This is a genomic window from Micromonospora okii, from assembly GCF_020884795.1.
Lineage (GTDB): Bacteria > Actinomycetota > Actinomycetes > Mycobacteriales > Micromonosporaceae > Micromonospora > Micromonospora okii.
In genome coordinates, this window is the sequence record NZ_BBZF01000015.1 from 57,439 (window position 1) to 114,819 (window position 57,381).

50 protein-coding genes (2 of these 50 cut by a window edge) are annotated in these 57,381 nt (G+C 73.6%); 22 read left to right on the forward strand and 28 right to left on the reverse strand.

Translation table 11 applies throughout. The features are described from left to right. Positions 1-303, reverse strand: partial view of an ABC transporter substrate-binding protein gene (locus LPU43_RS09780; RefSeq protein WP_229399951.1) — the 5' end (the start) only. The gene continues 978 nt to the left of window position 1, outside the view; 303 of the gene's 1,281 nt are visible here — the first part of the coding sequence; the start codon lies at positions 301-303; the stop codon falls past the left edge of the window. Positions 304-604: 301 nt separating this feature from the next. Between LPU43_RS09780 and LPU43_RS09785 the strand changes: the two genes are divergently transcribed. From LPU43_RS09785 to LPU43_RS09795, 3 genes are all read left to right on the forward strand, one after another. Next, the gene (locus LPU43_RS09785; RefSeq protein WP_229399952.1) at positions 605-1,183 is read left to right on the forward strand and encodes a mycothiol-dependent nitroreductase Rv2466c family protein; all 579 of its coding nucleotides are present in this window, start codon (positions 605-607) and stop codon (positions 1,181-1,183) included. 157 nt (positions 1,184-1,340) lie between these two features. Next, on the forward strand, positions 1,341-2,042 hold the full coding sequence (locus tag LPU43_RS09790) for a VOC family protein (protein ID WP_229399953.1): 702 nt from the start codon (positions 1,341-1,343) through the stop codon (positions 2,040-2,042). A 289-nt stretch (positions 2,043-2,331) separates the two neighbouring features. Beyond that, the gene (locus tag LPU43_RS09795; RefSeq protein WP_229399954.1) at positions 2,332-2,607 is read left to right on the forward strand and encodes a hypothetical protein; all 276 of its coding nucleotides are present in this window, start codon (positions 2,332-2,334) and stop codon (positions 2,605-2,607) included. A 414-nt stretch (positions 2,608-3,021) separates the two neighbouring features. Here the strand turns inward: LPU43_RS09795 and LPU43_RS09800 are convergent, their stop codons facing one another. Together LPU43_RS09800 and LPU43_RS09805 are read right to left on the reverse strand one after the other, a co-directional pair. Further along, a complete protein-coding gene (locus tag LPU43_RS09800; RefSeq protein ID WP_229399955.1) occupies positions 3,022-3,732 on the reverse strand; it encodes an HAD family hydrolase in 711 nt (236 codons plus the stop codon). Between the two features lie 191 nt (positions 3,733-3,923). After that, entirely contained in the window at positions 3,924-6,671 is a 2,748-nt protein-coding gene (locus tag LPU43_RS09805; protein ID WP_229399956.1) for an MGH1-like glycoside hydrolase domain-containing protein, read from the reverse strand. An 87-nt stretch (positions 6,672-6,758) separates the two neighbouring features. On the opposite strand from LPU43_RS09805, the gene LPU43_RS09810 reads away from it, so the two are divergent. The 3 genes from LPU43_RS09810 to LPU43_RS09820 all read left to right on the forward strand — a co-directional run bounded on the left by LPU43_RS09810 (position 6,759) and on the right by LPU43_RS09820 (position 11,115). Then, a complete protein-coding gene (locus LPU43_RS09810; protein ID WP_229399957.1) occupies positions 6,759-8,702 on the forward strand; it encodes an amylo-alpha-1,6-glucosidase in 1,944 nt (647 codons plus the stop codon). Between the two features lie 139 nt (positions 8,703-8,841). Further along, positions 8,842-10,161 (forward strand): glycosyltransferase family 4 protein, encoded by a 1,320-nt coding sequence (locus tag LPU43_RS09815; RefSeq protein ID WP_229399958.1) that lies wholly within the window; start codon positions 8,842-8,844, stop codon positions 10,159-10,161. 144 nt (positions 10,162-10,305) lie between these two features. Then, positions 10,306-11,115, forward strand: a complete 810-nt coding sequence (locus LPU43_RS09820) for a metal-dependent hydrolase (RefSeq protein ID WP_229399959.1) — start codon at positions 10,306-10,308, stop codon at positions 11,113-11,115. A gap of 62 nt (positions 11,116-11,177) precedes the next feature. Here the strand turns inward: LPU43_RS09820 and LPU43_RS09825 are convergent, their stop codons facing one another. Further along, entirely contained in the window at positions 11,178-12,467 is a 1,290-nt protein-coding gene (locus LPU43_RS09825) for a glycosyltransferase (protein ID WP_229399960.1), read from the reverse strand. 345 nt (positions 12,468-12,812) lie between these two features. On the opposite strand from LPU43_RS09825, the gene yicI reads away from it, so the two are divergent. From yicI to LPU43_RS09845, 4 genes are read left to right on the forward strand one after another with little or no spacing between them, the layout of a single operon-like run. Continuing rightward, a complete protein-coding gene (yicI, locus tag LPU43_RS09830; protein ID WP_229399961.1) occupies positions 12,813-15,050 on the forward strand; it encodes an alpha-xylosidase in 2,238 nt (745 codons plus the stop codon). After that, entirely contained in the window at positions 15,047-16,456 is a 1,410-nt protein-coding gene (locus LPU43_RS09835; protein WP_229399962.1) for a GH1 family beta-glucosidase, read from the forward strand. Before yicI ends, LPU43_RS09835 begins: the two co-directional genes overlap by 4 nt. A gap of 39 nt (positions 16,457-16,495) precedes the next feature. Continuing rightward, positions 16,496-16,888, forward strand: a complete 393-nt coding sequence (locus LPU43_RS09840; protein ID WP_229399963.1) for a hypothetical protein — start codon at positions 16,496-16,498, stop codon at positions 16,886-16,888. Then, the gene (locus LPU43_RS09845) at positions 16,885-17,412 is read left to right on the forward strand and encodes a DUF6036 family nucleotidyltransferase (RefSeq protein ID WP_229399964.1); all 528 of its coding nucleotides are present in this window, start codon (positions 16,885-16,887) and stop codon (positions 17,410-17,412) included. The genes LPU43_RS09840 and LPU43_RS09845 overlap by 4 nt, the downstream gene beginning before the upstream one ends. Before the next feature lie 91 nt (positions 17,413-17,503). On the opposite strand, the gene LPU43_RS09850 is transcribed toward LPU43_RS09845, so the two are convergent. The 7 genes from LPU43_RS09850 to LPU43_RS09880 all read right to left on the reverse strand — a co-directional run bounded on the left by LPU43_RS09850 (position 17,504) and on the right by LPU43_RS09880 (position 24,991). Next, positions 17,504-18,097, reverse strand: coding sequence for a nucleotidyltransferase family protein (locus LPU43_RS09850; RefSeq protein ID WP_229399965.1), 594 nt, complete (start codon positions 18,095-18,097; stop codon positions 17,504-17,506). Positions 18,098-18,202: 105 nt separating this feature from the next. Further along, the gene (locus LPU43_RS09855; protein ID WP_373321681.1) at positions 18,203-19,888 is read right to left on the reverse strand and encodes a bifunctional 3'-5' exonuclease/DNA polymerase; all 1,686 of its coding nucleotides are present in this window, start codon (positions 19,886-19,888) and stop codon (positions 18,203-18,205) included. A gap of 82 nt (positions 19,889-19,970) precedes the next feature. Continuing rightward, complete coding sequence (locus LPU43_RS09860; RefSeq protein WP_229399966.1) at positions 19,971-20,903, reverse strand: carbohydrate ABC transporter permease; 933 nt, start codon at positions 20,901-20,903, stop codon at positions 19,971-19,973. A gap of 1 nt (position 20,904) precedes the next feature. Beyond that, entirely contained in the window at positions 20,905-21,813 is a 909-nt protein-coding gene (locus LPU43_RS09865) for a carbohydrate ABC transporter permease (RefSeq protein WP_229399967.1), read from the reverse strand. A 13-nt stretch (positions 21,814-21,826) separates the two neighbouring features. Beyond that, positions 21,827-23,263, reverse strand: coding sequence for an N-acetylglucosamine/diacetylchitobiose ABC transporter substrate-binding protein (gene ngcE, locus LPU43_RS09870; protein WP_229399968.1), 1,437 nt, complete (start codon positions 23,261-23,263; stop codon positions 21,827-21,829). Positions 23,264-23,288: 25 nt separating this feature from the next. After that, positions 23,289-24,038 carry a sugar isomerase domain-containing protein gene (locus tag LPU43_RS09875; protein ID WP_229399969.1) on the reverse strand — a complete coding sequence of 250 codons (750 nt, stop codon included), beginning with the start codon at positions 24,036-24,038 and terminating at the stop codon, positions 23,289-23,291. Further along, a complete protein-coding gene (locus LPU43_RS09880; RefSeq protein WP_229399970.1) occupies positions 24,035-24,991 on the reverse strand; it encodes a MurR/RpiR family transcriptional regulator in 957 nt (318 codons plus the stop codon). The genes LPU43_RS09875 and LPU43_RS09880 overlap by 4 nt, the downstream gene beginning before the upstream one ends. A 195-nt stretch (positions 24,992-25,186) precedes the next feature. Between LPU43_RS09880 and LPU43_RS09885 the strand changes: the two genes are divergently transcribed. Next, the gene (locus LPU43_RS09885; RefSeq protein ID WP_229399971.1) at positions 25,187-26,176 is read left to right on the forward strand and encodes an N-acetylglucosamine kinase; all 990 of its coding nucleotides are present in this window, start codon (positions 25,187-25,189) and stop codon (positions 26,174-26,176) included. A gap of 72 nt (positions 26,177-26,248) precedes the next feature. Here the strand turns inward: LPU43_RS09885 and LPU43_RS09890 are convergent, their stop codons facing one another. The 3 genes from LPU43_RS09890 to LPU43_RS09900 form a co-directional block, all read right to left on the reverse strand. Continuing rightward, positions 26,249-26,605 (reverse strand): hypothetical protein, encoded by a 357-nt coding sequence (locus LPU43_RS09890; protein WP_229399972.1) that lies wholly within the window; start codon positions 26,603-26,605, stop codon positions 26,249-26,251. 122 nt (positions 26,606-26,727) lie between these two features. Then, positions 26,728-27,426 (reverse strand): hypothetical protein, encoded by a 699-nt coding sequence (locus tag LPU43_RS09895; protein ID WP_229399973.1) that lies wholly within the window; start codon positions 27,424-27,426, stop codon positions 26,728-26,730. A 10-nt stretch (positions 27,427-27,436) separates the two neighbouring features. After that, positions 27,437-28,075, reverse strand: coding sequence for a hypothetical protein (locus tag LPU43_RS09900; RefSeq protein ID WP_229399974.1), 639 nt, complete (start codon positions 28,073-28,075; stop codon positions 27,437-27,439). A gap of 141 nt (positions 28,076-28,216) precedes the next feature. Between LPU43_RS09900 and LPU43_RS09905 the strand changes: the two genes are divergently transcribed. Next, positions 28,217-30,667, forward strand: coding sequence for an ATP-binding protein (locus LPU43_RS09905; RefSeq protein WP_229399975.1), 2,451 nt, complete (start codon positions 28,217-28,219; stop codon positions 30,665-30,667). Here the strand turns inward: LPU43_RS09905 and LPU43_RS09910 are convergent. From LPU43_RS09910 to ngcE (LPU43_RS09920), 3 genes are read right to left on the reverse strand one after another with little or no spacing between them, the layout of a single operon-like run. Beyond that, complete coding sequence (locus LPU43_RS09910) at positions 30,660-31,517, reverse strand: carbohydrate ABC transporter permease (RefSeq protein WP_229399976.1); 858 nt, start codon at positions 31,515-31,517, stop codon at positions 30,660-30,662. The two genes, LPU43_RS09905 and LPU43_RS09910, sit on opposite strands and share 8 nt — an antisense overlap. Then, positions 31,514-32,422, reverse strand: a complete 909-nt coding sequence (locus tag LPU43_RS09915) for a carbohydrate ABC transporter permease (RefSeq protein WP_229399977.1) — start codon at positions 32,420-32,422, stop codon at positions 31,514-31,516. Before LPU43_RS09915 ends, LPU43_RS09910 begins: the two co-directional genes overlap by 4 nt. Continuing rightward, positions 32,419-33,834, reverse strand: a complete 1,416-nt coding sequence (gene ngcE / locus LPU43_RS09920; RefSeq protein WP_229399978.1) for an N-acetylglucosamine/diacetylchitobiose ABC transporter substrate-binding protein — start codon at positions 33,832-33,834, stop codon at positions 32,419-32,421. The genes LPU43_RS09915 and ngcE (LPU43_RS09920) overlap by 4 nt, the downstream gene beginning before the upstream one ends. Positions 33,835-34,023: 189 nt before the next feature. Here ngcE (LPU43_RS09920) and LPU43_RS09925 point away from each other — a divergent pair, with 189 nt between their 5' ends. Further along, complete coding sequence (locus LPU43_RS09925; protein ID WP_229399979.1) at positions 34,024-35,475, forward strand: acyltransferase family protein; 1,452 nt, start codon at positions 34,024-34,026, stop codon at positions 35,473-35,475. 78 nt (positions 35,476-35,553) lie between these two features. Further along, positions 35,554-36,540, forward strand: coding sequence for a hypothetical protein (locus LPU43_RS09930; protein WP_229399980.1), 987 nt, complete (start codon positions 35,554-35,556; stop codon positions 36,538-36,540). A gap of 76 nt (positions 36,541-36,616) precedes the next feature. Here the strand turns inward: LPU43_RS09930 and LPU43_RS09935 are convergent, their stop codons facing one another. Next, a complete protein-coding gene (locus LPU43_RS09935) occupies positions 36,617-37,294 on the reverse strand; it encodes a Tat pathway signal sequence domain protein (protein ID WP_229399981.1) in 678 nt (225 codons plus the stop codon). Between the two features lie 474 nt (positions 37,295-37,768). Between LPU43_RS09935 and LPU43_RS09940 the strand changes: the two genes are divergently transcribed. The 4 genes from LPU43_RS09940 (at position 37,769) to LPU43_RS09955 (ending at position 41,326) form a co-directional block, all read left to right on the forward strand. Beyond that, positions 37,769-38,548 carry a TetR/AcrR family transcriptional regulator gene (locus tag LPU43_RS09940; protein WP_229399982.1) on the forward strand — a complete coding sequence of 260 codons (780 nt, stop codon included), beginning with the start codon at positions 37,769-37,771 and terminating at the stop codon, positions 38,546-38,548. A 300-nt stretch (positions 38,549-38,848) separates the two neighbouring features. Further along, positions 38,849-39,478: a DUF6230 family protein gene (locus LPU43_RS09945; RefSeq protein ID WP_229399983.1), complete on the forward strand. Its 630-nt coding sequence runs from the start codon at positions 38,849-38,851 to the stop codon at positions 39,476-39,478. 1 nt (position 39,479) lies between these two features. Further along, positions 39,480-40,145 carry a DUF6114 domain-containing protein gene (locus tag LPU43_RS09950; RefSeq protein ID WP_229399984.1) on the forward strand — a complete coding sequence of 222 codons (666 nt, stop codon included), beginning with the start codon at positions 39,480-39,482 and terminating at the stop codon, positions 40,143-40,145. Between the two features lie 215 nt (positions 40,146-40,360). Next, on the forward strand, positions 40,361-41,326 hold the full coding sequence (locus tag LPU43_RS09955; RefSeq protein ID WP_229399985.1) for an NAD(+)/NADH kinase: 966 nt from the start codon (positions 40,361-40,363) through the stop codon (positions 41,324-41,326). Here the strand turns inward: LPU43_RS09955 and murD are convergent. Beyond that, entirely contained in the window at positions 41,323-42,672 is a 1,350-nt protein-coding gene (gene murD, locus LPU43_RS09960) for a UDP-N-acetylmuramoyl-L-alanine--D-glutamate ligase (RefSeq protein ID WP_229399986.1), read from the reverse strand. The genes LPU43_RS09955 and murD overlap by 4 nt on opposite strands. A gap of 88 nt (positions 42,673-42,760) precedes the next feature. Here murD and LPU43_RS09965 point away from each other — a divergent pair, with 88 nt between their 5' ends. Next, entirely contained in the window at positions 42,761-44,104 is a 1,344-nt protein-coding gene (locus LPU43_RS09965; protein WP_229399987.1) for a MurL-like N-terminal domain-containing, read from the forward strand. 122 nt (positions 44,105-44,226) lie between these two features. On the opposite strand, the gene LPU43_RS09970 is transcribed toward LPU43_RS09965, so the two are convergent. Further along, entirely contained in the window at positions 44,227-46,134 is a 1,908-nt protein-coding gene (locus LPU43_RS09970) for a PucR family transcriptional regulator (protein ID WP_444543569.1), read from the reverse strand. A gap of 117 nt (positions 46,135-46,251) precedes the next feature. Here LPU43_RS09970 and LPU43_RS09975 point away from each other — a divergent pair, with 117 nt between their 5' ends. Together LPU43_RS09975 and LPU43_RS09980 are read left to right on the forward strand one after the other, a co-directional pair. Continuing rightward, entirely contained in the window at positions 46,252-47,532 is a 1,281-nt protein-coding gene (locus tag LPU43_RS09975; RefSeq protein ID WP_229399989.1) for a serine hydrolase domain-containing protein, read from the forward strand. Between the two features lie 347 nt (positions 47,533-47,879). Beyond that, positions 47,880-48,272 (forward strand): hypothetical protein, encoded by a 393-nt coding sequence (locus tag LPU43_RS09980; RefSeq protein WP_229399990.1) that lies wholly within the window; start codon positions 47,880-47,882, stop codon positions 48,270-48,272. Between the two features lie 219 nt (positions 48,273-48,491). Here the strand turns inward: LPU43_RS09980 and LPU43_RS09985 are convergent, their stop codons facing one another. Then, positions 48,492-48,914, reverse strand: a complete 423-nt coding sequence (locus tag LPU43_RS09985) for a MarR family winged helix-turn-helix transcriptional regulator (RefSeq protein ID WP_229399991.1) — start codon at positions 48,912-48,914, stop codon at positions 48,492-48,494. An 87-nt stretch (positions 48,915-49,001) separates the two neighbouring features. On the opposite strand from LPU43_RS09985, the gene LPU43_RS09990 reads away from it, so the two are divergent. Continuing rightward, positions 49,002-50,000, forward strand: a complete 999-nt coding sequence (locus LPU43_RS09990) for a quinone oxidoreductase family protein (protein ID WP_229399992.1) — start codon at positions 49,002-49,004, stop codon at positions 49,998-50,000. Positions 50,001-50,100: 100 nt separating this feature from the next. On the opposite strand, the gene argG is transcribed toward LPU43_RS09990, so the two are convergent. From argG to LPU43_RS10025, 7 genes are all read right to left on the reverse strand, one after another. Then, positions 50,101-51,552, reverse strand: a complete 1,452-nt coding sequence (argG, locus tag LPU43_RS09995; RefSeq protein ID WP_229399993.1) for an argininosuccinate synthase — start codon at positions 51,550-51,552, stop codon at positions 50,101-50,103. A gap of 82 nt (positions 51,553-51,634) precedes the next feature. Then, positions 51,635-52,060: a nucleoside deaminase gene (locus LPU43_RS10000; protein WP_229399994.1), complete on the reverse strand. Its 426-nt coding sequence runs from the start codon at positions 52,058-52,060 to the stop codon at positions 51,635-51,637. 118 nt (positions 52,061-52,178) lie between these two features. Then, positions 52,179-53,009, reverse strand: a complete 831-nt coding sequence (locus tag LPU43_RS10005; RefSeq protein ID WP_229399995.1) for a TrmH family RNA methyltransferase — start codon at positions 53,007-53,009, stop codon at positions 52,179-52,181. 24 nt (positions 53,010-53,033) lie between these two features. Further along, positions 53,034-53,681, reverse strand: coding sequence for a response regulator (locus tag LPU43_RS10010; protein WP_229399996.1), 648 nt, complete (start codon positions 53,679-53,681; stop codon positions 53,034-53,036). A 55-nt stretch (positions 53,682-53,736) separates the two neighbouring features. Further along, positions 53,737-55,755: a sensor histidine kinase gene (locus LPU43_RS28665; RefSeq protein ID WP_305073857.1), complete on the reverse strand. Its 2,019-nt coding sequence runs from the start codon at positions 55,753-55,755 to the stop codon at positions 53,737-53,739. 50 nt (positions 55,756-55,805) lie between these two features. After that, positions 55,806-56,264: a hypothetical protein gene (locus LPU43_RS10020; RefSeq protein ID WP_229399997.1), complete on the reverse strand. Its 459-nt coding sequence runs from the start codon at positions 56,262-56,264 to the stop codon at positions 55,806-55,808. 213 nt (positions 56,265-56,477) lie between these two features. Then, on the reverse strand, positions 56,478-57,381 hold the end of the coding sequence (locus tag LPU43_RS10025) for a transglycosylase domain-containing protein (protein WP_229399998.1). The gene runs 1,301 nt beyond the window's last position; the window shows 904 of its 2,205 coding nt (coding positions 1,302-2,205); its start codon lies off the right edge, out of view; the stop codon is at positions 56,478-56,480.

Consider the following 57,381-nt stretch of genomic DNA (forward strand, 5'->3'; position numbering starts at 1 on the left):
GAGGCCGAGCACGTCCATCCCGGTGTCCTCGGCGGCGAGCCGGCGCACGAGCTGCACCCGCTGGTCGTCGGCCTGGCGCGGCAGCACCCGGTAGGCGATCTTGTAGCGCCCACCGGCCTCGGCGTTGCAGTCGTCGACGACCTTCTGCATGTTCTGCTCGGGCGGGTAGTACAGGTTGATGGTGGGCGTACCGCCGTCTCCGCCGGAGCCGCACGCGGCCAGCGGCGCGACCAGCGTGAGCGCGGCGGCGGTCGCCACCGCGCGGACGGCGGGTCGGCGCCGACGTCGAGCCGGGTCTGTCATCGTCCTCCCCCTCTCTTCGGCGAAGGCCGGGGAGATCGACCCGTGCCCCGGCGCACGGCGGAACGGCCGGATCCCGGGCGTTTCGTGCGGGGGACACTGCCCGACCCGCCGATCCGCGAAACCTGACGGCAACCGACCCCACACCGAGCCCCCGCAAGCCCCGGTTTTCGCGCGCACTCTCACCGAGAACGTGCCCGTCGCAGGCCGAATGGCCACGCTTTCCGTGAATGAGCCGAGCCGCCCCGGCGGGTGGGGAAGTGACCGTTCGGGGCGTTCGGGGCGGCGCGCGTACGCTCGGGCGATGGATGCCACCTTCTTCTTCGATCCGCTCTGCCCGTGGACCTGGCGCACGTCGCGCTGGCTGGTGGCCGTGGCCGACGCCCGGGGGCTCGCCGTCGAGTGGCGGTCGTTCAGCCTGGCCATCCTCAACGAGGGGAACGTGCCGCCCCAGTTCGCCGGGGCGATGGCCGCGTCCAACCGGGCGCTGCGGCTGGTGGAGGCGCTGCGCGCCGACGGCCGTGCCGAGGGCGCGGGCCGGTTCTACGCCGAGCTGGGCGCGCGCACCCACGACGCCGGCAACCCGCTGTCGGGCGAGCTGGTGGAGGCGGCCGTCGAGGCCGCCGGCCTCACCTCGGCCGCGCCGGCCCTCGACGACGAGCGCTGGGACGAGGCGGTACGCGAGTCGCACGCCCTGGCGTACGCGTCGGCCGGCCCGGACGTCGGCTCGCCGGTGCTGATGGTGCCCGGCGCGGAGCGCGGCATGCACGGCCCGATCCTGACCGAGGTGCCGGGCACCGACGACGCCCTGACCATCTGGGACTCGCTGCTGCCGCTGCTGCGGCTGCCGGCCTTCCACGAGATCAAGCGCGGGCGCCGCTGACGATCGGGCCATCCCGCGACGGCCCGGCGCGCCCACGGCCCGCGACGGTGCGGCGGCGACCACGGTGCCCGACCGCCGGGCGGCGACCACGGTGCCCGGCGGCACGTGCGCGGTGACGGGGCGGCGGAGCGGGCGGCCGGACCGGCATGATGGGCGGATGATCGCCCGGTTCAAGGACCTGTGCATGGACGCCTGTGACGTTCCCCGGCTCGCCGGCTTCTGGGCCGGCGTGCTCGGCGGCCGGGTCGTCGACGTCGGGGGCGGGGACGCCCGGGTGGATGTCAGTGGTCGCGCCGACGCCGAGTCGATCTGGGTCAACGGGGTGCCGGAACCGCGCACCGCCAAGACCCGGGTGCACCTGGACCTGCGGCTGGCCGAGGCGGAGCCGACGGCGCTGCTGGCGGCCGGTGCCCGGCTGATCCGGGAGCCGGACGTGGAGATCGACTGGTGGGTGCTGGCCGACCCGGAGGGCAACCAGTTCTGCGCCTTTCCCCCTCGGCCGGGGGCCGCGCCCGGCCCCTTCGAGCTGGTGGTGGACAGCGCCGACCCGGCCGCCCAGGCGACCTGGTGGGCGGGCGTGGTCGGCGGCCGGGTGGAGACGACCGAAGACGGCACGACGGTGCTCCTCGGCGCGGGGGGCTTCCCGTGGCGTCGCTGGGGCTTCGAGGCGGTGGCGGAGCGCAAGCGGGTCAAGAACCGGGTGCACTGGGACGTCGACCTGGCCGGCCCCGACGCCACCCGGTTGATCGTCGCCGGCGCGGCACTGCTGCGCGAGCCCGACGACGACATCTCCTGGTGGGTGCTGGCCGACCCGGAGGGCAACGAGTTCTGCGCCTTCGCGCCGCGTACCGCCGCCTGAGCCGCGCGTACCGCCGACTTGCGGTACGCCCTCCGGACGACCCCTGCCCGCCCGATCGGTGGGTTGTCGGGCGATTCCCCGCCGCCGCTCCCCCGGTTGGGCATGATCGTTGACGACGAGGAGGTGCCTTGCTCCTGGCGGCCTGCGCGGCGGCCCCGCAGACCGGCTGGACCCCGCTGGCCGGGCCGGTCGAGGTGGGCCTCGCCCTGCGCTGCCCGCCCGGCGTGCCGACCGGGGTTTGACCGACGCCCGCGGTGGGGTACCGCGGACGCCGACGAAGGGAGTGCCGATGTCGGAGCCACATGTCACGCTGAACCCGAGCGGGCTCGACCCCGTGCAGCAGAAGCTGCGGGGCCCGCTGGAGGACCAGTTGACCTCGGCCCTACAGGCGGCCACCGGGCGCGTCCGGGCCAGCTACGCGGGCGAGCCGGTCGAGCAGGTCTGCCAACGGTTGCTGGACGAGACGCGCTCCGGGTTGCACCCGGACATCGCCGCCGGCTTCCAGCCGGACATGGACGAGTTCTGCCGGGTGGCGGTGGCGATCGTCCGGGGCGAAGTCGACTGACCGCAGGACCCAGCGCCGGCCCGGGCGCGGGACGCGGACACCGGCCCGGGACGCGGACATGGGTCAGGACCGGGCCGCAACTTCCCGGCCCTGACCCGCCAGCCGTCCGGCGTGACGGCGGAGGTCCGTCGGGTCGAGCGCGTGGACGCGGCACGCCGCCCACGCCGGGCTCGACGCGACGAGCCGACCGCCCGCACTCAGCTCCACGGTGCTCCACCACCGGACTCCGGCGCGTTCCCGACCCACCCCGACGGGCCGCGAACGCCGGCCCAGGTTAGGCCCGTCGCCCAGGTGGAACAAGGCTCCCGGGTGAATCGTGGCGGTGATTGATGTCTACGCCGAGAAGCGGCATGTCGGTGTGACGCGGCCGGTTCCCCCGGCGCTGTTCCGGCCGGTCGGTCAGCGGGTGCCCGGTCAGAAGTGCCGGAGCAGGTCCGGGAAGGCGGCCAGCCGGAGCACCCCCGTGTCGGTCGGGTCGAGGTCGTCGTCCTCCAGCACCCAGGTGTTCTCGTTCGGAATGAACACCGCCGACATCCCGGCGGCCCGGGCCGGCAGGATGTCCGACTTCGGGGAGTTGCCGATCATCCACGCGGCTGCCGGGTCGAAGCGGTGCTCCCCGATCAGCCACCGATAGGTCTCCACGTTCTTCTCCCGCACGATGTGCGCCGCCTGGAAGTGGCGCAGCAGCCCGGACGCGTCGAGCTTGCGCTGCTGCTCGTCCCGGTCACCCTTGGTGAGCAGCAGCAGGCGGTGCCGCCCGGCCAGCGCGTCGAGCGTCTCGGCGACGCCGGGCATCAGCTCGACCCGGTGCTCCACCAGCGCCTCGGCCAGCCCCTCGATCTCCCGGCGCTCGGCGTCGGTGGTGGGCCGCTCGCGCAGCCGCTCCAGGCACTCGCCGAGGTTGCGCAGGAACGCCTTGCTGCCGTACCCGTGGACGATCGTGTTGGCCCGCTCGATGTCGTCGAGGATCGCCCTGATCTCCGCCCGGTCCAGGGTCGGGTGGTCCAGCCAGCCCAGGAAGTCGTCGATCACCCGCTCGAACAGGACGTTGTTCTCCCACAGCGTGTCGTCGGCGTCGAAGACGAGCACCTCCGCGTCCCGGCCCCGCCCCGTGGCGTCTCCCATCGACTCTCCCCTCCCCCTCGCGACCGGAAAACACCGTACTGCGCCCGGCGACGGGCACCGGCGACCGCCCGCTGCCCCGCCAGGATGAGTTGATCAAGGAGTTTGTGTCGGGAATCAGCCGAACCGCGACGCAAACTCCTTGATCACCGGGCGGGACGAGTGCGAACGCCCCGGGACAGCGGGACAGGGCGTCAGCGGCGCAGGGTGAGGATCAGGTCGGCGACCAGGGCCGTCCAGCCGGTCTGGTGCCAGGCGCCGAGCCCGGCGCCGTTGTCGCCGTGGAAGTACTCCGGGAAGCTGATCAGATCCCGCCAGTCCGGGTGGGTCTGGAAGAGCTGGGCGGCCCCGTAGATCGGCCGCCGGCCCCAGTCGTCGCGGGTGAACAGCGAGATCAGCCGGGCGGAGAGGTCGTCGGCGATCTCGTCGAGGGTGCGCTTCACGCCGGAGCGGGTCGGGTACTCCACCTGGAGGTCGTCGCCGAAGAACGCCGCGTAGTCCCGCAGCGCGCTGATCAGCAGGAAGTTCGTCGGCATCCAGATCGGGCCGCGCCAGTTGGAGTTGCCGCCGAACAGGCCGCTGGTGGACTCCGCCGGCTCGTAGCCGACGCTGAACTCCTGGCCCCCGAGGGTCACGGTGAACGGCTTGTCCAGGTGGGCGCGGCTGAGGGTGCGCAGGCCGTACTCGGAGAGGAACTCGTCGGGGTCGAGCATCCGGGCCAGCAGCCGCACCACCTGGTCGGGGCCGACCATGGAGAGCAGCCGCTGCTGGCGGCCGTCCGGGCCGAGGCGGCGGGCGCCCACCACGTCGGCGTACTCGGGGCGGTGGGCGAGGAACCAGCGCAGCCGGTCGCCCAGCTCGGGCAGGCGGCGCAGGGTCCGGGCGGTGAGCCGGGTGGTGGCGGCCAGCGGCAGCAGCCCGACCACCGAGCGGACCTTCAGCGGCACCTGGCTGCCGTCGGCGAGCCGCAGCACGTCGTAGAAGAACGCGTCCTCGTCGTCCCAGAGCCCCTGGTGGTATCCGGCGGCGGCGATGTAGGCGAAGTGCTCGAAGAACTTGGTGGCGGTGTCGACCCAGGTCCGGTCGTGCTCGGCGAGCACGACGGCGATGTCGAGCAGGTTCAGCGCGTACATGGCCATCCAGCCGGTGCCGTCGGACTGCTCCAGCGTCCCGGCCACCGGCAGCGCCGCCGAGCGGTCGAACGGGCCGACGTTGTCCAGCCCGAGGAAGCCGCCCTCGAAGACGTTGTTGCCGCCGGTGTCCTTGCGGTTGACCCACCAGGTGAAGTTCAGCAGCAGCTTGTGCATGATCCGGGCCAGGAACTCGTGGTCGCGGGAGCCGTCGATCTCGAAGACCTTCAGCGCGGCCCAGGCGTGCACCGGGGGGTTCACGTCGCCGAACGCCCACTCGTACGCGGGGATCTGCCCGTTGGGGTGCAGGTACCACTCGCGGAGCAGGAGCAGGAGCTGGGCCTTGGCGAAGCCCGGGTCGACCCGGGCGATGCTCACGCAGTGGAAGGCCAGGTCCCAGGCCGCGTACCAGGGGTACTCCCAGGGGTCGGGCATGGAGATCACGTCGAAGCTGGTCATGTGCCGCCAGTGGCTGTTGCGCCCGTGCCGGCGGCCGGCCGGCGGGGGCGCGGAGCCGGGGTCGCCCTCCAGCCACCGCTTGACGTCGAAGTGGTAGAACTGCTTGCCCCACATCAGCCCGGCGATGGCCTGCCGGGCCACGAGGGCCTCGTCGGCGGTGGCGGCGGCGGGGACGACGCCGTCGAAGAAGCGGTTCGCCTCGGCCCGCCGGGCCCAGACCACCGCGTCGAAGCCGCCGCCCAGGTCCGCCGGGGGCGGGGTGGCCCCGCCGGGCGGCGGGGCGGTGCGGGTCAGCCGCAGCCGGATCTGCCGCTGCCCGCCGGCCGGCACGTCCAGCACGTAGTGCAGCGCGCCCCTGGTCCCCTCGCGCGCCGGGTTGACCGTCGCCGCCCCGTTGACGACGTGGTCGTTGATCCCGTCCTTCGGGTACGGCGAGCGGCCGGGCAGCCCCCAGAGCCGCTCGGCGTTGGTGTCGTTGTCGCAGAGCAGCGGCACCGGGTCGCCGTCGCCGGTCAGCACGATCTGGCCGAGCACCCAATGCTCCCCGACGAGCCGGGCACCGCCGCCCGTGCCTGCCGCAGAGCCGCCGCCCGTGCCTGCCGCGGAGCCGCCGCCGGTCCCGCCGCCGGGGCCTGCCGCGGAGCCGACGATCCGGGGCACCCGGTCGCCGCCGGGCAGCCCCCACGCCCAGGTGTTGCGGAACCACAGGTGCGGCAGCACGTGCAGCCGCTCGGCGGTGTCACCCCGGTTGGCGACGGTGACCACGACGCACATGTCGGTCGGGGACGCCTTCGCGTAGTCGACGGTCACCGCCCAGTACCGGTCGTCGTCGAAGACGCCGGTGTCGACCAGCTCGTACTCGGTGTCGTCGCGGCCCCGCAGCGCGTTGACGGCCACCAGCTCGTCGTACGGGAAGGCGGCCTGGGGGTAGTGGTAGCGCCAGCGCATCCAGGAGTGGGTGGGTGTGGAGTCGAGGTACCACCAGTACTCCTTGGCGTCCTCGCCGTGGTTGCCGCCGTCGCCGCCGAGGCCGAACATCCGCTCCTTGAGGATCGGGTCGCGGCCGTTCCACAGGGCCAGGGCGAAGCAGAACGTCTGCCGGTCGTCGCACACGCCCGCCATGCCGTCCTCGTTCCACCGGTAGGCTCGGGACCGCGCGTGGTCGTGGGGGAAGTAGTCCCACGCCGTGCCGTGCTCGCTGTAGTCCTCCCGTACCGTCCCCCACGCCCGCTCGGACAGATAGGGACCCCATGCGCGCCAGTCCTGCTCGCCGGAGTCGGCCTGGGCGAGCCGGAGCCGCTCGGCGTCGGGGGCGGACGAGGACGGGGACGGCGGGGACAGGTCAGTGATCACCGTCCCATCTTCGACGCCGCCGGGGTGCCGCACCACCGCGGTCGTTCCCGTCGTGGCGTGTTACACGTCGCCGCCGTTGGAGGAAAGTTGATCGACATTCGTTTCGGCCCGCAGGTCTGCGGGGAGCTGGGCGGCGGGGCCACCAGGGAGTGGCTGGTCCCCGACGGCCTCGGCGGGTTCGCCATGGGCACGGTCAGCGGGGTGCGCACCCGTCGGTACCACGGCCTGCTGGTGGTGGCCGGCGAGACGCTCGGCTCCCGCAACGTGGGACTCGTGAGCCTGGACCCGGCGGTCACCCTGCCGTCGGGGGCGCGGGTGCGGCTCGGCGCGCACGAGTGGTCCTCCGGCGACGTCGACCCGCGCGGGTTCGAGCTGCTGGAGCGCTTCGACCTGGTCGACGGGCTGCCCCGCTGGCGGTGGCGGATCGGCGACGTGGTGATCGAGCGCGAGCTGGCGATGGCGTACGGGCACTCGTGCGTGGCGGTGGTGCACCGGCTCGTCTCCGGCGGCCCGGTCCGGCTCGACCTGTCGGCGGCCTGCACCTGGCGTGACGCGCACGGCGAGCGGCGCGCGGACGGGCCGGCGCCCCGGGTCGAGCCGGTCGACGGCGGCGCGGTGGTGGAGGGCGCGTTCCGCCTCGCCGGGCCGGGCTGGTCCCCGGAGGGGCAGTGGTGGCTCGGGGTCCACCACCGCGAGGAGGAGGCCCGGGGCCTGCACCCGGACGACGACATCTGGCACGCCGGGCGCTTCGAGGGCGTCCTGGAGCGGCCGGGCGACACGGTGTCGGTGCTGGCCTGGGCCGGCGACCTGGCGACCACGCCGCCCCCGGCCACGGAGATCGTCGCGGCGGCCCGGCGGCGCAACCGGCGGGTGGTCGCGCAGGCGGGGCCGGCCGACGCGGCGGAGGCCACGCTCGCGCTGGCCGCCGACGCCTTCGTCGTGCGGACCGCCGCCGGCCCGGACGTGGTCGCCGGCTACCCGTGGTTCGGCGCGTGGTCGCGGGACACCATGACCTCGTACGAGGGGCTGTTCCTCGCCACGAACCGGGCCGACGAGGGCCGGGAGCTGCTGCGGTCCTACGCGGCGACGCTGTCGGAGGGGATGCTCGCCAACACCGCCGACACGGGGCGGGTGGAGTACAACACGGTCGACGCGACGCTGTGGTTCCTGCACGCGGTGAGCCGGCACGTCACCGTCAGCGGGGACACCGACCTCGGCGACGAGCTGCTGCCGGCGCTGCGCGGGGTGGTCGACGCGCACCTGGCGGGCACCCGGTACGGCATCGCCGTCGACCCGGCCGACGGCCTGGTCACCCAGGGCGGCACCCCGGGCACGGCGCTGACCTGGATGGACGCCCGGGTGTACGGGGTGCCGGTGACGCCGCGCGTCGGCAAGCCGGTGGAGGTCAACGCGCTCTGGGTCAACGGGCTCGCGGGGCTGGCCGAGCTGACCGAGCTGGCCGGGGCGGATGCCGCCGAGCTGTGGCGGCTGCACGGCCGGGCCGCCGCGTCGTTCGCCGCGCGCTTCCCCTCGCCCGCCGGCTGGCTGCACGACGTGGTGGACGGGCCCGCCCCGGCGTACCCGCTGGGTGGGGCGCCGGTGCACGACGACGACCTGCTGCGGCCGAACCAGCTCCTGGCCTGGTCGCTGCCGTACGCGCCGCTGGAGCCCGACGAGCCGACGCTGCGCCGGGTGGCCGCCGGGCTGCTCACCCCGCTGGGCCCCCGCACCCTCTCCCCCGACTCGCCCGGCTACGTCGGGCGGCACCGGGGCGGGCCGGCCGAGCGGGACGGCGGCTACCACCAGGGCACGGTGTGGCCGTGGCTGCTGGGTCCGTACGTCGACGCCGCCCGGCGGGCGAAGATGCCGGTGGACGAGCTCTTCGTCGGCGTCGACGCGCACCTGACCGAGCACGGTCTCGGGTCGGTCAGCGAGTCGGCCGACGGGGACGCCCCGCACGGCGCCACCGGCTGCCCGTTCCAGGCGTGGTCGGTGGCCGAGGTGCTGCGCGCCCGCAGGGGCGGCCGGTAGCGCTTTACGTGCCCGCAACGGCGGCGTCTCCGCGGGTTATCCGGCCGGGGGCAGGATGGGCCCCGATCCCGCGCGCGTCGGCGGCACCCGGTCCGCGGGTGCGGCCGGCGCGCGCCGGAGACGACCCGAAGGGGGCCGCATGTCGCCGGAAGCCGAAGTGATCGACGCCGAACCCGCTCGCCGTCAGCGGGTGCTCGTGCTGTCCTGGGAGTACCCGCCGGTGCTCGTCGGCGGCCTCGGCCGCCACGTCCACGCCCTCTCCGTCGCCCTCGCCGCCGCCGGCCACGAGGTCACCGTCGTCACCCGCCACGCCGACGGCGCACCCCTGGAGGAGTACGCCGACGGCGTCCGCATCCTGCGCGCCGCCGAGGACCCCGTCACCTTCCCCCTCGCCACCTCCAGCCTGCTGGCCTGGACCATGGCCTTCAACCACACCCTCACCCGCGCCGCCCTCCGCGCCACCGAGAGCGCCTCCTACGACGTCATCCACGCCCACGACTGGCTCGTCGCCCACACCGCGATCACCCTCGCCGAGCACTTGGACCTGCCGCTGGTCACGACCGTCCACGCCACCGAGGCGGGCCGGCACCAGGGCTGGCTGCCCGAGGAGATGAACCGCACCATCCACGGCGTCGAGCACTGGCTGGCCGGCGGGTCCACCCGCGTGATCGCCTGCTCCGGCTACATGCGCGAGCAGATCACCCGGCTGTTCGACGTGCCGTCGGGCCGGGTCGACGTGGTGCCCAACGGGGTGGACGACCGGGCCTGGCACGCCCGCCCCCGGGCGGTGGCCTCGGCGCGGGCCCGGTTCGCCGCCGACGGTCCCCTCGTCGGGTACGCGGGCCGGCTGGTCTACGAGAAGGGCGTGCAGCACCTGCTGGCCGGGCTGCCCCGGCTGCGGGAGCGGCACCCCGGGCTGCGGGTGGTGATCGCCGGCGACGGGCCGTACCGGGGGGAGCTGGTGGAGCAGGCGCACCGGCTGCGCCTGGGCGACACGGTGCGCTTCGCCGGCTTCCTGGACGCCGCCCAGCTCCCGGCGGTGCTGGCCGCCACCGACGCCACCGTCGTGCCGAGCCTCTACGAGCCGTTCGGCATGGTCGCCCTGGAGGCCGCGGCGGCCGGCGCGCCCCTCGCGGTCGCCTCCACCGGCGGCCTGGCCGAGATCGTCGAGCCCGGGGTCACCGGCGTGACCTTCCCGCACAGCGATCCCGACGCGCTGGCCGGCGCGGTCGGCCGGCTCCTCGGCGACGAGGTCTTCGCCCGCCGGGTCGCCCGCCGGGCCCGCACGATGGTCGGCGAGCGGTACGGCTGGGCGACGATCGCCGCCCACACCGCGCGCAGCTACGCCGCCGCCCGCCGGGAACACGGCCCGTTCGCGGCCCGCCGGCTGGCCGCCGGGCGGGCCCGCATCACCATCCCGGCGGGGAACCTGCTGGTGACGGGGGCTACCGCCCGCTGAACCGGGACGTGTCGGTGCCCCCCGGTACGGTACGGGGCGAACGGCACCGCCCCCTGTGGACCGCCCGGGTGATTGCCCGCGCGTCGCGGCTCTGCCAGAGTGGCGTAGCTTGTGGATCAAGAGTCCTGGGGAGGGCGAGGCGTCATGATGGGTCCGTCCCACGCGCTGTCGGGCGCGGCGGTGTGGTTGGCCGGTTCCTGGGCGTTCGAGCACTTCGCCGACCTCCATCAGTCGCCGCTGGAGCTGGCGGTCGGGACGGCGGTCTGCGCCGGTGGGGCGCTCTTCCCCGACCTCGACCTCTCCGGCAAGGTGACCCGCAACCAGGGCGGCGCGACGGTGGCCCGCACGTTCGGGGTGGTCAGCCTCTTCGTCGCCGAGGTGGTGGAGAAGCTCTGCCTCGGCGTCTACTACGCCACGAAGCTAAGCAAGGACCCTCGCCGCAACAACGGCCACCGCACCCTGACCCACACGATCCCGTTCACCGTGCTGGTGGGCTGGGGCACCACCGAGCTGTGCGCCGCGTACGGCAAGTGGGCGGTCGTCGGCATCCTGTTCTTCATGTTCGGGTTGGCCCTGCGCGGCCTGTTCGACCGGTGGGCGGAGCGCGCCGGCTGGGTGATCGTCACGCTGACCTCGGCCGCCGCCGCCTGGTACACCTTCGCCAACCTGCCCGGCGACCAGGGATACCCGCTGATCGGGTTGGCCGTCGGCGTGGGCTGTTTCGTGCACATCCTCGGCGACATGATCACCCGGGCGGGGGTGCCGATCCTCTGGCCCATCCCCATCAAGCGCCGGATGTGGACGATGGTGGGCCTGCCGAACAGCATCGCCCTGCGCACCGGCAGCAAGGCCGAGGTGATCGTGCTGCGCGGCGTGCTGACCGCGCTCGCCGTGCTCTCCGCCGTGGGCCTGGTGGCCCCCTCGCTGCTCCGCAGGTTCGACATCGAGCTCTGAGGCACCCCTTCCCCCGCCGCGCCCGCGCCCTGCGGGCCGCCCGCGCGGCGGGGCCGGGCGGGTCAGGCCGGGGTGGCGGCCGGGACGGCGGCGGGGTCGGACCCCAACAGCGGGCTCCACACGGTGCGGCCGATGCGGCGGGCCTCGGCGAGCAGGTGGGCGCGCCAGCGGCGCCACAGCGGGGCCAACCGCGAGGTGATCAGCACGACGTCGACGGCGTCGTCGGGCAGGACGGTGCGGATGCCGACGGCGTGGTGGGTGGGGCGGGCCGGGTCCCGGGGCAGCCGGTCGAGCAGCTTCTCGTCCAGGTCGAACAGCTCGCCCGGGGGAAACCCGTCGGGCAGGGTGCCGCCGCAGCCGAAGACCGCCACGCGGGTGCCCGGGGCAGCGATGTCGCGTAGCTGCGCCAGCTCCGCCGTCACGTCCAGGTTGCGGACCCGGTTGGCCGCCCGCCGCAGGGTCGGCAGCTCCAGCCTGACGTGCCAGTCGCGGGTGTCCTCGAGCTGCGGCAGGTGCCGGGAGTACCAGGCCCACAGCAGCTCCAGCACCGGCTCGGGGTGCTTGTGCAGGAACGTGAGCATGTTGCTGCGGTTGTCGCCGAGGTCCGGGGTGGAGCGGCGCGGGTGGGGGGTGTCGACAGCCCAGCCGTCGCGGGTCACCTCGATCGACAGCCCGTGGCGGGAGAGCCGGAACCCCAGCTCCGTGTCCTCGGCGCCCCACGAGCGGAAGTCCTCGTCGAAGCCTCCGACGGCCCAGAACTCGTCGGCCGGGACGGAACAGTTGCAGGTCCAGAACAACTGCCAGGGCAACACGGTCCGGGAGAGGTTGTCGCCGCTCTCCGCGAAGAGCTGGTGCCGGTTGTCGTGGAACTCGGGGAGGGCACCGTACCTGCGGACGACCTCCTCGGGGGTGTGGGTCTTCAGGATCTCCGCCATCCCCGGGGTGGGGTGCTCCGGCTGGAAGCCGTAGGTGTAGCCGAGCATCGCCCGCGCGGGGCCGGGCCGCCGGTGCGCGGCCAGATGCGCGGCGACGAACCCGGGGCCGGGCAGGATGCCGCTGTCCACGAAGGCCAGGATCCCGCCGCGGGCGAGGCGGGCGCCAGCGTTGCGGGCGGCGGCGGCCCGGAAGCCGAGGTCCTCCTGGAAGTGGTACCGCAGGTGGAGGCGGTCGCGGAAGGACTCCACCGTCTGCCGGGTGTCGTCGGTCGAGCCGTCGTCGGCGACGATGACCTCGAACATGTCCGCCGGGGCCCGCTGCCCGGCCAGCGCCGTCAGGGTGCCGTGGATCAGCCGGGAGCGGTTGTAGGTGGGGATGATGACGGAGATCGGTGGCGTCGTCTCGCCAGAGAGCATGGTGCGGCTCCGTTGCGGTCGGGCGTACAACGTATCCGCCGCCCCGGACCGCACGGATCATCCGTGAGGTTTGTTCGCCTTTCCTTATGACGCGAATCAATGGTATTCCGGGCGGTCGCGGAGTGGTCCGATGGTCGCGCCCCCGCCCGCCGACCCGCACACGCCCGCTTCGGCGGGCCCCGCCCGCCGGGGACAGCCATTCGTCGTCGCCTATTGACGCCCTCGTCGCGCGTGCCCTACGGTCTGTCGAAACGCTTCGACCAAGCGTTCCGACGCGGGCCGCCGGGGCCCGCCGGCCGCCGGTGGAGCCCCGCGGAGCCGCGGCATCACGGTAGGAGCCGGGACGTGAAGTTCACCGACGGGTACTGGCAACTGCGCCCGGGGGTCGGCGTGCTGCGCCCCGGCGCGGTCGAATCGGTGGAGCCCGACGAGCGCGGCTTCACCGTCTTCGCGCCGACCGGTCGGCTCACCGGGCGGGGCGACACCCTCAACCGTCCCGTCGTCACCGTGCGGTTCTTCTCCCCCGCCCCCGGCGTCGTCGGCGTCACCGTCAGCCACCACAGCGGCGGGCTGCCGGGGCGGCCCCGGTTCGCGCTGTCGGCCGGCGACGACCACCCGGTCACCGTGACGGTCACCGGGGAGAGCGCGTCGCTGACCACCGGCGGGCTCACCGCCCGGGTCGCCCTCGCCGACCAGTGGCGGGTCGACTTCCTGCGCGGCGACCGCCCGGTCACGTCGTCCACCCAGCGCAGCATCGGCGTCGTCACCGACGCCGACGGCCGCACGTACGTGCACGACCGGCTGGCGCTGGGCGTCGGCGAGACCGTCTACGGCCTCGGCGAGCGGTTCGGCCCGCTGGTGAAGAACGGCCAGGCCGTCGACGTCTGGAACGCCGACGGGGGCACCGCCAGCGAGCAGGCGTACAAGAACGTGCCGTTCTACCTCAGCAGCGCCGGCTACGGGGTCTTCGTCGACCACCCGGAGCACGTGTCGTTCGAGGTCGGCTCCGAGGTCGTCTCGCAGGTCCAGTTCAGCGTCGAGGGGCAGTCGCTGACCTACCACGTCGTCGACGGGCCGACGCCGAAGGACGTGCTGCGCCGCTACACCGCCCTGACCGGCCGGCCCGCCCGCCTCCCGGCCTGGTCGTACGGGCTGTGGCTGTCGACGTCGTTCACCACCTCGTACGACGAGCGGACCGTCACCGGGTTCATCGACGGGATGGCCGAGCGGGACCTGCCGCTGTCGGTCTTCCACTTCGACTGCTTCTGGATGCGGCAGTTCCACTGGGTCGACTTCGTCTGGGACCCGGCGACCTTCCCCGACCCCGAGGGGATGCTGCGCCGGCTGCGCGAGCGCGGCCTGCGGGTGTGCGTGTGGATCAACCCGTACGTCGCCCAACGGTCGTACCTGTTCGAGGAGGGCCGGCGGGCCGGCTACCTGGTGCGCAACCCCGACGGGTCGGTCTGGCAGTGGGACCGGTGGCAGGCCGGCATGGCGCTGGTCGACTTCACCAACCCCGACGCGACGGCCTGGTTCTGCGGCAAGCTCAGGGCGCTGCTCGACCTGGGCGTGGACTGCTTCAAGACCGACTTCGGCGAGCGCATCCCCACCGACGTGGTGTGGCACGACGGGTCGGACCCGCAGCGGATGCACAACTACTACTCCTACCTCTACAACGAGGCGGTCTTCGGGCTGCTGGAGGCCGAGCGCGGGCCCGGCGAGGCGGTGCTCTTCGCGCGGTCGGCCACCGCCGGCGGGCAGCGGTTCCCGGTGCACTGGGGCGGGGACTGCGAGTCCACGTTCGCGGCGATGGCCGAGTCGCTGCGCGGCGGGCTGTCGCTGTCGGCGTCCGGGTTCGGGTACTGGAGCCACGACATCGGCGGTTTCGAGGGCACCCCCGACCCGGCGGTGTTCAAGCGATGGATCGCGTTCGGCCTGCTCTCCTCGCACTCTCGGCTGCACGGCTCCGGGTCGTACCGGGTGCCGTGGGCGTTCGACGAGGAGGCCGTCGACGTGCTGCGCCACTTCACCCGGCTCAAGCTGCGCCTCATGCCGTACCTGGCGGCGGCGGCCGAGGAGGCGCACTGCGACGGCGTGCCCATGATGCGCCCGATGATCCTGGAGTTCCCCGACGACCCGGCGGTGGCGCACCTGGACCGGCAGTACATGCTCGGCCCCGACGTGCTGGTCGCCCCCGTCTTCGACGCCGACGGGGAGGTGACCTTCTACGTGCCGGCCGGCACCTGGACCCACCTGGTCACGGGCGCGCAGGTCACCGGGCCGGCCTGGGTGACCGAGCGGCACGGCTTCGACAGCCTGCCGGTGCTGGCCCGGCCCGGCGCGGTGATCCCGTTCGGGTCGACGCACGAGCGGCCCGACTACGAGTGGGCCGACGGCGTGCGGCTGCGGCTCTTCGCGCCCGCCGAGGGGCAGCGGACGCGGGTGCGGATACCGTCGCCCGGCGGCGGGCCCGGCGCGGAGTTCGAGGTCCGGTACGCCGACGGGGCGGCCACCGCCGCACTGCTGGCCGGCGCGTCGGCGGGGTACGGCTGTGCCGTGGTGGGATCGGAGGCGCACCGGTGAGGCGAGTGTTTCCCGAGGGCTTCGTGTGGGGGTCCGCCACGGCGGCGTACCAGATCGAGGGCGCGGCGACCGAGGACGGCCGGGGGCCGTCGATCTGGGACACCTACAGCCACACCTCCGGGCGCACGCTCAACGGCGACACCGGCGACGTGGCCGCCGACCACTACCACCGCTGGGCCGAGGACCTGGGGCACGTCGCCGGGCTGGGGCTCGGGGCGTACCGCTTCTCGATCTCCTGGCCCCGGGTGCGGCCCGGCGGCTGCGGGCCGGTCAACCGGGCCGGGCTGGACTTCTACTCCCGGCTGGTGGACGGGCTGCTGGAGCGGGGCGTCCGGCCGGTGGCCACCCTGTACCACTGGGACCTGCCGCAGGAGCTGGAGGACGCCGGCGGCTGGCCGACGCGGGACACCGCGCTGCGCTTCGCCGAGTACGCCGCCGAGGTCGTCGGCGCGCTCGGCGACCGGGTGCACACCTGGACGACGTTCAACGAGCCGTGGTGCTCGGCGTACCTCGGGTACGGCTCCGGGGTGCACGCCCCCGGCCGCACCGAGCCGGCGGCGGCGCTGGCCGCCGTGCATCACCTCAACCTGGCGCACGGCCTGGCGGGTCGGGTGATCCGCGAGCTGGCCCCGGCGGCGGAGCTGTCGGTGACGCTGAACCTGCACGTGTTCCGGCCCGCCTCGGGCTCGGCCGCCGACGCCGACGCGGTGCGCCGCGTCGACGCGCTGGCCAACCGGGCGTTCCTCGGGCCGATGCTCGACGGGGCGTACCCGGCGGACCTGCTCGCCGACACCGCGACGGTGACCGACTGGTCGTTCGTGCGCGACGGCGACGAGCGGACCGCGGCGGCACCGCTGGACGTGCTCGGGGTCAACTACTACTCGACGGCCCTCGTGCGCGCCTGGGACGGGGTCTCCGCCCGGTCGGACGCCGACGGGCACGGCAGCTCGGCGCACACCCCGTGGGTCGGCGCCGAGGACGTGGACTTCCTGCCCCAGCCGGGCCCGCACACGGCGATGGGCTGGAACATCGAGCCCGCCGGCCTGACCGAGCTGCTGCTGCGGCTGCACCGGGAGCACCCCGGCCTGCCGCTGATGGTCACCGAGAACGGCGCGGCGTTCGACGACGTGGTCTCCCCCGACGGCCGGGTGCGCGACGGCCGCCGGGTGGACTACCTGCACCGGCACGTCGACGCGGTCGGCGCGGCGATGGACGCGGGCGCGGACGTGCGCGGCTACTTCGTCTGGTCGCTGCTGGACAACTTCGAGTGGGGCTACGGGTACGACCGGCGGTTCGGCATCATCCGCGTCGACTACGACACCCAGCAGCGGACCTGGAAGGACAGCGCCCACTGGTACCGGGCCCTGGCCACCACGGGCCGGCTGGAGCCGCCACCCAGCCGCTGAGGCGTCACGTACGCCGTCGGCTGTACTACCGTCAGGGGTGTGAACGATCGCGCTGCGGCATACACGCCCCTGACGGTGGAGCGCCTGGGCGCCCTGCTGGTCGGGGCCGACGAGTCACGACGGTGGCGGTTGGTGGCGGAGTTCCTGGAGGAGTACCGCTGGGAGCCCATCGCGACGCGCGGTGGTCTTCTCGACGCGGAACCGGGACCTACGGGCGACGAAAACTGGGACGTGTTCCTCGCGGCGCTGGCAGAGCACTTGGCGGCCGGGGACGGGCGTGGCGCACCGGCGTGGGTCGAGACCCGGTCGTTGCGGCGATTTTGGTTCCCCTTCAACACGCCCGCTGGCCGGGTGGACGCGATGGTCCACGCGCCGGCGGCATTTCGACGCCGCGGTGTGTACGTGGCAGCCCAGGAATTGAACGTCGCATGAGCTCAGCCGATCCGCTGTTGGACCGTGCTGCGATCGAGAACGCCTTCCGCCGCCTCGGAGACAGGCTCGCCCGGCGCGGGGTCGTCGCGGATCTGTACGTCTTCGGTGGCGCAGCCATGGCCCTGGCCTACGACGCTCGGCGTGCGACCCGCGACATCGATGCCGTCTTCCAGCCGCACGGCATCGTGCTCGATGAGGCTCGAGGAGTGGCTGACGAACTCGGCCTGCCGCACTGGTGGCTCAACGAGCAGGCGAGCGCCTACGTCGCTCCAGGTGGTGACGCAATGGCGCCTCGTGTCTTCGATCATCCGGGGCTCCGGGTAGCTGCTGCCTCACCGGAGCACCTCTTGGCCATGAAGGTACTCGCGGCACGACGCCGGGACGCCGAAGACATCCGTTTTCTGGTCGAACGTTTGGGGCTGAGCAACGCGGAGCAGGTCCTCAGCCTTTGTGCGGAGGTCTTTCCCGAGGAAGAGGTCCCAGGTCGGGCGAGACTGGTGCTCGACGACGTGTTCGACGGCTGAGAGCGCGGCCGGCGCCAGAGCCGGTGACAGCGCAGCGCCTCGTGTCGCCGCCGCAGCACGTCGGCGCGTGGCCTGACCCAGCCAACTCCAATCAGGCGCCGACGCGTTGGGGCGGGACGGTCAGCCCGTAGAGGGCCATCAGCTCGGGGGTGTCGACCCGGCTGCCGTCGGCCACCGAGTCGCAGGAGATGTCCACGATCTGGTCCTTGTGGGCCAGCAGGTACGGCCGCGCGCCCACGTCGGCGCTGGCCAGGGTGGCGATGCCCGACCAGTGCCGGCGGCCGAAGAGCATCGGGTACCCGCGCAGCCCGCCGTAGGTGGCGCAGACCAGCACGTCCGGGTAGGGCAGCGCGGCCACCCGCCGGACGGCCGCCGGGGTGAGCCCCGGCATGTCCACCGGGACCACCACGACCGCCTCGACGGCCTCGTCGGTCAGCGCCGCGAGGCCGGCCCGGATCGACGAGCCGACCCCGGTGCCCCAGGCCCGGTTGACCACCACCGTGGCGGGGGTCAGGTCGGCGGCCTGCCGGACCTGCTCGGCCGCCGCGCCCAGCACCACCACGATCTGCTCGCAGCCCGCCTCGGTCATCGTCTCGACCATCCGGCTCACCAGGGGTTGCCCGCCCTGGTGCAGCAGCGCCTCGGGCCCGCCGAGGCGACGCCCCCCACCCGCCGCGATGATCATTCCTGCGATTCGCACACCGGGTGCAACGAGCGCCACCGGGGATGAGTGTCGGGGCGAAAAGGATATTTCGCGCACTCGGGACCGCGACTCGGTTGGGCGTGGGCCTCAGGTGGCGTCGGCGTAACAGCCCACGACGGACAGGTCCAGCGGGAACCGGACCGGGGTGTCGCCGAACAGCAGCGCCGTGGCCCGCGCGCCGCTGGCCCGGACCGCCTCGGCCACCGCGTCGGCCTGCCCGGCGGGGCAGTGCACGATCACCTCGTCGTGCTGGAAGAAGACCAGCTCGGCGTCGGTGCCGGCCAGCGCCGTCCGCAGGGCGGCCAGCAGGGTGGAGGCCCACTCGGCGGCGGTGGCCTGGATGACGAAGTTGCGGGTGAACCGGCCCCGGGAGCGGGCCGCCCGGGCGCGGGGCCCCTGCGGGTCGGCCGCCGGGCCGGGATCGAGGCCGGGGGCGTCGGCGTCGGCGAACCCGGCCGCGCCGGGCGGGCACGTCCGCCCGAGCCAGGACCGGACCAGGCCGCCCGCCTCCCCGGTACGCGCCGCCGCCTCGACGTACGCGAACGCGGTCGGGTAGTTGCGCCGCAGCACCGCGAGGGCCGGCACGGCCATCCCGCCGGTCTGCCCGTACATCGCGCCGAGCAGGGCCACCTTGGCCCGCGCCCGGTCGCCGCCGAAGGAGTCCCGGGCCAGGGCGGCGTAGAGGTCACCGGCCCCGCCCGCGGCGGCGAGCCGGGCGTCCCCGGAGACCGCGGCGAGCACCCTCGGTTCGAGCTGGCCGGCGTCGGCCACGACGAACCGCCAGCCCGGGTCGGCCACCACCGCCCGCCGGATCACCTTCGGGATCTGCAACGCGCCGCCGCCCCGCGTCGCCCAGCGGCCGGTGACCACGCCGCCCGGGACGTACTCCGGGTGGAAGCGGCCGTCGCGGACCCAGGCGTCCCGCCACGCCCAGCCGTGCGCCGTCCAGATCCGGTAGAGCTCCTTGTGCTCCAGCACCAGCGGGACCGCCGGGTGGTCGACCCCGCGCAGCACCCACGCCCGGGTGTTGGGCAGCTCCACGCCGGCCCGGGCGAACGCCTTCAGCAGCTCGGCCGGCGAGTCGGCGTGGAGCTGGCGCAGCCCGAAGGCCTCGGCGATGCGGGCGGCCAGCTCGGCCAGCCGGCGGGGCGGGCCGCCGACCGGGGACGGCTCGCCGAGCAGCTCGGTGAGGATCTCGTCGTGCACCTCGGCCCGCCAGGGCAGGCCGGCCGCGCCCATCTCGGCCGCGACCAGCGCGCCGGCCGACTCGGCGGCCACCAGCAGCCGGAATCGGCCGGGGTGCGCGGTGGCGGCGATCCGGGCGAGCTGGTCGGCGTACACCCGGGTCAGGGCCTCGATGCCGGGGCCCGGCGGGCCGGGCGGCGCGTCGAAGAGGGCGCCCTGCCCGTGGCCCGGCGGCTCGGCCGGGCGGGGCGGCGGGTCGGGCGGCACCGGCGCGCCCGTGAGCCGGGCCCACGCGGCGGCGAACGAACGTGGCTCGCCCCAGCGGCCGGCGTGCCCGAGCAGCAGCGACTCGATCAGCTCGACGTCGTGGCAGCGGTCGAGCCGGACCCCGGCGCGCAGCAGCGCGGGGTAGACGGAGGCGCCGGTGGCCCACACCCAGCGCGGGTGCCCGGCGACCTCCCGGGCGGCCATCGCGGCGGCGAGGTCGCCCACCGCGTCGGCGGGGCCGGTGGCCCGGCCGGCGGGGTCGAGGGGTTGCAGAACTCCCTCGCCCCGCTCGCCCGCCACCACCGCCACCAGCACGAACATGATTCTGCCTCGCCCCTGCGACAGTTTCCGCGCCGGGCGAGGAAGCCGGTGGCCGTCCTTGTGGGACGGCCACCGGCGGGTGTCACTTGACGGCGCCGGAGGTGAGCCCCGACTGGATCTGCCGCTGGAAGATGGCGTAGACGATGATCATCGGCAGGATGGCGATGGTCAGGGCGGCGAACAGCCCGGACCAGTCCGCCTCGTATCCCGCGTTGACCGAGATGTCGGCGATGCCCTGGGTGAGCACCCACTTGTCCTTGGCGTTGGAGAGCAGCACCAGCGGTAGCTGGTACTGCGCCCACTGGCCGATGACGTTGAAGATCGCCACGCTGATCAGGCCGGGCTTGGCCATCGGCAGCATCACCTGGAAGAAGAGCCGGACGTGCGAGCAGCCGTCGATCATCCCGGCCTCGGCCACCGAGTTCGGCAGCGTCCGGAAGAACGCCGCGAGGAAGAACACGGTGAACGGCAGCGAGTACGCGGTGTAGACCAGGATCACGCCGGTGTGGGTGTCCAGCAGGCCCAGGTTCTTCACGACGAAGAACAGCGGCACCAGGGCCAGGAAGACCGGGAACGCCAGCCCGGAGACGAACAGGTAGTACACCGCGCGGTTGCCCCAGAACCGGTAGCGGGCCAGCACGTAGGCGGCCATCGAGCCCAGCAGCATGGTGGCGAAGGTGCCGCACCCCACCACCACGACGCTGTTCATGAAGTACCGGCCGACGCGCGCCTTGGTCCACGCCCGGGAGAAGTTCTCCCAGCGCAGCTCGGCCGGCAGGGTCCATGGGCTGCTGAAGATCTCGCCGGTGTTCTTGAACGCCGCGAGGAACGTCCACAGGATCGGCACGATGACGATCACCGCCCAGACGGCGAGCGCGATGTGGCCGAGGCTGGAGAGGAACCGCACCTCTGAACGGCGGCCCCGGGCGTGGGAGCCCGAGCTGGGCTTTTTGCCGGGGGTCGGCAGCGCCGCCGGGGGCGGCACCGCCGCCGACGGCGGCAACGTGGTCTTCATGTCAGTACTCCACGCTTTCCCGCTTGGTCAGCCGCAGCGTCAGTGCCGCGAACGTGAGGGTGAAGAAGAACAGCGCCACACCCATCGCCGAGGCGTAGCCGTACTTCGAGTAGACGAACGCGTTGCGGTAGATCTCGTTCGCCAGGACCGTGGTGGCGCCGTCGGGGCCGCCGCTGTCCACCGAGAGCACCGCGACGATGGCGAAGGCGTCGAACGCGGCGATGCCGAGGTAGACCCAGGCCACCTGGAGGGTGTTCCAGAGCAGCGGCAGGGTGACCCGGAAGAAGAGCGTGACCCGGCTCGCCCCGTCCATCTCGGCCGCCTCGTAGATCTCACCGGGGATGGAGGCCATTCCCGCCGAGAAGAGCACCACGTAAAAGCCGACGGCCTGCCAGACCAGCACCGCGATGATCGACCAGAGCGCCAGATTGGGCCTGACCAGGAAGAGCACCGGGTCGAAGCCGAGCTTCATCAGCACACCGTTGATCAGGCCGGACTCGTTGGGCCGGTAGACCATCTGGAACAGCACCGCGATGATCGCCACGGCCAGGACCTGGGGGAAGAAGAACACCACCCGGTAGAACTTCGACCCCCAGACCCCCTGACGCTGGCCGTTCACGGTTCTTCCGCCCACGTTGAGCTGGAAGGAGAAGAACAACGCGATGGCAATCGTGATCAAGGGCAGGGCAAGCAGCAGTACGCCGTGGTGCTGGACCGCCTTCCAGAAGTTGCCGTCGTCCAGCAGCCTGCGGTAGTTGTCGAAACCCACCCACTGTGGGGCGGACAGGCCCCGCCAGTTGGTCATCGAGACCTGGAACGCCTGAGCGTACGGTGCGATGACGAATACCACGTACAGCGTGACCGGGGCGAAGAGGAACCCGATCACGAACGGATACTTGCCGTGCCGCATGACCCCGCTCCGATCAGCGCTTGAACTTGGTAACGGAGCTGTCCTTCTTGAGGGCGTCGGCGCGCTTCTGCACCCGCTCCACGAAGGCGTCCGCGTTGATCCGACCGAACATCAGCTCGTTGGTGGCGGTGCGAGCCTCGGTGTCCAGCTCCTTGTACCAGCCGTCGAAGAACATGTTGAACACGTCCTTGCCGGCGGCCCGGAGCGCGGCCTGCGAGCTGGCCACGCCGGGCGGGAAGGCGTAGCCCTCCGAGCCGGCGGTGACCACGGTCGGGGCCTTGGCCACCTCGGTGAAGCCCTTCGCGCCGGCCGTGGAGAGCATCTGGCGCATGTACTCCAGGCCGCCGCGCGGGTTCTTGCTCTTGGCCGAGACGAAGTACCCCTCGGCGGCGGTGGCGCGCAACGCGGTGGCCGGCAGCTTGTCGTTCGCCGACAGGCTCGGCACCGGCATGAGCTGGTACTCGAAGCCGGCCGGGGTGTCCTTCTTCTGCTCGCTCTCCAGCCAGTCGCCGCTGGGGTAGAAGGCGAGCTTGTACTGGTTCTGCCGGAGCTGGACGTCGGTGTGCTTGAGCCCCTCGAAGCTCTTGTCCACGTACTTGGCGCCGATCTCGGCCCACGCCGCGGCGGCCTGCTTCACGGCGTCCTGCTGCCAGGCGCCGTCCTCCAGGTTGTCGATGTTCTTCAGCACGTCCGGGCCGCCGATCTTCGCGGCGTGGGTGAGGATGACGTTCCACTGGTAGTACGCGGCGTTCGCGCCGGCGTAGCCGTAGGGGGTGATGCCCTTGGCCTTGATCTTGTCGAGCAGGGCGGTGAACTCGCTCCAGTCCTTCGCCGGGGCCCAGCCGTTCTCCTTGAACAGCTTGCCCGAGTACCAGATGCCGAAGACGGTGGAGACGTAGTAGAGCACGTAGGGCTTGCCGTTGAACGAGCCGGTCTCGACCGTGCCGGGGACCACGGTGTCGCGGACCTTCTTGCTCGGGTCGTCGACCGACGGGGCGTCCCACAGCTCGGTGAGGTCGTAGAGCTGGCCGTCGGCGACCAGCGCGCCGTAGTCCATCAGCTTCTCGCCGGAGTTGTTGACGAACTCCGGCGGGTTGCCGGAGGCGAACCGCGGCTGGAGCACCGTGGAGACCGCCTGGGTCGCCTGGTGCTTGACCTCCGCCTTGGGGAACGCCTTCTTGTAGAGCGGCTCGTGCACGTCGGTGGCGTACTTCTCGCCGTAGCCGCCGTTGAAGATGACCACCTCCAGCCCGGCGTCCTCCTTGACGCCGAGCGGGTTGGTGGCGCTCTTGGTGCCGGTCTCGGCCGGCTCGTTCTTCTCGTCGGAGCCGCTGGTCGCGCAGGCGCCCAGCAGGCCGACGGCGGGGGTGGCGAGCAGGCCCACGGCGGCGGCCCGCCGCAGCAGGTTCCGGCGGCTCAGGTCGGCCGGCTGTTCGGGGGTAATCGACATCGTCGTCTCTCCTTGAAGTGTCGAATCAGGCGGTCCGCCGGAGACGCCCGGCGTACCGCGACTCGAGGGCGAGGTTGTGCTCGTCCCCACCGGGGACGTTGGCGGAGAGGTATACAGGGGGTGCCTCTCCGGCCTGGTGGAACCGTCGTACGACCTCGGCGGTCAACAACTGCGCCAGCAGCGCGGCAGTGACTGACGAGACCGCACAGACCGCGCCGCCGCCCTCGAGCGGCAGCAGTGCGTCACCGTACGGCGCGCCATTGTCCAGCACGACGTCGGCGAGGTCGGCGAGCCGGTGCCCCGACGGGTGCCGCGGGGCGACCCGGCTGGTGTGCTCGACGGAGGTGACCGCGATCAGCGGATGACCGTGCCCGGTGACCAGCGTCGCCAGCTCGACCACCGAGCCGTTGATGCCGGACTGGGAGGCGATCAGGAAGACGTCGGCCGGATGCGGGGCGGCCAGCGCGTAGAGCTGGTGGGCGACGGCCGGGTCGCGTTCCAGCTTCGGGTCGGCGAGCACGTCGCGGGGCGCGTCGCCGTGGAGCACCAAATCGTGCAGCGTGATCCGGTTGGTGGGGACCAGGCCGCCGGCCCGGGCGACCAGATCGGCGGCGAACGCCTCGGAGTGCCCGGCCCCGAACCCCTGGAGCACTCCGCCGGCGCGCAGGCTCGCCACGATCAGGTCGGCCGCGCGGCCCACCTGCTCGGCCTGGGAGTCCACGAGCCGGTCGAGGACCGGTCGGACGGCGTCGACGTACCCCTGTGCGCTGATCATGCGGTGGCCCCCCTCGCGGCCTTGTGCCCGTCGACGGCCTGGGCGGTGCGCAGGAAGGCCGCGTGGGCGCGGGCGTGGGTGCGCTGGGCGACCGCGACGTAGAGTAGGTCGAGCACGACGAGCTGCGGGTGCCGGGCGGAGAGCGCGTCCGGGCGGAAGGTGGTCGCCTGGCTGGCGGTGAGCAGCACGATGTCGGCCAGCTCGGCCAGCGGAGAGCGGGGGAAGCCGGTGAGGGCGACCGTGGCCGCGCCCCGGCTGCCCGCCTCGGCGAGCAGCTCGATGGTCTCCCGGGTCTGCCCGGTGTGGGAGATGCCCAGCGCCACGTCGCCGGGGCCGAGTAGCGCGGCGCTGGCCAGCCCCTCGTGCACGTCGTTCCACGCCCAGGCGGCGACCCCGATGCGGTGGAGGCTGAACTGCATCTCCTCGCCGACGAGGGCGCTGCCGGAGGCGCCGAAGATGTTGACCCGGCTGGCGCCGGCGATGGCGACCGCCGCGCGCTCCACCTCGGCGAGGTCGAGCAGCGCCGCCGTGTCGTGCATGGCCCGGGTGTCGGCGGCCATGATCTGACCGAGCACCCGCTCCAGCGGGTCGCCGGGCTGGATCTCCCGGCCGATGTCGACGGTCCAGCCGGCGGAGCGGGCCCGGCCGGTCTCGGCGGCGATGCCGAGACGCAGGTCGGCGTAGCCGTCGAAGCCCATCGCCCGGCAGAACCGGGTGATGGTGGCCGGGGAGGTGCCGCTGCGCTCGGCCAGCTCGACGATGGTCGCGCGGGCGGTGGCCTCCGGGTCGCTGAGCACGTGCTCGGCGACGCGGCGCAGCGCCCCGGTCAGCTCGCCCGCGCCGGCCCGGACGCGGGCGAGCACGCCGTCGGTGTGGAGCACACCCCGCCGCTCGGCCGCCTCGGCGTCGACCACAGCGGTCCCCCGGGGGGTCTCCGCCTCGTGATCCACCATGCGCCGGCCTTCCGGTAAGGTTGTTAACTGTTGTTGGTAAAAGTTCTTACTAGAGGCCCCTTCCTGTCAAGCCTGTGGTCGAAGTTTTCAAACTGTTACCTGGGCCACGACCCCTCGGGACCCGGGGATCTTGCCGCCCGTAGCGGCCTGGACCAGCATGGACGCGGAGAAAGCTCAGGCAGGGAGGCCCATCGGATGTCCGACACCCTAGTGGTCGGTCTCGACGTCGGGGGCACGTCCACCCGGGCGGTCGCCCTCGCCCTGACCGGCGAGCGCCTCGGCGTCGGCCGGGCCGGCGGGGGGAACCCGACCAGTCACGGCACCGAGCGGGCCGCCGGGGAGCTGCTCGCCGCCCTGCGGCAGGCGCTGGCCGGCGTGGACGCCGAGCGGGTGCGGGCCGGCACGATCGGGTTGGCTGGGGCCGGCCGGCTGCTCGCCGACCCGGCCGGGCGGGACGCCTTCGACCGGGCCTGGCGCGACGCCGGCCTGCGCTGCCCGTACGCGGTGCACGGCGACGCCCTCGTCGCGTACGCCTCCGGCACCGCCGGCCCCGACGGCACGGTGCTGATCGCCGGCACCGGGGGCATCGCCGCGCAGGTGGTCGGCCTGCGGCTGGACCGGGTCGCGGACGGCCACGGCTGGCTGCTCGGCGACGCCGGGTCCGGATTCTGGCTGGGCCGCGAGGCGGTCCGGCGGCTGCTGGCCGACCTGGACCGCGCACAAACCCCGGGCCCGCTGGGCGCCCGGGTGCTCACCGAACTCCTCGGCTCCGACCGGGTGGCCGCCCGCCCCCGCGACACGGTGGACGCGCTGGTCCAGGCCGTCACCCGCCGGCCGCCGATCGAGCTGGCCCGGCTCGCGCCGCTGGTGGTGGCCGCCGCCGTCGAGGCCGAGCCGGTCGCCACCGGGCTGGTCGCGGAGGCCGCCGACCATCTCGCGGGCACCGCCGCGCGCATCCGGCCGCCCGGGTCGGCGGAGCCGCTGGTCCTCGGCGGCGGCCTGCTCACGGGCGGCACCCCGCTGGCCGCCGCCGTCGCCGCGGAGCTGACCCGGCGCTGGCCGGACGCGCCGCTGCGCCCGGCCGGTGACGGGGCCGCGGCGGCGGCCTGGCTCGCCGCCCGCGACCTGCCCGAGGTCACCGACCCGGCGGCCCTGCACCCGCTGCTGGTGCCGCCGGCGGCGTGACAGCGCGGGTCGAGCAGGGCCCGCGCCCGCCGACGCTCCGACTGCCCCCGTTCCCTCAGCAGCCGGAGCGCCTCAACCCACCGGCGGACGCGGGGCGTCGATCACGCCCGGGGGCTGATGATCGACGTCCAGCACTGACGGCCCGAGTCGGGGCTGTCGCAGACCCGGAGCTTGATCAGGCTGCCCTCGTGCATGTCCCTGTTGCAGGACCCCCCAACCGGTGAAGGTGCGGGTGCCCTGCCGACAGAGCGTGCTGTCGTTCGGGTAGTAGTTCCACCAGACCGCGGTGGGCGTGGTTCCGATCGCGCTGTTGTCGGAAATCCAGAGCACGTCGCCGTACGGCTGCCAGCACGCGACGGAATGGCTGAAGGGATCGTCGTCGGTGCAACTCTTGGCATGACCGTTGTCGACGCCCCCACTGGTGGGCACCGGCCCTGCCGGTGCCCACCGGACGTCACCTACGCGGGCTGCGAACCCCACCGGACCGGCCGATTGGGAGTGGATCCGCACTCCGGGCCAGGCTTTCGCATTGTCTCCTCCGAATGGGTCGGCTATTTCCGGACGCCGGCCATGCGAGCGGTCAGCTCGTCCAGCGACGAGAGTGCGCGCCACGGCCGGGGAAGCTCCTCGGGAACGATCAGGCCGGGCACCAGCCGCCCGCGGCTCCTGTCCTCGAAGACCAGCCCCTGCGGGTGGGGGACCAACGTCCGCACCCGGGGCGCGAGTTGCGGGTCCACCACCCGGTCGGAGATCGTCGGCGCGTCGGTGAGGAACAGCGCGACCCGGGTGCCCCGGGGCACCTCCCGCTCGAAAACATCCATCGAGTTCAACGGCGTCCTGCCGTCGCGCGCGTTGATTGGCCCCCGGTCGAACTCGACGAACAGGCGTCCGTCGGCGAGCACACCGGGGTCGGCGGCGCCCTTGAACGCCCGGTCCACCCGCACCACCATGTACACCCGGGGGTAGGGGGTGTCGCCCGGCTCCGTCAGGTACGTCACGCCCTCGCGGAAGCCCTCGACGGTCCCGACCGCGGTGACCTTGATGTAGTCCGCCGCCGCCAACGCCTCCGGCGTCTGCTGGGGGGTGTAGGAGTACTCCTTGAACCGCAACGCCTGCGGGTTCACGGCGGTCGACGTGCTGACGCCGGCATCGTCCGCCGTGCGCGCCGCGCCGCCGCAGCCCGTCGCCAGGCCGATCACACCCGCGGCGGCCAGGACGACGCCCAGCACGAATGAGTTTCGCTGTCGCATGGGTGGCCCCTCAGTCGTAGTAGGCGTTGAAGTCGGACGTGTTGTGGGCGCTGTAGGTGACGTCCGTCGACCGGACGGTGCGGATGTCCCCGCCCGCCATGCAGTCGCGCTCGTTGGCCGGCGGCGGGTCCTGGTGGCCCTTGAAGCCGAGGGTGTGCCCCGCCTCGTGGCAGGCGACCGACGAGTACCCGTGCTCGTCGTCGGGGGCGTCCCGGGCGATGGCCGAACCGACCAGGTACACATGGTTCTGGTCGCACTCGCCCTGGTTGGACGAGCCGTCGTTGGGCCACTCGTACTTGCAGAACGCCTCGCCGTACACGCCGTCGCGCCACGCGTCGAACCAGGCGATGTCGGTGCGCGGCGTCCCGTCCCCCACCGCCACGTCGCAGGCCGAGTGGTAGGTGACCGACGGGATGGCCGACAGGCGGCCGTCCATGTAGCTCATCGCCCCGGCCATGTTGTCCCGGATGTAGGACGTGACGCTGGACGTGAAGCAGTAGGAGACGTTCCCGCCGTCCTGGGCGTTCTTGTTGAAGTGGCTGAGGTCCGCCGACGCCGGCGCGGGCGCCAGGGCCACCACGGCCGCCAGGGCCGCGACGCAGACGGCGACCCTTCCTGACGCCGTTCGTAATCTGGACAGCATCTTCATCCTCTCTGAGCGGCGGTAACGGTCGGCTCGCCACTGTCTGGCGGGTGTGGCGACCCGCCGATGCTGGCACCCCGCCGTCCTCCCGATGACCTTTCTGGACATCCGTGGACGACCGTGGACGGCTCCTGGCACGATGCGTGGGTGACCGAGAAGTCCCATGGGGGGTCCGGGGTGGACGGCATCGGAACGGAACAGGAGTTGTTGGCCGAGCTGAACTCGCTGCGGGTCCGGGCGGCCCGGCGGCGCGGCAAGGCCAGGCTCTCGCTCCAGGATCTGACGACGCTTTCTGGCGTGCCCAGGAGCAGCCTGGCGAACTACCTGAGCGGGCGCACCGCGATGCCCCTCGACGTCCTCGACCGGCTGCTGCTCGCGCTCGGGGTGAGCCCGGCCGAGGCGGGGGCCTGGGCGACGCGGTGGGAGCGGGCCACCGGGGAACGGCTGTGCGGCCGGCCCGCCGACAGCGCCGGGGCCGCCAGGGGACGCGACGACGAGCCGGCGGCTGCGGCACCCCGCGCCCCGGACCGGCCCGGCCCGTCGCTGCCGGTGCCCGCCCACCTGCCGCCCGCTTCGACCGCGTTCACCAGCCGGCAGGAAGTCCTGGCGAGCCTCGACGAGCTGCTCGCCGAGGCCGAACCGGGGCCGGGCGCGCCGGTGATCGCGGTCGTGACCGGGACCGCCGGGGTGGGCAAGACGACGCTGGCGACGTACTGGGCCCAGCGGGTCCGCGACCGTTTCCCGGACGGTCAGCTCCACGTCAACCTGCGGGGCTTCGACCCGACGAAGGAGCCGGTCTCACCCGCCGAGGCCGTACGCGGCTTCCTGGACGCCTTCGGCGTTCCCCGGCACCGGGTCCCGGCCGGCACCGAGGCGCAGATCAACCTGTTCCGCAGCCTGCTGGCCGGCCGGCGGATGCTGTTGCTCCTCGACAACGCCCGGGACGCCGAGCAGGTCCGTCCGCTACTGCCCGGCTACTCCGGCTGCCTGGCGCTGATCACCAGTCGCAGCCAGCTACCCGGCCTGATCGCGGTGGAGGGCGCCCGGCCGATCGCCCTGGAACTGCTCACCACCGAGGAGTCGACGGCGCTGCTGGTCCGCAGGCTCGGCGCCGCCCGGGTGGCGGCGGAACCGGCGGCCGTCGACGAGATCGTGCGGCACTGCGCCGGCCTGCCACTGGCCCTGGCGGTCGTCGCCGCCCGCGCCGCCACCCGCCCGCGCTTCCCGCTGGCCACCATCGCCGCCGAGCTGCGCGACGCACCCCGGCGGCTCGACCCGCTCGCCGGCACCGAGCCCGGCATCGACGTCCGGGCCGTCCTCTCCTGGTCGTACGCCCAGGTCAGCGCGCCGGCCGCCCGGCTGTTCCGGCAGTTCGGGCTGACCTGCGGGCCGGACGTCGGGGTCGCCGTGGTGGCCAGCCTCGCCGGCACGTCGGTGCCCGAGGTCCGGCCGCTGCTCGCCGAGCTGGTCGACGCGCACCTGGTCGCCGAGCACCGGCCCGGCCGGTTCACCTGCCACGACCTGCTGTGCGCGTACGCCCGGGAACTGGCCGACGCGGACCCGGAGCCCGACCGGCGGGCGACGACCCGCCGGGTGCTCGACCACTACCTGCACACCGCGCACCGCGCCGAGCGGCCGCTGCATCCGCCCCGGGGCCCGATCGCGCTCGCCGACCCGGCACCCGGGGTGACCCCGCAGCAGCTCGGCGACCGGGCCGCCGCGCTGGACTGGTTCGGCGCGGAGCACCGGGTGCTCGTCGCCGCCGTCGCGCACGCGGCCGACACCGGCCACGACCGGCACGCCTGGCAGCTCGCCGCCGCCTGCGTCAGCTTCTTCGACCTGCGCGGGCACTGGCACGACTGGGCCGACACCCAGAAGATCGCCCTGGCCGCCGCCCGCCGCCTCGGCGACCGGGCCGCCGAGGCCCACGCGCACCGCTTCCTGGGCGGCGTCGCGACCCGGTTCGGCCGGTTCACCGACGCCCACGCCCACCAGTCGCGCGCGCTGGAGCTCTTCGGCGAGCTGGGCGACCAGCTCAACCAGGCGTTCACGCACCGCAGCCTGGGCTGGATCGCCGAACGGTCGGGCCGGCACGCCACCGCCCTGCGGCATGACCTGCGGGCCCTGGAGCTGTTCCGCCGCACCGGTCGTCACCGCGAGGAGGCGCACGCCCTCAACTCCGTCGGCTGGTGCCACGCTCAGCTCGGCGACCACCAACAGGCGATCACCGACTGCGAGCGGGCGCTCGCCCTGCTCGACGAGCAGGGCGACCTGCCCGGCGTCGCCATGACGCTGGACAGCCTCGGCTACGTCCACCGACAGCTCGGCGCGCACGACCGGGCCGTCGAGCTGTACCGCCGGGCCCGGGACATCTTCGTGACGCTCGGGGACCGGCACGGCGAGGCCGAGGCCGAGGCGAACCTCGGCGACACCCTGCGCGAGGCCGGCGACCCCGACGGGGCCGCCGCCGCGTGGCGGCGCGCGCTGCGCATCCTCGACGACGTCGACGACCCGACGGCCGACGGGGTCCGGGCCAGGCTCGACGAGCTGGTCTGCGCCGAGCTGGACCCGGACGGCACCTGCCGGTCGACTACTTGAGCTGGCCGGCGGTGAGGCCGGACTGGACCTGGCGCTGGAAGACCACGTACACGATCAGCACCGGGACCACCGCGATGGTGAGGCCGGCGAAGAGCTGGGCGTAGTCGCCGGCGTAGCCCTGGCTGACCGACAGGGCGGCCAGGCCCTGGGCCAGCATCCACTTCGAGTCGTCCCCCTGAAGCAGCACCTGCGGCAGCAGGAACTGGTTCCAGTGGTTGAGGAAGTTGAAGATGCCGAGGCTGATCAGGCCCGGCCGCGCCATCGGCAGCATCACCCGGAAGAAGAGCCGGAAGTGGCCGGCCCCGTCGACGAGCGCCGCCTCCGCCACCGAGGTCGGCAGGGTGCGGAAGAACGCGGTGAGGAAGAAGACCGTGAAGGGCAGCGAGTACGCCGCGTAGACCAGGACCAGCCCGGTCCACGTGCCGAAGAGCCCGGCGCTGCGGACCACGAAGAACAGCGGCACCAGGGCCAGGAAGACCGGGAACATCAGCCCGCCGACGAACAAATAGTAGGCGAGCTGGCGGCCCCGGAACTCGTACCGGGCGAAGACGTACGCGGCGGTGGCCCCCATCAGCATGGTGAGGGTGACCGAGCCGGTGACCACGATCGCGCTGTTGAGGAAGTACCGGCCGATGTGCGCGCCGGTCCAGGCCCGCGCCCAGTTGTCGAACCGCAGCGCGCCGGGCAGCCCCCACGGGTCGGCGATGATCTCGGCGTTGCTCTTGAACGAGCTGAGCACCATCCACAGCAGCGGCAGCACGGTCAGCGCGCCCCAGAGCAGCAGGAACCCGTGCGAGAGGACGTTGGTGACGCCCCGCTCGCGCCGCACGGGCCGGTCGACAGCGGTCATGACAGCTCGATCCGTTCCCGCCGGCCGGCCCGCAGCGCCAGCACGGCGACCGACAGGGTCAGGAAGAACATCACCACGCCGATCGCCGAGGCGTAGCCGAACTTGGTCTCGCTGCCGAACGCGGTGTCGTACATCCGCACGCCGATCACGTCCGAGGAGAAGTTGGGGCCGCCGTTGGTCATGAGCTGCACCAGGATGAACCCGTCGAGCGCGGCGATGGCCAGGTAGATCCAGGCGACCTGCACGGTGTCCCACAGCAGCGGGATCGTGATGCGGCGCAGGGTGGTCCACCGCGACGCGCCGTCGAGCAGCACCGCCTCGTAGATCTCCCTCGGGATCGCCGACATGGCCGCGCCGAAGAGCACCACGTAGAAACCGACGTTGGCCCAGACCATCACCGCCAGCACGCACCAGAACGCGAACCGCGGGTCGCCGAGCCAGGACGGCCCGGACAGGCCCACCGCCCGCAGGGTGCCGTTGAACAGCCCGCTCGTCGGGTGGAGGACCTCCTTCCACAGCGCCGCGATGATCACCACCGAGAGCACCTGCGGAAAGAAGTAGACGGTGCGGTAGAACGCGCCGCCGCGTACCCCGGTCACGCCGGCCCGGCCCCGGCGCCCGCCCATGCTGAGCATGGTGGCGAAGAACAGCCCGAGCGCGATGGTGAGCACGGGCACCAGCGCGAGCAGGACCACGTTGTTCCGCAGCGCGTTCCAGACGTAGTCGTCGTGCCACAGCGCCTTGAAGTTGGCCAGCCCCACCGGGTCGGCCTGGGCGGAGTAGCCCATCCAGTCGGTGGTGGAGATCTGGAACGCCTGGAGGTACGGCGACACGACGAAGACGACGTAGAGCAGCAGCGGAGGAACCAGGAAGGTGAGGATCAGGGGGTACTTGCCGTGCTTCACGCCGACCGCTTGTACTTCTTGACCGAGCTGTCCTGCGCGATCGAGTCGGCGCCCTTCTGGCACTGGTCGAGGAACTCCGCCGGGCCGATCCGACCGCTGAAGAACTCGCCGCACGCGGCGTCGACGAGGTTGCGCTCCAGCTTGCGGTAGTAGTTGTTGTAGACCCAGTTGAAGCCGTTGTCGCCGGAGGCGTCCAGGGCCTTCACCACGGTGCTCAGCCCGTACGGCAGCTCCACTCCCTCGGTGGCCCCGGCGACCACCGTGAGGCTGGCGACCTTGCGGGTGAAGTCCTGCGCGCCCTGCTTCGACAGCATGGTGCGGAAGAACTCCAGACCCCCCGCGACGTTGCGCGCCTTCGCCGGCACCATGAACGGCTCGCCGGCCGTGCCCCGCACCGCCTCGAACGGCAGCTTGTCGCCCGCGCCCAGGCTCGGCGTCGGCGCGACCGTCATGTTGAACCCGGCCGGGGTGACCGCCTTCTGCTCGTTCTCCAGCCAGGAGCCGCAGGAGATGAAGGCGGCCTTGCCCTGGCACCACGCGGTCTGCGACTGGACGTGGTCCAGGCCGGGCGAGCCGTCGAGGATGAGCTTGTCCTTCACGATCTGGTGCCAGGCGTCGGCGGCGGTCCTCATCGCGTCGGAGCGCCAGGCGTTCGGCTCCAGGTTGTCGATCGCGACGGCGACCGACGTGCCGCCGAACTTGATCGCGGTGGAGATCAGCGGCCAGCTCATGTAGCGGGGGTGCTTGCCGGCGTACGTCCAGGGGGCGACGCCCGCCGCCTTGATCTTCTTGCACAGGGCGATGTGCTCGTCCCAGGTCTTCGCGTACTCCCAGCCCCGGTCGGCGAAGAGCTTCGTGGAGTGCCAGATGCCGTACACCGTGTAGGTGTAGTTCATCACCAGGAACCGGTCGTCGTACGAGCCGACCTCGACCGCGCCCGGCAGCAGGGTGTCCCTGACGGTCTTGCCGGGGACGTCGAGGCTCGGCGCGGCGAGCAGCTCGCCCAGGTCGGCGAGGGCGTTCTGGGAGACCAGCCCGTTGAAGTCGATCTGGCCGGCGCCGGAGTTGTTGACCACGTCGGGCGGGGTGCCGTCGACGAAGCGGGGCTGGAGCGTCTTGCTGATCTCCTGGGTGGCGGAGTGCTTGATCTTCGCCTTCGGATGGTGCGCGGTGTACATGGCCTCGTGGGCCTTCGCGTACTCCTCGCCGAAGCCGCCGCTGAAGATGACGACCTCCAGCGGGGCGTCCTCCGCCACCCCGAGCGGGTTCTGCGCGGACTTGGTGCCCTTGTACACCTTGCCGTCGCCCGAGTCGCCCCCGCCACCGGTGGCGCAGCCGGCGAGCAGGCCGGCGGCGGGGGTGGCCAGCAGGCCGGCGGCGGCGCCGCGTCGCAGAATGTCGCGCCTGTCCATCGTCGCTCCTCGGATTCGTCCGGCGGACCTGTCGTTTCTCTTCAAAAAATCGAAATTTGCTGAAGAATTTCTACGACAGGCGGGCTCCGACTTCAAGACCTGGCCGCCGAACCGTTATCAGCACCGGCCGCCCGGGAGGGCCGGGCCGTTGTCGCCACCGGACGGCCCGCGCTGGCATAGCCTGGTCACATGCGCCGCCTGCGGCAGCTCGCCGACCGCACGCCGGCGGGCCGCGAGCGCTACGTCGACCTGCTCCGGGCGGTCGCGATCACGATGGTCGTCGCCGGCCACTGGGGCGTCAGCGTCGTCGACCGGGACGCCGCCGGGCGACCCACCGGCCACTCCGCGCTCGCCGACCTGCCGTGGGCGTACTGGCTCACCTGGCCGGCCCAGGTCCTGCCGGTGTTCTTCCTGGTGGGCGGGTTCGCCAACGCCGCCTCGCTGACCGCGCGCCGGGCCCGGGGCGCCGACGCGACCGGCTGGCTGCTCGACCGCAGCGCCCGGCTGGTGCCGCCGACCACCGCCCTGCTGACGGTCCTCGCCCTCGGCGCGGCGGGCGCGAGCCTGTGGGGCGTCGACCCGACCCGGGTCCGCCAGGTGGTCTGGTTCGCCACCATCCCGCTGTGGTTCCTCGTGCCCTACTTCGCCGTCGTGGCCCTCACCCCGCCGATGCTCGCGCTGCACCGCCGCTTCGGGCTGGCCGTGCCGGTGACGTTGGTGGCCCTGGTCGCGCTCGGTGACCTGGGTCGGCTGACCGGGCCGGCGCTCCTGGCCGCCGGCAACCACCTGGCCGGCTGGCTCGCCGTGCACCAGGTCGGCTTCGCCTGGTACGACGCCCGCGCCCGGCCGGCCGGGGCCCGCCCGCTGCCCACGGGCCGGCGGGCGGCGGTCGCTCTGCTGGCCGGCGGGCTCGGGGCGCTGATGCTGCTGACCACACTCGGGCCGTACCCGGTCGCCATGCTCCACGTGCCCGGCGAGCGGCTGGAGAACACCGCGCCGCCGAGCCTGGCGCTGCTCGCCCTGGCCACCGCCCAGCTCGGGCTGATCCTGCTGCTGCGCGACCCGGCGGAGCGGTGGCTGCGCCGGCCCCGGCCGTGGCAGGCGGTGATCGCGGTCAACTCGGTGGTGCTGACGGTCTTCCTCTGGCACCTCACGGCCGCCCTGCTGCTCGTCGGCCTGCTGGACGCGGTCGGCCTGCTGCCGACCCCGGCGGCGGGGACGGCGGCCTGGTACCTCTGGCGCGTGCCGTGGCTGCTGCTGCTGGCCGTGGTGCTGGCCGGGCTGGTCGCGGTCTTCGGCCCGGTCGAGGCGCGGGCCGGCCGACGACGACCGGCGGCGGGCCGACCGACGACCGGGCCGGCGACCGGGCCGGTCGGGCCGGCGCCGCCCGGCACCGGGTCGCCCCCACCCGCGCCCCGGGTCGCCGAGCCGTCCCCACCCGCGCCACCGGTCGCCGGGCGGGCCCGGTCCGCGCTGGTGGTCGCCGGGTACGTCGCCGTGATCGCCGGGCTGCTGGTCAACACCCTTACCCCGCAGCGCGCGCCCGCGCCGCTGGGGCTGCCGGTGGCGGCGCTGGTCGCGTACCTGGCCGGGGCGGGGCTGCTGCGGCTGCTCCGGTCCGGGTGGGGGCACCGGGGCTGACCCGGTCCGCCGTGGACCGGCGCGACGCGCGGGCGTCGCCACCCGGGGCGGGCCGGCGGTCGCGGGTACGATCCGGCGGTGCGGATCTTGCCCGACGTGGCGCTGCCCAGCGGCGAGGCGGGGGCGACCCCGGCGCGGATCGCCGACGGCGTACGGGCCTGGGTGACGTCGCCGCCGCTGCGGGGCCTCGTGGCGCGCTTCGGCGGCGATTGGCCGGCCGGCGACGACGGGCTCGCGGCGGTGCTGGCGTGGCTGGACGAATTCTCGGCCCGGCACTGGGACTTCCGGCGTGGCCGGGAGCGCCCCGAGGCCGGCGAGCCGGCCCTCGACGCCCGGACCGCCGGCCTGGTGCTCGCCGCCGCGTCCGCGCTCGGCCTGGCCCGGTCGGCCCCGCCGGCCCGCCCGGCGTACGCGCACCTGGTCGTCCTCGGCGGGCTGGCGCACGCCTGCCTGCGCCGGGTCGCGTACGCCGCGCACCTGCTGGGCTCCGGCACGTCGGTGGCCGGCGAGGTGGCCGTGCTGGGCAGCTTCCGGCCCCTGTCGGAGGCGGAGCGGGAGGTGCTGGCCGGCGTCGGGCTCGCGGGCTGCGAGACCGAGGTGGACGCCCTCGACGCCGCCGTCCGGCTGGCGTTCCGGGTGGCGGGGCCGGCCGAGTCGGGCGGCGTCGACGCGGGGCACCCGCACCACTCGTGGTCCTCCCGCACCTACCGCCCGCCCGCGTCGCCCCCGGTGCGGGTGCTCGCCGCCCCGTCGAGCGAGCCCGACCGGCGGCGGGCCCACACCGCCGACACCCAGCGGTTCTGGGCCGAGCACGTGCGGCTCTCCCCGGGCGACGCGGTGCTGATGGTGACCGCGCCGATCTACGTGCCGTTCCAGCACTGCGACGCGCTACGCACCCTCGCCGTGCCGTACGGGTGCGGGATCGAGACCGTCGGCGTCGACCCGGCGGTGCCCGACCTGGCCCGGCTGCCCGAGCCGGTGCTGACCCCGGGCCGGCACCTGCAGGAGATCCGGTCGGCGATCCGGTCGATGCGCGCTTTGCACGCCGACCTCGCCGTCGGCTGACCGGCGCGGCGCGGGGCCGGCGCCCGACGCGGGGTCGGACGCCGGCCGCGGGTGTGCGGTCACTCCAGCCCTGCGGTCACTTCACGTAGACGAGCGCGCCGCCCTGGGTGGTGTCCCGGACCGGGGCGTACGTGGCGCTCCAGTACGCCGTGTTGAAGCAGGTGCCCGGCCCGCTGGTCTTGGTGAAGACCTGGTTGGTGAACTTGATCGAGTTGTCGGCGTTGGACGCCGTGCCCCTCAGCGCGCCGCCGCTGGCCGTGTAGGTGCAGATCATGGTGCCGATCAGGCTGCGCAGCGAGACGGTGGCCGTGATGTTGCCGGTGATGGTGACCGCGCCGGCGCTGGTGACGGAGACGTTGAAGGGCAGGTTGTTCACCGTCACGCTGTTCACGCCGAGCGTGCCCACCACGTTGGAGGTGCAGGTGCCGAAGGTCTGCCCGGTGAGACTCTCGGTGGCGGTGCCGGGCGAGGCCGGGTTGGTCAGCGTCTTCGCGGTGAAGCTCGACGCGGAGCACTTCACGCCGGTGGTGCTGCTGGCGCCGTCGTAGAAGGTGGCGGTGGTGCCGGCGGCCAGGTTGGCCTGGAGGATGTCCCCGACCGCCACCGCGGGCCCGCTCAGGCTGCCGGTGGTGAGGACGTTGTTGGCCAGTGCGGAGACGGTGTCGGGGGCGGCGACCGCGGGCGTCGCGCCGACGAGGGAGCCGAGCAGCGCGACGGCGGCGAGGCCGACGGCGGCACGTCCGTACTTGGGCATGGTGGGTCCTTTCGACGGTGGTCGGTGCGGCGGTGCGGTCCGTCGGGGGTCACCGCGCCGACATGCGGCGGCGCGACCGGCGACCGCGGAGAGGTGGCCGCGAGCGGGACGTCTCGCGGTGGACGGGCCGTCGCCGGGAACGGTCGGCGACGGGTGGAGCCCGCAGGAGGGCGGCGTGGTGCAGGGACGGTGGCCGGGTGGTCCGGTGACCCCGCGGGCCCGACCGGAGGTGCTTCCGGTCGGTCAGCGCCCGAGGTGGGCTGGGGCGGCGCGGCGGAGCCGCGTCACCTGCGCCTTCCGGCCTTGGGAGGGCGGATGTGGTCAGCGATAATGACGACCATCGAGCCTCCTTCGGCGTTGCTCGGTGCGGCCATCCCGAAGAAGATGACCATGAGTGACACAACCGGAACTCAACGTGCTGAAGTTATAAACCCCCGAGAGTCGCAAAGTCAATCCTTTCATTCAGGGAGGTCGATGTCGATGGTGCTGGCACCGCACTCGGCGGCCGATCCGACCCCCCTTCCCGGCGCCCGCCTCGGCCGCGATCCGGAACGGGCGATCAAGCGCGGCCCGCGCCGACTGTCCCCCGAGGTGGTGGCCGCCACCCAGCGGGACCGACTCTTCGACGGGCTCGTGCACGAGGTGGCCGCGAAGGGCTACGACAGCGCCCGGGTCACCGACATCTGCCGCGCCGCCGGGGTCACCCGGCCCGCCTTCTACGCGCTCTTCGCCGGCAAGGAGGACGCCTTCCTGGCCACGTACCGGCACGGCATCGCCGTCCTGCTGCGCCTGATGGACGACGCGTACACCGAGGCCGGGCACGACTGGGTCGACGCCGCCCGCGCCACGCTGCGGACACTGCTGGAGGTGCTGGCGCACGTGCCCGCGTTCGCCCGGATGGCGCTCGTGGAGATCGACGCGGCCGGGCCGGCCGCCCGGGCCGAGCGGGACCTGCTGCTGTCGGAGTTCCACCGCTTCTTCCGCCCCGCCCGCCCCCGGTCGCCACTGTCGACCGCCGAGGACGAGTTGCTGGTGACCACCGTGGTCGGCGGAATCCACAGCACCCTTCGGCAACGGGTCGCCCAGGGGCGCACCGCCGAGCTGCCCCTGCTCCTGCCGGTGCTGACGTACGCCATGACCGCCCCGTTCCTCGGCCCGCAGGCCGCCGGGCGGGCCGCGCGGCTGGCCGATCCGGGCTCCGGGCCGGGCGTCGGCACGCCCTGCGCACCCGCCCCGGCGCGACGCGACGGCTGACCCGGACCGGACGGCGCGGCGCGACGGCCGACCAGGACCGGACGGCGCGGCGCGGCGGCGCGGAGATCGACCGACGACGCCGCGCCGGGAGTCGGAAACCGCCGCGGTTTTTCGCTATTGGCCACAATTCGCAGATCGACCGAGTCCATTGACCGTGAATGTTGACCGGGCCTTTACTCGGCGGTAACTTCGGCTCGCAACCACCTCGACGTCACGCACACGCCCAATCGGATCATCAGCGCGAAGAACGCAGAGCTCTCCGCATTGGCGGGGAGGAATCGATCTCGAAGAGGAGCCGTCATGTCGGACGACACCGTACCCACCGAGCCCGGTCCCGCCCAGCCGGGCGTGCGCTGGCGGCGGTTCGCGGCCAGCCTCGCCGTCGTCGGCGCGGGCGCCGCCGGAATGGTCATGCTCACCGCCCAGGGGGTGCTCGGCGCACAGTTCGCGATCTCGGGCATGCCGTTCGTGGTCACCGCGGACAAGCTCACCGGGACCGGGTTCCAGCAGTTCGCCACCCTCGACGAAATGATCCCGGACAGCCCCAACCAGGGCGACACCGGCGGTCAGGTCGTCGTGATCGTCTCGGCGATCGACAAGGCCGAGCTGACCAATCTCTGCCAGAGCATCAACCTCGGTGGCATGTACATGAAGATCACCGCCGGCAACGGCGGAAAGCCGGTCAGCGCCCGCACCCTGGTCGTCGACTCGGACGAGATCACCGGCAACGCCTCGTTCAACCGGATCGACATCGGCCAGGACGCCAGCACGCTGGACAAGGTGCCCGGCGTCAAGGGCAACCCGGGGGTCTTCGGCCAGCAGGCCGACACCGTGACCATCGACAAGCTGCGGCAGAACAACTACGCGACCACGGCCGCCGTCTTCACGCTGCCGAACCTGCGGATGCGCTTCGCCTCCGAAGGCTGCTGAGATGACCGACGGTGGCGGCCGGCCGAAGGGCCGGTGGCGGGCGTGGCGGCGCAGCCGCCCCTTCTGGGGCGGGCTGCTGGTCGCCCTCGGCGGCATCGAGATGCTCGTGACGCTGCGCGCGCCGCTGCCGGTGATCCTGAAGATCGGGCCGCAGGGGCTGGCCGGGTACCTCGTGCCGGTCGTCCTGCTGCTGTGCGGCGTGCTGCTGCTGACCCACCCGCCGCAGCGCGTGTTCTACGCGTTGGTCTCGATGGTGCTCGCCCTGGTCTCCTGGCTGACGTCCAACCTGGGCGGCTTCGTCATCGGGATGCTGCTCGCGCTGGTCGGCGCGTGCCTGGCGTTCGCCTGGACCCCGGTCAAGGCGCCGCGCGGCGCCGCCCGCCCGGCCGGTCCCGCCGAGCCGGACGACCCGGCGGCCGGGGGCCCGGCGGCCCTCACCGGGCCGCCCCCGGCCCTCGCCCGGCCCGGGCCGGCTCCCGCCCAGCCGGGGCCGGCTCCCGCCCAGCCGGGGCCGGCTCCCGCCCAGCCGGAGCCGCCTCATGCCCGGCCGGAGCCGCTTCCCGCCCAGCCGGGGCCGTCGACCTCCGCGCAGCCCGGGTCACCCGACGCGGCCGAGCCCACCCCCGCCGCCGACGGGCGGCACCGACGGGCGGCCGACCGGACGTAGCCGCACCGGCGGGCGGCCCCGGCGGGCCGCCCGCCGCGAGCCGGCCCACCGCCGCCGCAGGCGGCTTCCGCCGGGGTGCCGGGGTCGGCCCGCCCCAGTGCGCGCCCGCCCCGGGCGGCTTTCCCCGGGATGCCGGCCCCCGGGCCGTACGGTGCGTAACGTCTGTCCTGATCGGCACGGCCCGAGGGAACAGGCCGGCCCGGGACGGGAGAGGCATGACCGACGTGCTCACGCCAGGCCGGGAGCCGCACGTCCTGGGCCTGGTGATCCACCCGCGCAACGACGTCAGCGAGTCGGTCGCGACGGTGACGCGGGCCGCCCGGCGGCACGGCGCGCGGGTCGTGGCCCGCCCCGCCGACGCCGCCCGGCTGGGCGACGGCGTGTCGGCCGTGGACGACCGGGAGTTCGTCGAGCGCGTCGACACCGTGATCAGCCTCGGCGGGGACGGCACCATGCTCGGGGCCATGCGCCTGATGGCGGGGCGGCAGACACCGGTGCTCGGGGTCTGCCACGGCAACCTCGGGTTCCTCATCGAGGTCTCCCCGGCGCAGCTCCCCACGGCCCTCGACGACCTCGCCGGCGGCCGGTTCCGCCTCGAACCGCACAGCTGCCTGGAGGTCACGGGCGGCACCGGCCTCCCCGGGCCGACCCCCGCGTTCAACGACCTCGTGGTCGCCGCCGACCGGCCGAGCAAGACCGCGACGGTCGACCTGGAGATCAACCACGTCCGGCACGGCTACTACCGCTGCGACGCGGTGATCGCGTGCACCGCCACGGGTTCGACGGCCTACAACTACGCCGCGGGCGGCCCGGTCATCTCCCCGTCGATCCCCGCGATCGGGCTGACGCCGGTGGCGCCCATGTCGGGCATCGGCCGCGCCCTCGTCCTCGGCGGCGAGGACACCGTCGCCCTCTGCAACCCCTCCGAGCACCGGACGCTGCGGATGTCCCTCGACGGCGCGACCGGCGGCCGGCTCGAACCCCGGGGCCGGGTCACCCTGCGGCTGCGGCAGAACGTCGTCAACGTGGTCCGGTTCGATCCCGACGCCCTCGGGTGCCGCAACCGCGTCAGGCTCAGCCTCCTCGACCTGCCGCTGCGCCCCGACCAACTGCTCGAACTCGTACCCGACCACCTGCGGGAGCGCGCCCGGCGGCTGCGGCACGCGCCGGCCGCACCCTAGCCGGCGGCGGTGTCGCGGACCGCCTCGGCGAAGACCTCCGAGCGGTGCTCGAAGTTGCGGAACCGGCCGTAGCTGGGCGCGGCCGGCGAGAGCAGCACCACCCCGTCGGCCGGGGTCAGCTCCCGGGCCCGGCGCACGGCGGCGACCAGATCCTCCACCACCTCGGAGCGCACCCTCGGCAGGCCGGCGAGGGCGGCCACGATCCGCTCGCCGCTGTCCGGCACGCCGAGCACGGTGATCTCGCGCTCGGCCAGGTGCTCGCGCAGCGGCGTGTAGTCCAGCCCCCGGTCGGTGCCGCCGACGATCACCGTCAACGGCCGCCCCTCGTACGCGTCGATGGCGTGCATCGCCGCGTACGGGCTGGTGGCGAGGGTGTCGTCGACGAAGGTCAGCCCGGACGGGTCGACGATCTCGGTGAGCCGGTGGGCCAGCCCGTGGAACCCGGCGACGGCGACCGCGAGGGTGTCCCGCTGTGCCGCCACGTCCACGCCGAGGGCGTCCAGCACGGCGAGGGCGACGCAGAGGTTGCCCTCGTTGTGCCGGCCCACCAGCGGCAGCACCGCGCGCGGGAACAGTGGCCGGTCGCCGAGGTGGAACCAGGGCGCGCCGTCGGGGCCGGCGGCCACGTGGGTGGTGTCCGGCGTGCCGGCGCGCACGGCCGGGCGGTCGCCCAGCTCGGCGGCGAGGCGCGGGTCGGCGCCGTTGACCACCACCGTCTCCGGCCCGTGGGCGAGCAGGTTGAGCTTGTCCCGGTAGTACTCCCGCTCGCCGCCGTGCGCGTCCAGGTGCTCGGGGAAGAGGGCGGTGACCACGGCCACCCGGGGCGAGTCGGCCAGGTCGGCGCACTGGTAGCTGGACAGCTCCAGCACGTACAGGTCGGCGTCGGGCAGGTCGAGCAGCGGCACCCCGATGTTGCCGCCGAAGACGTTCGGCCGGTCGACGGCCGTGAGCAGGTGGCTGATCAGGCTGGACGTGGTGGACTTGCCCTTGCTGCCGGTCACCCCGACGGTGCGCCGGGCGTGGTCGGCCATCCACAGCGCGCTGCCCTGGGTGACGGTGACGCCCCGGCGGCGCAGCTCGACCAGCCACGGGTGGGTGTTCGGCACCCCGGGCGAGCGGACCACCACCTCGGCGGCGGCGAGCCGGGCGAAGCCCTCCTCGCCGGTGACCAGCGGGGCCGCCTCGGCCAGCGCCCCCTCCCAGGACAGGGAGAGGAAGTTGGCGCTGTCGTCCACGGCCACCAGCTCGGCCGGGCCGTGCGCGGCGATCGCGGTCACGGCCGCCCGGCCCTCCCGGCCGGTGCCCCAGACGGCGACGGTACGTCCGCGCAGGTCAGACAAGCGCACAGGGGTTCTCCTCGGGCTGGGGGTCGGTGGGCGGTCCCGGTCCGGCGCAGCCGGGCACGGCCGGACGAACCAGGGCCTAGTATGGCGTGTGCCCAACGAGCAGCTCCGGCGGATGGACGCCTTCACCTTCCCGTCCTACTCGATCGACCTCGCCACCGGCGAGGCGTTGTTCGACTACGCCCTCACCGGCCCCGACGGCGAGCAGCGGTTCACCGAGGTGATCACCCTGCCGCTGCCCGCCGAGCCGCCGTCGGACGCGACGGTGGCGACCCTCGGCCGGGTCCTGGAACTGCTGCACGTCGTCGCCGGGGTCAGCTACTACAAGGCCGCCGCGCCGCGCCGGCTGGTGCTGCCCGCGCCGCTGGGCCCGGCCGCCGCCGAGCTGGTCACCGCCGTCTACACCAGGGGCCTCGCCGAGTACGCGTACCGCAACCAGCTCCCGCACGTGCTGGAGCTGGCCCCCGAGATCCCGCCCGGGGAGGTGTCGCCCGCCCGCGAGTACGACAACTCGGGCCTGCGCCCGCTGTCGGCCGTCGGCGGCGGCAAGGACTCGATCGTCAGCCTGGAGGCGCTGCGCCACGCCGGCCTCGACCCGGTGCCGTTCTCGGTGAACCCGAACCACGTCATCGTCTCGGTCAACGAGGCGTCCGGGCTGCCCGCCCTGGCCGCCCGGCGGCGCATCGACCCGGTGCTGTTCGACCTCAACGCCGCCGGCGCGCGCAACGGGCACATCCCGGTCACCGCGATCAACTCGCTGATCGCGGTCGCCACGGCGGTGCTCAACGGCCTGGGCCCGGTGGTGATGTCCAACGAGCGCTCCGCCTCCGACCCGAACCTGGTCTGGAACGGGCACGAGATCAACCACCAGTGGTCGAAGGGGGTCGAGGCGGAGGGGCTGCTGCGGGCGGCGCTGGCCGAGCACGCGGGGCTGACCGAGCCGTACTTCTCGCTGCTGCGCTCGCTCTCCGAGCTGCACATCGCCCGGCTGTTCGCCGGCATCGACCGGTACGACGACGTGGTGACGAGCTGCAACGCGGCGTTCAAGCTGCGCGACGCCAGCGAGCGGTGGTGCCGCGACTGCCCGAAGTGCCGGTTCGTCTTCCTGGCCATGGCGCCGTTCATGCCGCGCGAGCGGGTCACCCACATCTTCGGCGGTGACCTGCTGGCCGACGAGTCCCAGATCGCGGGGTACCGGGAGCTGCTGGGCGTGGACGGGCACAAGCCGTTCGAGTGCGTCGGCGAGGTCGAGGAGTCGGTGGTGGCGCTCGGCCTCCTCGCCGAGCAGGACCAGTGGCGCGAAGCCCCGGTGGTGCGGGCCCTGGTCGCCGCCGTCCCCGAGGATGCCTGGTCGACGGCGAGCACCTCTGACGTCTTCACCCCGACCGGCCCGAACCACATCCCCACCCCGTACGCCAAGACCCTGACCCCCTGACCTGACCTCTCCCTCTCCCCCGCCTCCCCGTGTTGATCAAGAGGCTTACGTCAGGAACGGGCCGAATCCCTGACGCAAACCTCTTGATCAACGGGGCCTTGGGGTGGGGCGGGGTGGGTGGGTCAGCGGGTGCGGATGGCGTCCAGGGTCAGCAGGGCCACGTGGAGGGAGAGGGCGACCTCCACCGAGTCGAGGTCGACGTCCAGGACGCGGGCGATGCGGGCCAGCCGCTCGTAGAAGGCGGGCCGGGACAGGTGCGCCGCGGCAGCCGCCGCCGACTTGTTGCGGCCCTGCTCCAGGTACGTCCGCAGGGTGCCCAGGAGCTGCTCGCGGGGGTGCCGGGCGTCGTACGCCAGCAGTGCCCCCAGCTCTCGCTCGACGAACGTCTGCAATCGCGGCTCGTCGCGCAGCAGATGCAGCAGGCCGGCGAGCCCGACGTGCGGGAGCCGGAAGATCGGCAGGTCCCGGCGGTCCCGGCGGGCGGCGTCGGCGACCTGCCGCGCCTCGACCAGTGAGCGGCGCGCCTCCCGCAGGCTGCCCACCCCGCTGCCGGCGGCGACGATCACCGCCCCGGGGCCGGGGGTTCGGGGCGCCGAACCGGCGGGGCCGGCCGGGCCGGCGGTTCCGGTGGCGCTGGCCGGGCCGGCGCTGCCGGCGGGGCCCGCCGGTCGGGTCGGGCCCCCGGGGCGGGACGGGGCGGGATCGGCCAACCGGGGCGGGGCGGCGTCGATCCGGTTGCGGCGCAGCGCGGCGGCGAACCCGGCCAGCGCCCGCTCCTCGGCCGCCGGGTCGGGCAGGGCGAGCAGCACGCCGACGGCCTGGTCGTCGACGGCGCTGCTCAGGCCGGTCAGCTTCGCCTCGCGCAGGGCCTGCCCGACCGCCTCGGACAGGTCGCGCAGCCGGGCCGGCCCGGCCTCCGGGTCGACCGGGCCGGGCTCCCCCGGGCCCTCGGCCGCCGGGTCGTCGCCGCGGTACCGCACCATCACGCCGACCAGGTGGCGGCGTTCCAGCACCACGCCGAGCGCCCGCGCGCGCAGGGCCACCTCGTCCACCGGACGGGAGTGGTCCAGCAGGGCGGTGAGCAGGGTCCGGTGGATCTGCCGCTCCAGCCCCTCGGCGTCGCGCCGGATCAGCCGGCCCAGGGCGAGGGTGGAGGCCGCCCGCTCGACGAGGATGGTCAACCGGGTCGGCGGGTCGGCGGGTCGCCCAGCCCGGTCGGCAGGGTCCGGCCCGACCCCGCCACCGGGGGCCGAGCCCGGGACCGGGACGGGGGTGGGGGCAGCCGCGGGGGTGGACAGTTCGCCGCTCACCGGCCAGCGCAGCAGCAGTCGCCCCCAGTCCTGCCCCCGCGCGCCGACGGTGGTCACCAGCCAGCCGCTGTCGGCGTCGTACGCGGTCCGCCCGACCGGGCGGATGCGCCGCGAGTGCTGCTCCCAGCCGTCCAGCAGCAGCTCGGCGCTCTCCCCCGCCGGGTCGTACGCGAGCACCTGCCGGGAGAGGTTCTCCAGCACCACCGGGCAGCCGGACAGCCGGGCGGCCTGCCGGACCACCTCGGCCGGCCCGGCGCCCTCGACCGACAGCTCGGTGAACCGCTGGTGAATCTCCTCCGTGGCCCGCAGCTCGGTGAGCTGGGCGTCGACGATCAGCGCGTGCACCGCCTCGGTGACCCGCACGAACGGGGTGGCCCGGCGCAGCTCGACCAGGAGCAGCCCGCGCCGCTCGGCGGCGGCGGCCATCACCCGGGGCACCGCGCTGACGTACCGACGGCCCAGCTCCACGACGAGCCCGGACACCCCGACGTCGGCCAGGTCGCCGATGAACGCCCGCAGCCCCGCGTCGTCGGCGGGCAGCCCGATGCCGGTGGTGAGTACCAGTTCGCCGCCGCGCAGCAGGGCGGCGATGTCGGGCACCTCGGCCACGTGCACCCAGCGCACCGGCCGATCCAGGGCAGCACCGCCCCCGGCCACCAGGCGGGGCGCGCCGTGGCGGACCGGGTCGAGCGCAAGGACCTCTCGGACGGTGGGAAACACGGGCGACACGCTACCGTCCGTGACGTCGATCCTGTACCACCAGTCGGCCCGGCCGTATCCCCGACATCGATCTGTGCAGTACGGTTCCTTCGACCACGATCAATTGGAAGGGGTCGCATGGACGGGACAACTGTCAGCCGGCGCGGGTTCGGCAAGCTGGTGGGTGCCGCCGCAGGGGCGGGGGCGCTGGGGGCGCTCGGGGTGGGCGCAACGGCGGCCCAGGCCGTGGGCACCTGGACCGCCACCGGCACCACGGTCGCCGCGCTGAGCGCGTTCGACAACGCGATGAAGGCGTTCATGCAGGCCAGAAGCATTTCTGCCGGGCAGCTCGCGGTCACCTATCAGGGGCGGTTGGTGCTCGCCCGGGGATACAGCGACAACTCCCCCCAGCCCATCCAGCCGACCTCGCTGTTCCGGGTGGCCAGCCTCTCCAAGTCGCTGACCGCCGCCGCGCTGGTCCGGCTGGCCCAGGACGGCAAGCTGAGCCTCGACGACCCGATCACGAAGTTCCTCCAGTTCACCCCGCCGGCCGGCCAGGTGGCCGATTCCCGGCTGCCCCAGGTCACCCTCCGGCGGCTGCTCCAGCACACCGGCGGTTGGAACCTGGACCTGACCGCGTTCGACCCCCTGTTCAAGGACCAGGTCATCGCCAGCTCGCTCGGGGTGCCGATGGAGCTGACGCACGCCGACGTCATCCGGTACATGTCCGGCCAGCCGCTGTCGCACGCCCCGGGCTCGACGGTCTCCTACAGCAACTACGGCTACCTGCTGGCCGGCCGGATCGTGGAAAAGGTCAGCGGCCTGCCCTACGAGACGTACGTGCGGCAGAAGCTGCTCACGCCGCTGGGCATCACCCGGATGGCGACCGGCTGGACGATCAGCCCGCACAGCGGCGAGGTCGGCTACGAGTCCCAGTACACGGGCCCGACCGTGCTGGACAACTCCGGCACGATCGTCAACGCCCCGTACGGCACATTCAGCATGCGGCTGCACGACGCCAACGGCGGCTGGCTCGCCTCGGCGGTCGACCTGGTCCGCTGGGCACGCGCCTTCGAAAGCGGCAGCACGGTGCTCAACAGCACCTCGACCGCGCAGGTCTTCGCCACGCCCGCCGGGCTCGGGGTGAATCCGGACGGTTGGTACTACGGGATGGGCTGGGCGGTCCGCCCGGTCACCGGCGGCACCGGACGCAACATCTGGCACACCGGCAGTTTCGCCGGCACGTACAGCCTGATGGTCCGCACGTACAACGGGCTGAGCTGGGCGGCCGTGTTCAACCGACGCGACGATCCCTCCGGGCTGAGCTACGCCGCGATCGACTCCGCGCTGTGGACGGCGGCGAGCGCCGTGACCAGCTGGCCGACCCACGACTTCTGGTCGACGTACTTCACCCCCTGACTCGGCCGCCGGCGGTGGGCGGAACGTCGCCCGCCGCCGGCGCGGGGACGGGGAGGCCCCGCCGCTCAGTCCCGGGCCCGCGCCCAGTTGAGAAGACGTTCCTGCAGGTTGAGGAAGATCAAGCGCGCACGAACGGCGGCAGACGGTGCGGACGGTGGGGTAGGTCGCCGGCTGGTCCGACTCAGCGGCAGACCGACGCTTGCTGTCCTCATCCCGATCCGTCGGCCACGCCCGGTGGCCTCGTCAACGGCTGAACTGCCGGAGTCACAGCTGCCACGGCGACAGGCTACGTTGCTCGGATGAGTCTCCTCGATGACGTCGCAAGGCGTGACGGTTGGCGGTGCTGGGTGTGTGACGAGCCAGTCGACGCCGAGATGTCGGTGAACGACCCGCGTGGTCCCAGCGTCGACAGCCGCACAGCCGACAAGAAATCCAAGGTCGCCGAGCGACTCGCGCACCGAGCCTGCAACACCCGCAAGGGCGCGGTCAAGGTGGTCATCGCCTGGCCGGACCGTCTGCACGTGGTGGAGCCCGCGCCGCTGATCACCGTCGCCGAGCGGCTCGAACGCAAGGGTGGCCGCGAGTTGGTCGCCCGCTGCCCGAGCAGGAAGGACGCCCAGGAGGCGGCGGACTGGCTGGTCGACCGGTTCTCCCGGCTGGTGCCCGGGCTGCCGGTGACCGCAAGCGTCGACGCCGGCGGCGGACAGTACCTCGTCGCCCTGGCCACCGGCCGCCGCTGACCGGTGGCCCTGGTCGGCGGGCCAGCGCCTTGTCAGGCTGGCTGATGTCTCCGACCACCGCCTCGTCAGGTCGATGATCCGGTTCTCGATCTGGTCCGACATGCCCATGCCGTGCCCCGCACGGGCAGCCGCCCCGTCCCGGGTTCGTGCCGCTCGGGCGGGGGCAGGTTCCGCCCTCCCGCGCGCGCAGGTTCCGCCAGGTGAGGCCGCAGGTGCGTGTCAGCCCAGCGCCTTGCGCAGTAGCGCCGTCAACCGGTCCTGTTCGTCGGGTGAGAGCCGCCCGACCGCCGTACGGGCGAAGGTGAAGGCCGTTGCGAACCGGTGGTTGATCTCGTCTCCCCGGGGGGTTCTCGCGACGAGTCGTGCGCGGCGGTCCCGGGGATTCGGCTCGCGCGTCACGAGGCCGAGCGCTTCGAGACGTACGACGATCTGGGTGATGTTGGAGGCATCGCAGCCGAGCTCCTCGGCCAGGGCGCCCATGCCCCGTCGCTCATCGAGTCGCCCGAGCACACACGCCTGCGCCGGGCTGAGCGACAGCTCGGCTGCCGCCGCCTCGTAGGCGCGGTCGTACACGTCGACCAGGTCGAACAAGGCGGCCTCGGCCTCGGACGAGGGAGTCACGGGTCCGTTCGGCAGCGCCACGTCCCCCAGCCTAGAGGAGTTGTTTGATTCACTCAAATAGTTGTGCTCCAATGATCCTTGATGGACTCAAGTAAACGAGGGGGGCCGATGGCGAGCAGAGTCGAGCGCACAGCGGGCGGCGCGATCGTGGCGCCGCAGATGAACGCGGTCGTCCTTGACCGGTTCGGCGGAGTCGACGAGTTCTCGGCGCGCCGGATACCGCTCCCGCAGGTCGGCGACGACGACGTCCTCGTCCGGGTGGAGTACGCAGGCGTCGGGTCCTGGGACGCGGGCGAGCGGGAAGGGGGATACGACGGCGTCTTCGGTGTCGCGTCGACCTTCCCCTATGTCCTCGGCTGGGACGCGGCGGGCACGGTGGCCGCGGTCGGACGCAACGTCACGCGGTTCGACGTGGGCGAGCGGGTCTACGCCGCGACGATGCCGGTGCCGCGTGGCGGCTTCTACGCCGAGTACGGCGTCGTCGAGGCGGAGTTCGTGGCTCGCGTTCCCGACCGGCTGCCGACCGAACAGGCCGGCGCGATGGCGTGGGATGCCCTGACCGCACTGAGCGGCCTCGACCTGCTCGGCCTGCGGCCGGGCGAGACGCTCATGGTCTTCGGGGCCAGTGGGGGCATCGGCCACATGGCCGTGCAACTGGCGCGGCACAGCGGCATCCGGGTGTTGGCCGTGGCCTCCGGTGACGACGGTGTCGCCCTGACCCGGCGGCTGGGCGCCGACGACGCCGTCGACGGCCGCCGAGACGACGTGTTGGCCGCGGCGTTCGAGTTCGCACCGGGCGGGCTCGATGCGGCTCTGGTCACCGTCGGAGGCGAGATTGCCGAACGATCCCTTCGCGCGATCAAGAAGTCGGGACGGATCGCCTGGCCGAACGGTGTCCTGCCCGCGCCGGCGGCGTCGCCGGGCGCGACGGTGTCCCACTACGACGGGGATCGGAGCCGCGCCACCACCGATCGGCTGAACGCGATCATCGAGGCGAGCTCCTTCGAGGTCCACGTCGCCCGGACCTTCCCGTTGGCGCGAGTCGGGGATGCGCATCGCGCCCTGAATGATCACTACGTCGGGAAGCTGGCCCTCAAGGTCGGATAGGACGCGACAGGCGGCCCGAGGCTCGCTGACCGACGCGGCCCGGAAGCCCCTGGACGCGAGGGACTTCCGGGCCGCGTGACGTTCACGTCCGGGGCGGCGCTCAGTCGACGCCGAACTCCATCGCGGCGCGGTCGAGTGCCTCGTCGTCGGTGGAGGAGATGCCCCGGGAGGCGATGGCCTCCGCGCCGCCCTGCGGCATCGCGCCGATCAGCCCGGTCGAGGCCGCCTGCGCGGCGCCGACCATGCGCTGGGGGGCCGCGCCGCCGACCATGCCGAGGGTGGCGTACTGCTCCAGCTTCGCCCGCGAGTCGGCGATGTCCAGGTTGCGCATGGTGAGCTGGCCGATCCGGTCCGACGGGCCGAACGCCGAGTCCTCGGTACGCTCCATCGACAGCTTGTCCGGGTGGTAGCTGAACGCCGGGCCGGTGGTGTCCAGGATCGAGTAGTCCTCGCCCCGGCGCAGCCGCAACGTCACCTCGCCGGTGACCGCCGTGCCGACCCAGCGCTGCAACGACTCGCGCAGCATCAGCGCCTGCGGGTCCAGCCAGCGCCCCTCGTACATCAGCCGACCGAGGCGGCGACCCTCGTTGTGGTAGTTCGCCAGGGTGTCCTCGTTGTGGATGGCGTTGACCAGCCGCTCGTACGCGGCGTGCAGCAGCGCCATGCCGGGCGCCTCGTAGATGCCCCGGCTCTTGGCCTCGATGATCCGGTTCTCGATCTGGTCCGACATGCCCATGCCGTGCCGGCCGCCGATGGCGTTGGCCTCCAGCACCAGGTCGACGGGGCTGCCGAACTCCTTACCGTTGATCGTCACCGGGCGGCCCTGGTCGAAGCCGATCGTGACGTCCTCGGTCGGGATCTCCACCGACGGGTCCCAGAACCGGACTCCCATGATCGGGTTGACCGTCTCGATGCCGGTGTCGAGGTGCTCCAGGGTCTTCGCCTCGTGCGTGGCGCCCCAGATGTTGGCGTCGGTGGAGTACGCCTTCTCGGTGCTGTCCCGGTACGGCAGGCCGCGTTCCAGCAGCCACTCCGACATCTCCTTGCGCCCACCCAGCTCGGTGACGAAGTCGGTGTCGAGCCACGGCTTGTAGATGCGCAACTGCGGGTTGGCCAGCAGGCCGTACCGGTAGAAGCGCTCGATGTCGTTGCCCTTGAAGGTCGAGCCGTCGCCCCAGATCTGGACGTCGTCGGAGATCATCGCCCGCACCAGCAGGGTTCCGGTCACGGCCCGGCCCAGCGGGGTGGTGTTGAAGTACGCCCGCCCGCCCGAGCGGATGTGGAACGCCCCGCAGGTCAGCGCCGCCAGGCCCTCCTCGACCAGGGCGGCGCGGCAGTCGACCAGTCGGGCGACCTCGGCGCCGTAGCTGAGCGCGCGGCCGGGCACCGAGGCGATGTCGGGCTCGTCGTACTGGCCGATGTCGGCGGTGTAGGCGCAGGGAACGGCACCCTTGTCGCGCATCCACGCGACCGCGACCGAGGTGTCGAGGCCGCCGGAGAAGGCGATGCCGACACGTTCGCCGATGGGCAGGGAGGTGAGGACCTTGGACACAAGGAAGATTATGCACTAGGCCGCATGGCCATGCAAACGTAGGCGGCGAGAGGCTCAGTGCCCGCACCACGGACCAAGCGCTCTAGTAGTAGTTCTCGATCGGCTCGCGCGCCTCGTCGAACAGCGCCGGCCCCTCGTACCGGACCGGGGGCGGCGGCGGGGCGGCCGGCCTGACCTCCTCGAACTGCTCGCTGGACAGGGCGTACACCACCCGGCCGAGGCCGGACTGGTCGATCGCGGTCGCGCACATCGGGCAGGGCTGGCAGCTCGTGAACATGGTGGTGCCGGCGGCCACGTCGGGGGCGAGTTCCCGAGCGGCCCAGCGGGCCAACTTCAGTTCCGGATGGGCGGTGATGTCCGAGTCGGAGACCACGGTGTTGTGGTCCTCGATCAGGACGGTGCCGTCCGCGCCGACCAGCAACGAGCCGAAGGGCCGCTCGCCGGACGCTCCGGCCCGGCTGGCGATTGCCACCGCGCGGCGGAGAAACTTCTCGTCGTCGGGGGTCATCGGTCCTCCTTCCCTACGAGGTCGCGCAGGGCCGCGCAACCAGCGCTTCCTGCTGTTCATCATGTCGAGTCCGGCCCGTTGCCGCACCGTTCTCCGGTGACGCGTCGCGAGCATCGGGTCAGCGTTCGGAGACGGGGCCCTGGGCCGGGTCGTCGCGGCCCAACTCCCAGCAGGCCACGGCGGTGGCGGCGGCGACGTTGAGCGAGTCCACGCCACGGCGCATCGGGATCACCACCCGCACGTCGCTGGCGTCCATCGCCACCCGGGTCAGGCCGGGACCCTCGGCCCCCATGAGCAGGGCCGCGCGGGCCCGCTGCCCGGCCGCCAGGCTCTGGATCGGCACCGCGTCCGGCGCCGGGGTCAGCGCCAGCACCGTGAAGCCGGCCGCGCGAACCTCGCCGAGCGCGTCCGGCCAGGGCTCCAGCTTCGCGTACGGGATGGCGAAGACCTCGCCCATGCTGACCCGGACGCTGCGCCGGTAGAGCGGGTCCGCGCAGGTCGGCGAGAGCAGCACGGCGTCCACGCCGAGCGCGGCCACCGCCCGGAAGATGGCTCCCAGGTTCGTGTGGTTGTTCACGTCCTCCAGGATCACCACCCGCCGGGCGGCGGCGAGCACCTCGGCGGCGGTGGGCAGCGGCTTGCGCCGGAACGAGGCGAGCACGCCCCGGTGGACGTGGAAGCCGGTGGCCCGCTCCAGCACGTCGGGGGTGGCCGCGTACACGGGGGCGTCGCCGGTGTCGAGGTCGGCGAGCTGGTTGACCCGCTTGGCGTCGACCAGGAACGACCGGGCCGGGTAGCCGGCCCGCAGCGCCCGGCGCAGCACCAGCTCCCCCTCGGCGATGAACAGGCCGTGCGGCGGCTCCCACCGGGTGCGCAGCTCCACGTCGGTGAGGGCGCGGTAGTCGGCGATCCGGTCGTCGTCGGGGTCGGTGATCTGCTGGACGGGCACCCGGCGATTCTGCCGGACGGCGTCTCAGGCGGTGAGGCCGGCGTCGCGGGCCAGGAGCGCGGCCTGCACCCGGTCGGAGACGCCGAGCTTGGCGAAGACCGTGGAGAGCTGGTTGCGTACCGTCTTCTCGCTGAGCCCGAACCGGCGGGCGATGCGGGCGTTGGTCTCGCCGGTCGCCAGGTGCCGCAGGATGTCCCGCTCGCGCGGGGTCAGCAGGTTGAACGGGGCCGGCAGCTCGGCCGGCTGGCGTTGCAGGCTGGTCAGCAGTTGCGGGCCGACCCGGGGGCCGAGGACGAGGCCGCCGCCGGCCACCGTGCGCAGGGCGTCGACGATCACGTCCGGGTCGGTGTCCTTCAGCACGTAGCCCCGGGCGCCGGTGCGCAGCGACCGGTTCACCACGTCCTCGTCGTCGGCCATCGTCAGCATGAGCACCCGGATCTCGGGGCGGGCCCGGAGGATGCGGCCGGTCGCCTCCACCCCGTCGCCGTCGGGCAGCGCCACGTCCATCGCGACGACGCCCACCGCCTCGGTGACCGCGAGGCTGACCGCCTCGGCGCAGGTCGCCGCCTCGACGATGGCCTCGACCCAGCTCTCGCCCTCGAGCATCATCCGCAGACCACGCCGGACCACCGGATGGTCGTCCACGATCAGCACCCGGGTCCGCTCGGACATCGCCGTCGCCTCGCTCCCTGCCCCGTCATCCCATGTCCGGTACGCCGTCATCCTCTCAGCCGTCCCCGCCGCCCTCGCCGGCACCGTCCACACCGGAATCGGCGGGCTCGGGCACGGGTTGGAACGGCAGCCGCACCCGGATCAGGGTGCCGCGCGGCTCCCGGCCGACGATCTCGCACTCGCCGCCCAGCTCGGCGGCGCGTTCCCGCATCGAGTCCAGCCCCACCCCGCCCGGCCGGGGGCCGCCGAAGCCGACGCCGTCGTCGCGGACCTCGATCACCACCGCCCGGCCCCGCCGCACCACCACCTCGCAGGAGTGGGCCTGGGCGTGGCGGACCACGTTGGCCAGGGCCTCCCCCACGATCCGGTAGGCCGCCACCTCGACGGCGGCCGGCAGCCGGGGCAGCGGGTCCTCCAGCAGCAGCCGCACGGACAGGTTCGGCCCGTCGAAGCGCTGACACTCGGCCCGCAGCGCCGACTCCAGCCCCCGGTCCAGGGCGGGCGGGCGGAGCTGGTCGACGAGTTGGCGCACCTCGGCGGTGCTGGTGCGCAGGTCGTCGGCGAGCCCGTCGAGGATCTGGGTCAACCGCGCCTGCTCGGCGGTGGCGAGCTTGCGGGCCGCGCGCACCTGCATGGACATGCCGGCGAACGCCGGGCCCAGCCCGTCGTGCAGGTCGCGGCGCAGGCGTCGCCGCTCCTCCTCGCGCGCCATGACCAGGCGCTCGCGGGACTCCCGCAGGTCGCGGATGAGCCGGGCGGACGCCGCCGCCACCGAGGCGTGCAGCGCGACGTCGCTGAGCAGCCGGCGCTCGACCGGGGTGAACCGGGCCCCCGGGGCGCGGTGGGCCACCACGAGCCGCCCCACCCGCTCGCCGTGGGTGACCATGTCGAACCGCTCGACCGAGGTGGTGGCGCTGCCGTGCTCGGCGTGCACCTGCCCCGGTCGGCCGGCGTCGTCGCCCCCCAGCTCCACCGCCACGTAGGGCACCTTCAGCGAGCGGGCGATCGTGCCGGTGAGCAGCGGCAGGACCGCCTGCGGCTCCACCGTGCGCTCCAGCAGGTCGCCGAGGCGGGCCAGGACGGCGTACGGCTCGTCGCGCTCGCCGTAGAGCAGCCGGTTCACCCCGCGCTGCACCCGGTGGCGCAGCGGTTCGAAGGTCACCGCGATCAGGCCGGTCGCCGCCAGGGAGGAGTTCGACGTGTTGCCGCGCAGCACGAGGTCGCGCAGCAGGGCCACGGTGGCCACGAAGGCGGTGATCACCAGCAGGCTCATCACGAGCCACACCAGCGTGCGGTTGATCACCTGCTCCAGCCCGTACAGCCGGTACCGGAGCACGGCCAGGGTCATCGCCCCCGGAACGGCGATCACCATCAGCACCCACGCGCCGGAGAGGTTGAGCCAGTCCAGCAGGAAGCCGAGCAGGAAGAGCGCGCCGGCCGCCAGCAGGCAGGCGAGCTGCTGGCGGGCCTCGCCGGTGGCCCGCCGCCAGCGCCTCGCCAGCGCCACCAGCACGCCGACGACCAGCAGCGCCTCGACGGCGATGGTCACCAGGGCGACGCGGACGAGCAGTTGCGCCGTCGGGTCCGCGGCCGGCGCGGCGGACAGGAGCAGCCCCGTGGGGTCGCTGGTGGCGGCCACCGCGAGGGCGACGGCCGCCACCAGCGTGGTGACGACGAGCCCGACGGCGACGGGAAGCCACCGTCGCCCGGGCAGCCGGCCGTCCGGAAAGACCAGCAGGGCGAGGAAGACCAGGCCGTACGGCGGCCACCAGAGCCACTGGCTCAGCCACGCCACCGGCGTGAGGTGCGGCCAGCTCAGCGCCACGGCCGCCACGGCGGAGACGAGGCCGGCCGCCACCATCAGCCGCCCGACGAGGTGCCCGGGCACCCCGGCCAGCACCAGCCCGCCGAGCGCGCCGAACGAGACCGCCACGGCCCCGGTCAGGGCCAGCAGCCCGACCGACGCCGTGTCCTGGTGACGCCACTGCCCGACCAGGACGAGCGCGGCGGTGACCAGCCCCACGCCGGCCAGGGCACGGCGGGGGCTGGTCAGTGCTCCGATGATCGACGGCAAGAATGCCCTCCGGGCGGTCGGGGGTGAGCGGGGAGGCCCGAGCCGGGGGGTTACGCCCAGCCGGCGGCGTGCATGGCGTTGTGCATCCAGTTGCCGGTGTCGTGCTCGAGGTGGTCCGGCAGGGCGTTGAAGTCGTCCGACAGGCCCGGGCCGTTGAGGGCCGGCAACTGGCTGAGGGCCTGGTTGAGGGAGATCCGGTAACGGGTGAGGACGTCCGGGTGGTCGCTGACGTACCGCGCCAGGTGGCTCACGACCACCTGCAAGCGCTGGCGGACGGCGGCGGGGTCGGCCGCGTCGTTGCCGGTGTGGAGGCCCTCCAGCCGCCACTCGGCGGAGAAGACCGGGTGCAGCCGCCGGCCGGCGGCGTCGAAGAACTCGATGGCGCCGCCGAGCTTCTCGCCGTGGTCGACGGCCGAGAGCAGTTCGGTGAAGTTCTGGTAGACGTGACAGAAGGTGTCGTTCGCGGCGATCAGCAGGATCCGCCGATCGTCGCCCGCGCTCAGGGACATGGGTGCTCCTCGGGTGACGGTGCCAGGTGGTGGTGGCCGGTTTGCCGACCGGCCCGCCGCAGCGTAGGGGACGGGCGTGCGCCGTGGCACCGTCGTGGGGACGGCGGCCATCGGCGAACGTCCCGCCCATCGTCGTCCGAGCGATGTCCCGCGCGCCCGGGTCGGATGTCCCGGGGCGGGAAACGGAAGGGCGGAAGGAGCGTGCCGCGCGGCTCAGCCGCGGGCGCGGTCGAGCCAGCGCTGGACGTTCGGCGGGAGGCTCCGCTCCTGCTGCCGCCGGGGCCGCTCGGGGGTGGGGCTCGGCTCCGGGGCCGGGCGGCGCACCTCGCCGGCCAGCTCGCGGCTCGGCGCGGTGAAGTCGCGCACCGGCTCGCCGTCCACGGCGGCGCGGATCGTGCGGGCGACCGCCTCGATCACCCTGGCCTGCACGGCCGAGCCGACCGAGTCGCCGGGGTCGTCCGGGTTGGCGGCGATGCCGGCGACGGCGACCTGCGGGGTGTAGCCGACGAACGTCTCGGTGGCGTTCCGCTCCGAGCTGCCGGTCTTGCCGGCCACCGGTCGGCCGACGATCCGGTCCACGGCGGTGGCGGTGCCGCCGTCGCACTGGCCGTACGTGGTCTGCTGGCCGACCGGGCAGCGCGCCGCGTCCGTCGCCGCGCGGGCCACGTCGGCGTCGAGCACCCGGCGGCAGGACGGCTCGCCGACCGGGACCTCGTCGCCGTCCGCCGTGGTCACCGAGACCACCGGCAGCGGCGCGCAGTACGTCCCCTCGGCGGCCACGGTCGCGTACGCGTTGGCCAGGTCGAGCGGGGTGGTGGCGGACACCCCGAGGGTGAACGCCCCCCAGTTGGCGGCGGCGTCGGTGGCGAACGCGGCGTCGGCGTCCGCGCGGAAGGTGATGCCGAGGCGCTGGGCCATCTCCACCACCTTCGCCGGGCCGACCTGCTCGGCCAGCCAGACGAAGTACGTGTTCACCGAGCGGCCGAAGCCGTCCCACATGGTGCGGTAGCCGTCCATCCACTCCGGGTTGGCGTTGGCCGGGCACCACCGGCCGTCGCAGCTCGCCCCGCCCTCGGCGGCGTACCGGGTGGGCAGCCGGCTAGGCGCGTCGAAGCCG

Coding starts and splice junctions, on each gene's coding strand:
- LPU43_RS09820 (WP_229399959.1), top strand. CDS start 10,306: ATGATGGGTCCGTCCCACGCGCTGTCGGGCGCGGCGGTGTGGTTGGCC.
- LPU43_RS09910 (WP_229399976.1), bottom strand. CDS start 31,517: ATGACCGCTGTCGACCGGCCCGTGCGGCGCGAGCGGGGCGTCACCAAC.
- LPU43_RS10020 (WP_229399997.1), bottom strand. CDS start 56,264: ATGTCCCTGAGCGCGGGCGACGATCGGCGGATCCTGCTGATCGCCGCG.
- LPU43_RS09885 (WP_229399971.1), top strand. CDS start 25,187: ATGTCCGACACCCTAGTGGTCGGTCTCGACGTCGGGGGCACGTCCACC.
- LPU43_RS09875 (WP_229399969.1), bottom strand. CDS start 24,038: ATGATCAGCGCACAGGGGTACGTCGACGCCGTCCGACCGGTCCTCGAC.
- LPU43_RS09855 (WP_373321681.1), bottom strand. CDS start 19,888: ATGTTCGTGCTGGTGGCGGTGGTGGCGGGCGAGCGGGGCGAGGGAGTT.
- LPU43_RS09800 (WP_229399955.1), bottom strand. CDS start 3,732: ATGGGAGACGCCACGGGGCGGGGCCGGGACGCGGAGGTGCTCGTCTTC.
- LPU43_RS09975 (WP_229399989.1), top strand. CDS start 46,252: ATGGACGGGACAACTGTCAGCCGGCGCGGGTTCGGCAAGCTGGTGGGT.
- LPU43_RS09860 (WP_229399966.1), bottom strand. CDS start 20,903: ATGAAGACCACGTTGCCGCCGTCGGCGGCGGTGCCGCCCCCGGCGGCG.
- LPU43_RS09895 (WP_229399973.1), bottom strand. CDS start 27,426: ATGCGACAGCGAAACTCATTCGTGCTGGGCGTCGTCCTGGCCGCCGCG.
- LPU43_RS09790 (WP_229399953.1), top strand. CDS start 1,341: ATGATCGCCCGGTTCAAGGACCTGTGCATGGACGCCTGTGACGTTCCC.
- LPU43_RS09945 (WP_229399983.1), top strand. CDS start 38,849: ATGTCGGACGACACCGTACCCACCGAGCCCGGTCCCGCCCAGCCGGGC.
- LPU43_RS09845 (WP_229399964.1), top strand. CDS start 16,885: ATGAGCTCAGCCGATCCGCTGTTGGACCGTGCTGCGATCGAGAACGCC.
- LPU43_RS09865 (WP_229399967.1), bottom strand. CDS start 21,813: ATGCGGCACGGCAAGTATCCGTTCGTGATCGGGTTCCTCTTCGCCCCG.
- LPU43_RS09925 (WP_229399979.1), top strand. CDS start 34,024: ATGCGCCGCCTGCGGCAGCTCGCCGACCGCACGCCGGCGGGCCGCGAG.
- LPU43_RS10000 (WP_229399994.1), bottom strand. CDS start 52,060: ATGACCCCCGACGACGAGAAGTTTCTCCGCCGCGCGGTGGCAATCGCC.
- LPU43_RS09935 (WP_229399981.1), bottom strand. CDS start 37,294: ATGCCCAAGTACGGACGTGCCGCCGTCGGCCTCGCCGCCGTCGCGCTG.
- LPU43_RS09950 (WP_229399984.1), top strand. CDS start 39,480: ATGACCGACGGTGGCGGCCGGCCGAAGGGCCGGTGGCGGGCGTGGCGG.
- LPU43_RS10010 (WP_229399996.1), bottom strand. CDS start 53,681: ATGTCCGAGCGGACCCGGGTGCTGATCGTGGACGACCATCCGGTGGTC.
- LPU43_RS09900 (WP_229399974.1), bottom strand. CDS start 28,075: ATGAAGATGCTGTCCAGATTACGAACGGCGTCAGGAAGGGTCGCCGTC.
- ngcE (WP_229399968.1), bottom strand. CDS start 23,263: ATGTCGATTACCCCCGAACAGCCGGCCGACCTGAGCCGCCGGAACCTG.
- LPU43_RS09795 (WP_229399954.1), top strand. CDS start 2,332: ATGTCGGAGCCACATGTCACGCTGAACCCGAGCGGGCTCGACCCCGTG.
- LPU43_RS09990 (WP_229399992.1), top strand. CDS start 49,002: ATGGCGAGCAGAGTCGAGCGCACAGCGGGCGGCGCGATCGTGGCGCCG.
- LPU43_RS09815 (WP_229399958.1), top strand. CDS start 8,842: ATGTCGCCGGAAGCCGAAGTGATCGACGCCGAACCCGCTCGCCGTCAG.
- LPU43_RS09940 (WP_229399982.1), top strand. CDS start 37,769: ATGTCGATGGTGCTGGCACCGCACTCGGCGGCCGATCCGACCCCCCTT.
- ngcE (WP_229399978.1), bottom strand. CDS start 33,834: ATGGACAGGCGCGACATTCTGCGACGCGGCGCCGCCGCCGGCCTGCTG.
- LPU43_RS09850 (WP_229399965.1), bottom strand. CDS start 18,097: ATGATCATCGCGGCGGGTGGGGGGCGTCGCCTCGGCGGGCCCGAGGCG.
- LPU43_RS09955 (WP_229399985.1), top strand. CDS start 40,361: ATGACCGACGTGCTCACGCCAGGCCGGGAGCCGCACGTCCTGGGCCTG.
- LPU43_RS09785 (WP_229399952.1), top strand. CDS start 605: ATGGATGCCACCTTCTTCTTCGATCCGCTCTGCCCGTGGACCTGGCGC.
- LPU43_RS09825 (WP_229399960.1), bottom strand. CDS start 12,467: ATGCTCTCTGGCGAGACGACGCCACCGATCTCCGTCATCATCCCCACC.
- LPU43_RS09880 (WP_229399970.1), bottom strand. CDS start 24,991: ATGGTGGATCACGAGGCGGAGACCCCCCGGGGGACCGCTGTGGTCGAC.